The organism is Xanthomonas campestris pv. badrii (assembly GCF_012848175.1).
GTDB classification, from domain to species: Bacteria; Pseudomonadota; Gammaproteobacteria; order Xanthomonadales; family Xanthomonadaceae; genus Xanthomonas; species Xanthomonas campestris_C.
Map to the genome: position 1 here is coordinate 230,337 of NZ_CP051651.1, position 57,671 is coordinate 288,007.

Sequence of the window (57,671 nt, forward strand, 5' to 3'; positions counted from 1 at the left end):
GACCCAGGAGTGGCTCGAATCGATCAAGGCCGTCATTGACGTCGAAGGCCCGGAGCGCGCCCATCAGCTGCTGGAAGGCATGGTCGAGCAGACCCGCCGGGCGGGCGCTTACCTGCCGTTCTCGCCCACCACCGAGTACGTCAACACCATCTCTCCGGCCAACGAGGCCAAGAACCCCGGCGACTCCGCGCTGGAGTGGAAGATCCGTTCGATCATCCGCTGGAACGCCATGGCCACCGTCGTGCGGGCCAACCGCAAGCCGGGCGACCTGGGCGGCCACATCGCCTCGTTCGCCTCCAGCGCCACCCTGTACGACGTGGGCTTCAACCACTTCTGGCGCGCGCCCTCCGATAGCCACCCGGGCGACCTGCTGTTCATCCAGGGCCATAGCGCGCCGGGTATCTACGCCCGCGCCTTCCTCGAAGGCCGCATCAGCGAATCGCAGCTGGACAACTTCCGCATGGAAGTGGACGGCCAGGGCATCTCCTCCTACCCGCACCCGTGGCTGATGCCCGAGTTCTGGCAGACCCCCACCGTGTCGATGGGCCTGGGCCCGCTGGCCGCCATCTACCAGGCGCAGTTCATGCGCTACCTGGAAAACCGCGGCCTGATCGAGAAGTCCGACCGCAAGGTGTGGTGCTTCATCGGCGACGGCGAGAGCGACGAGCCGGAAACCCTCGGCGCCATCGCGCTGGCCGGCCGCGAAGGTCTGGACAACCTGATCTTCGTGGTCAACTGCAACCTGCAGCGCCTGGACGGCCCGGTGCGCGGCAACGGCAAGATCATCCAGGAACTGGAAGGCGTGTTCCGTGGCGGCGGCTGGAACGTCATCAAGCTGCTCTGGGGCGGCTACTGGGACGCGCTGCTGGCCAAGGACACCGACGGTGTGCTGCGCAAGCTGATGATGGAAACCGTCGACGGCGAATACCAGAACTGCAAGGCCTTCGGCGGCGCCTATACCCGCGAGAATTTCTTCGGCAAGTACCCGGAGACCGCGGCGATGGTCGCCGGCCTGTCCGACGACGACATCTGGCGCCTGAACCGCGGCGGCCACGACCCGCACAAGGTGTACGCCGCCTACCACCAGGCCGTGAACACCACCGGCATGCCCACCGTGATCCTGGCCAAGACGGTCAAGGGCTACGGCATGGGTTCGGCCGGTGAGGCGCTCAACCCCACCCACCAGACCAAGAAGCTGGACGACGCGGCGGTCAAGCATTTCCGCGACCGCTTCAACATTCCGGTGACCGACGCCCAGCTGGAAGACGGCCAGGTGCCGTTCTACCACCCCGGCGAAGATTCCCCGGAAGTGCAGTACCTGAAAGAACGCCGCAACGTGCTGGGCGGCTTCCTGCCCTCGCGCCGGCCCAAGGCCAGCAAGTCGTTCGTGGCGCCCACGCTCGACAAGTTCGAGCGCCTGCTCAAGGACAGCGGCGAGCGCAGCTATTCCACCACCATGTCGTTCGTGCAGAGCCTCAACATCGCCCTGCGCGACAAGGAACTGGGCCCGCGCATCGTGCCGATCGTGGCCGATGAGGCGCGCACCTTCGGGATGGAAGGCATGTTCCGCCAGATCGGCATCTATGCCCCGTTCGGCCAGAAGTACAAGCCGGTCGATGCCGACCAGCTGATGTACTACCGCGAAGACCAGACCGGCCAGGTGCTGCAGCAGGGCATCAGCGAGCCGGGCGCGATTGCCTCGTGGATGGCCGCCGGCACCAGCTACTCGGTGTCCGATGTGCCGATGCTGCCGTTCTACATCTACTACTCCATGTTCGGCTTCCAGCGCGTGGGCGACATTGCCTGGCAGGCAGCGGACATGCGCACGCGTGGCTTCCTGCTCGGCGGCACCGCCGGCCGCACCACGCTCAACGGCGAAGGCCTGCAGCACGAAGACGGCTTCAGCCAGGTCATCGCCGGCTCCATCCCCAACGTGCGTAGCTACGACCCGACCTTCGGTTTCGAAGTCACCGTCATCATGCAGCACGGCATGAAGGCGATGATGGAAGACCAGATCGACGAGTACTACTACATCACCCTGATGAACGAGAACTACGCCCACCCCGGCATGCCGGACGGCGCAGCCGAGGGCATCATCAAGGGCATGTACCTGCTCAAGGACGCCGGCAAGCCCAAGAAGGGCGAGCTGCGCGTGCAGCTGCTGGGCAGCGGCACCATCCTGCGCGAGGCCATTGCCGCGGCCGAGCTGCTGGACAAGGACTTCGGCGTCACCGCCGACATCTGGTCCTGCCCCAGCCTCAACGAAGTACGCCGCGACGGCTACGCCGTGGAACGCTGGAACCGCCTGCACCCGGAAGCCGAACAGCGCAAGCCCTACGTCACCCAGCTGCTGGAAGGCCGCCAGGGCCCGGCCATCGCCGCAACCGACTACGTGCGCGCTTTCGCCGACCAGATCCGCGCCTTCGTCCCGATGACCTACACCGTGCTCGGCACGGATGGGTTCGGTCGCTCGGACACGCGTGCCAACCTGCGCCGCTTCTTCGAGGTCGACCGCTATTACATCGCGCACGCGGCGATTGCCGCGCTTGCTAAGGATGGGAAGATGACGGGCAAGGATGTGGCCCGGGCGATCAAGCAGTACAAGATTGATCCTGAGAAGGCGAATCCGGTTGGGGTTTGATGGATTACTTATACTGGCCGGCTACGGGCCGGCAGGTTCAAGATTTGGGTGAGGCGTAAATCGCCTCTCCTATGCTTAAAAAGGAAATACGGATGACGGCGGATCTTAATTCTCAGTTTGACTCGCAGCGGAAAAAGGTAGACGTCGACAACTTCGATGTAACCGTTCGTGAATTAGTTCGAATGGTTGAGGAAGGGGAGATAGATAGGGCTCCAGAGTATCAAAGAAAATTTAGGTGGGACGAGACGCGGGAATCAAAACTGGTTGAGTCAGTGCTGCTGGGATTGCCGGTTCCAACAGTATTTATGGCTACTAATAAAGATGGGACTTGGGAGTTGGTTGATGGATTACAACGGATATCATCTCTGGTTCATTTCGCTGGAAGCGAGAAAAATCTCTCGAATACTATTGGAAAAACAAACTCTCTTAAGCTTTGTGGACTTGAGAAATTGTCAAGTTTTAATGGGAAGACCTTCTTGGAGCTGCCGGAGTCGATTCAGCTTCATCTGATGAAGCGGGCTCTTCGGGTTACGTCGCTCAGCGATAAGTCTGATATGAATGTCAGATTTGATACTTTCGAGAGGCTTAACACTGGCGGGATAGAGTTATCTTCACAAGAGATCCGGGCTTGCGTGTATCAAGGTGCGCTCTCTGACTTCCTGAGTGAGGCTGCTCAGGATAAGGGGCTTGCTAGGTTGATTAAGCTTCAAAAGGGCCATCAAGATGATGGCACTATGGAGGAATTTATCCTAAAGATATTTGCTTATTCTAATGCTCGCGATCACTTTGATGGTCAGGTTACATCGTTTTTGAATAATTTCGCGCGTGACAATCAGTCGCTTGATAGCGTTGGTGCAATGAGGACGGAGTTTTCAACCTTGATCAAGAGGTTTTCGAAAATCCACCCTGGCGCTATCCTAAAGGAAAATTACTCAGTGACACCCTTAAATCTGGCGGAAGGTGTCCTTGTTGGTGCATTGGAGCTATCGCGCAAGAAAGTAAAGCTATCTCCAGTGGAAGGCTGGCTAAGGGATAGGCAGCTTCTTAAGCTTAGTACTGGGGGGACAAATACAAAAAAATCTCTGCATGGGCGTATTGATCGAGCTAAAGAGCTTCTTCAGGGCGCGAAGCCTGGGGTTTAGTTATGGATTTTGGACATGGAAAGTTCTCGCAAGATATACAGGCGATTCGTAGCTCCCTTGTGCATCTCGACTCTTTAGCAATTGATCCAAGATACACTTTATATGCAAAGAGTTCTAAGGCGCTTACCATGGTGTGGTTATGTGCCGTGCTCGAAGATTTCTGGAAGAAGTATTTGGTAGAAATATGCTCCAGAATTCAGAGTGCGTCATATGTTAGGAGGCGGCGTAGTGCAGTCGCACTTAGTGTCTTCTACTACGACAGGATTAGTGGCATATCGGATGGCAAGGCTTTAAGGCGCTGGGAAAAGGTTGCGGATTTAATGGGGGACTTGGGCGGTGTGGGAGTGGGCCTCCCAGTTTTCAAGATTCCATATGACGGCCGAACTGTTAGGCCTGATCACCTTGATATTGCATGGCGACTCTTCGGACTTCCCGGTGAGGTCTTCCCCTCACCTGTACACAAGCAAGAGCTAAACACACTTGCTGATCGCAGGAATGATGTTGCGCACGGTGCCGTAACACCTGAATCAATGGGTGGACTCGTATCGGTAGGTGATTTGAAAAGAATCGTCTGTCGCATTGATGAGATTGTCGAACACTGCGTTGTAAGCGCAGCCGTGAAATGGCCCCATTAGTGTGGGGACAGAGGTGACACGGAGTCAGGTTCATAGGTATCCACGCGTTTTTACGGCACCAGCGTCATTTACTCACGCACTGCGTCGGGCAGTGCGCGCAAGCGTTCCAGCCAGCGCGAGACCGGTTCCATCGGCGAATGTCTGATCGACGCCTCACCGCCGACGCGCAGTGTCGAGTAGAGCTTGCGTGTGCTGTTGCGCAGCGATAGTCACTGGGCGATATCGGTGGCAATAACCGTGCCATCGCCGTGCCTTTGGGCTGTTGCCCCTATCGTGCCACTTCAACCCCTCATTATTGCCTCTCTTTAAATCGTGTCGAGTCCGACACTACTCTGACAGCGGGGCTGAGTTGAAGCCGAATGGCAGGCAAGTGCAAGTATAGATAGTCGTCCCTGAAAATCCCTACCATCCCAGTCACAGTAAGGCGTTACCGGCCGCGCAGGCGTGCCGGAACTACCAGTTTTCGCTACGCTGTGGGCTGATTTCTTGCAATTTCCGTCCATGCGTACACGCCGCCCTGCTGCCGAAGACACCCCCGCCGAGGAGTTGTTTCGTTCGCGCCTGGAGAACCAGATCGATCTGCGCCATCCGCTGGCGCAGTTGAGTCAACGGATGCCGTGGGCCGCGTTGGAGCAGGCGCTTTGCTCGCACTTGCCGGCCACGCCCGCTGGAGGTGGGCGTCCGGCCTTGCCGGTGCGCTTGATGACCGGTTTGCTGTACCTCAAGCACGCCTATGACCTGTCCGACGAAGCGGTGTGCGAGCGCTGGCTGGAGAATCCGTACTGGCAGTTCTTCACCGGTGAGGTGGTGTTCCAGACGCGTCTGCCATGCGATGCCAGTTCGCTGACGCGCTGGCGTCAGCGCCTGGGCGAAGCTGGGATGGAAGAGGTCCTGGCGCACACGATCAATGCGGCGCACGCGATGAGGGCGGTGGATGCACGCGAGCTGTCGCGGGTGATCGTGGATACCACGGTGCAGGAAAAGGCAATCGCCTATCCGACCGACAGCCGTCTGCTGGAGGTGGCACGCAAGAAGCTGGTGCTGCTGGCCAAGCGCCACGGTATTGCGCTGCGGCAAACCTACGCACGGCAAGGCCCTGCCTTGAGCCGCAAGGCGGGCCGCTATGCCCATGCGCGCCAGTTCAAGCGCATGCGAGCTGCGCTGCGGCGCCAACGCACAGTGTTGGGGCGCGTGGTGCGCGATATGCAGCGCAAGCTGGACGCAGTGGAGGACAGCGTGCGCGAGCGCATCGCTGTGTGGCTGGACCGTGCGCAACGCCTGTACACGCAACACCCCAAGGACAAGCACAAGCTGTATGCGTTGCATGCTCCGGAGGTGGAATGCATCGGCAAGGGCAAAGCGCGTCAACCGTACGAGTTTGGCGTGAAGGTCGGCATTGCGGTGACGGCCTGCAAGGGATTGGTCGTGGGTGCGCGCAGTTTCCCCGGCAATCCGTACGACGGCGATACCTTGGCCGAGCAACTGGAGCAGACACGCGGATTGCTGCAAGACGTGGCTGTCGCCCCGACGGTAGCGATCATGGACCTGGGCTATCGCGGGCGCGAGGTCGATGGGGTACAGGTGCTGCACCGTGGGAAAGCCAAGACGCTGACGCGCCGGCAGTGGCACTGGATCAAGCGACGGCAAGCGGTGGAGCCGGTGATCGGCCATCTGAAAGACGACTGCCGGCTGCGCCGCTGCAGATTAAAGGGCACCCAAGGCGATGCACTGCACGTACTGGGCTGCGCCGCCGGCTACAACCTGCGCTGGTTGATGCGCTGGATCGCGCTTTTGCGTGCCTGGATCCGTACCATGTCGCAGTTATCCCTGGGCGCCATGGATCGGTCACAGCTCGCAATTGGCGTCTGAAAAGGATTTTTCAGAGACGACTAGATAGACTAGGCCGCAAAGGCGTTGCATGCTGCGTATGCGCCGGTGTACAGCGGTAGCTAGCCGGCGGATCAATGGGGACTGGCCAACTTCATAAGAGGATTGACGAGGTATGCAACGGACTGTTTCAGGAAAATTTGCGTGGGATTGTCTTCTCGCACTTTGTATCTTGCTGTCTCTAGTTTCTGCAAATAGAGTCCAAGCGCAGAATCTCCAATACTTCGCAGAGTGCCAATCCGGGCCGTGCGATATCTACAAAGGGGGGGCACGTGATCCTTTCGGATACCGTAGCCAGATGTTTAGTGCTGAGGGTGAGGCGAAAAAAAAAGCTATTGGCGATTATATTGAAATAGATGGCTGGGACGTTCCGGAGTCAGATTTTTGGCGAAGGCGGTGTGAGAGAGCTGAGGTAGAAACGTTTCCCGTCATTTATTATCCTTCTCCTCAGCAGTGGTGGGGGCGAGTCGATTTCACACATCAGTGTTACACATATAGGCCTGATGGCCTGTCGCCTCCATCCCAACCTTTACCCTACGTTCGTAGCATCATGATTCGGGGAGTTTGTAGGCCAGGATTCGTTGTTAAGGATTACAGTACCGGTGAGTGCTGGCGCGTGCCAAATGCGTGTCCGGGCTATCCGGAAAACAGCACCTTTGGTTGTGGTGAAAGCGTTGCGGAACTGCAGGCAACTCAGAAAAATTTAGTTGATCCGCGCCGCCTTTTCCACACTCAACAGACGTGTATAGCAAAAAAATCCTGTGAATTACGTTGTCAGATGGATAATTGCCAGTGGATGGACTTGGTTATTCCTGCTTTTGCAAAACCCTACCTAGATGGTGATGGTGGTTGGCCAATAGTCGAAACTAACTGCGGTGGAATGCAAGGCTTACTGAGCGTAGTGCCGGGCGGTAAGTGGATCGCCGACAGAGAGTGCTTTTCCAGTATGGGCTGGTATCACGTTCAAGTAGACCTAAAGAGTGCCCTTGAAGCGCATGGATGTGGAACTCAGAAGGACTGGGATTTAGTAGGAGAGCAAATCGCCCCGTGTCTCCTTACGACCGATCCCGGGTACCCCAACCAGTACTATGAGTTCGGAGGCGTCTTTGTCCGTTTGGCTCGCGAGAGAGTGCGTTCGCAGTGCCTCGCTAATCGTAATTATCGCGGACTCCCAATTGATATAAACTCTGGATTCGGAGGAAAAGTATGCCAGGTCGGACCTTGATTTTATTGCTTCTCGGTGCGTTCCCAACTAGTGTGTATGCACAAAATGACGTTCCGCCTACATGGACCATTCGTGCCGCTATTCCTGGCAAACAACTACTAGGCGAGTGGGAGCTGGCAAAAATCACCTCACAGGATGAATTGATGCGACAGGCCGCCGCTGCACAAGTGGGCGTTAGCCGCGGAAGTTCATTTCAAATTGAGGTCAAACTAGTCAATCCCGCTGGAGTCGAGATGGACGTGACTGGGTCGTCGAAGTTGCTTTATCGACCCAAAGCTTGTCTGATTGTGACCGCCGGTGGATTGGCCACACTGCCGAGCATTCCGAGTTCACCGGGAACCTGCCAGCCCGGCGATCCGGTGCCGTTTACTATTATCTACTTTGATAAGTCAGCCGGAATTGCAGCAGCGAATATGTATTCAATGAAGATTGATTGAATTGAAACTCCAGTAACGGAGATAATTAGTCGTCCCTGAAAATCCACACCATTCCAGTCACAGTAAGGCGTTACCGGCCGCGCAGGCGTGCCGGAACTACCAGTTTTCGCTACGCTGTGGGCTGATTTCTTGCAATTTCCGTCCATGCGTACACGCTGCCCTGCTGCCGAAGACACCCCCGCCGAGGAGTTGTTTCGTTCGCGCCTGGAGAACCAGATCGATCTACGCCATCCGCTGGCGCAGTTGAGTCAACGGATGCCGTGGGCCGCGTTGGAGCAGGCGCTTTGCTCGCACTTGCCGGCCACGCCCGCCGGAGGTGGGCGTCCGGCCTTGCCGGTGCGCTTGATGACCGGTTTGCTGTACCTCAAGCACGCCTATGACCTGTCCGACGAAGCGGTGTGCGAGCGCTGGCTGGAGAATCCGTACTGGCAGTTCTTCACCGGTGAGGTGGTGTTCCAGACGCGTCTGCCATGCGATGCCAGTTCGCTGACGCGCTGGCGTCAGCGCCTGGGCGAAGCTGGGATGGAAGAGGTCCTGGCGCACACGATCAATGCGGCGCACGCGATGAGGGCGGTGGATGCACGCGAGCTGTCGCGGCTGATCGTGGATACCACGGTGCAGGAAAAGGCAATCGCCTATCCGACCGATAGCCGTCTGCTGGAGGTGGCACGCAAGAAGCTGGTGCTGCTGGCTGTAATGACCCACCGGTTTCTGCACAGGTCAGGTGGTTAATGTAGCGGCATAGGCTTGGTCAGGCGTCATCATGTTCAGTGCCTGATGCGGGCGCTGCCGGTTGTAGAACCCAATCCAGTCGCTGATGACGCGCAAGGCGTGGGCCAGGCTCTCGAACCGGTGCCGATGGACGCACTGTTCCTTGAGCGTGCGTATGACGCGCTCGACCATCCCGTTCTGCTGGGGACAGTGTGGCGTGATGAACTCCTGCTTCATGCCGTAGCCAGCGACCAGGCGGGTGTAGTCGCGGCTGGTGAAGACCAGGCCATTGTCCGAGCGCAGCAGGAACGGCTCCTTGACCTTGCCCAGCGTGCCGAAGCGGGTGATCAGTGCTTGCTCCAAGGCCGCCACGGCGGTGCTGGCCCTGCCCGTGCGCGAGAGCTGCCAGCCCAGCAATTGCCGGGTATGGCAATCGATCACCAGGGCCAGGCTCAGCCAGCCGTCCTTACCGCCCCAGATCCGACACAGGTCGGTGGCCCAGCGTTGGTTCGGTGCGCTGGCCACCGAGGGCAAGGCCTCGATCCGCGGTCGCTTGCCCACGGCCCGCTTGCGCACCTGCCAGCCCTTGATCTGAAAGATCCGCTGCACCGTGTTCTTGTTCATCCGCAGTAGCCCAGCCACCGTCCGATACCCGAACGACGGCTCGGCCTCGATCATGGCCTTGATCGGTTCGGCCAGCTCTGGCTTCACCTTCGGCGCTGCCTTGCGCGGCGTGTAGTACACGCTGCGCCGTGGTACACCGAACCAGCGGCACAGCTTGACCATCGAGACGTCGAACCCGTCCTCCTTCAGGCCCTGCTGGATCGAGGCCATCAGCTCTCGTCCTTGCCCAGCAGGGCTGCCAATTTTTTTCGGGCACGCAGTTCCAGCATGGCTTCCTGCAGCTCCTTGAGCTGGCGTTCGTACTGCTCGCGCACGTCTTCGGGCTTGGCCCGCAGCGCGTTCTCCAGGCCGCGCTTACCTTCCTCGACCCAGCCTTCGATCTCATTGGGCGTCAGGTCGAACTGCCGGCTGGCCAAGGCCACCGTCGTCTTCCCCTGGATGATCTCCAGCACCAGCGCCGACTTGCGCCGGGCCGTCCAGCGCTTGACCTGTTCTTCGTCCATCACTGCACTCATCGATGTCTCCTCTGAAGGCTAACACCTGAGCAGATTTTCAGTGGGTCATTACATCTTTGCCGTAATAAAGCGCTAGCCACGCATATAGCCTCGCGGCTCCGGACTGCAGAACTTCCAGTTGTATTAGCGGAAGAAATCAACAAGCGACACCTATTCGACGGCGAGCCTACAGTTAAGGTGCTGACAATGCACTCCAGCAAGGGCCTGGAATTCGAGTCAGTGTTCATTCCCGGCATCTGCGAGATTGGGCAACGCTTACAAGCCGACAGTGAGGAAATGAGGCAGGAGGCCAAACTGCTGTATGTTGCAATGACTCGAGCTCTCGGCTCGCTGACAATGCTTCATCATTCCGAGACAGTACTAACCGAGCGGATTGGACAGGCCGTAGATCAGATACGGGCCAGACTCGCAGCGTGAGATCTCGACGAGACTTGGAGGGCGCTTGACCTGGAATGCTACTTGCGTAGTGTGCCCCCCCTGAGCAAAGATCATTGTGCTGGTTGTCTGACCATGATGCCCGCTAACGCGCACGATAAGACGCTGATCCATACCAAATAAATGAAACTGCTCCCGTCAACTCGACCCCGTCAGTTCACACCATGCCCCGCTGTTGTTGATGGTCGCGCTCGTGCTCCACGGTCGCACTTTGAGATTGCTGGACCTGTGCTTCACCAATTTCCCGTAGACGAGCTGCGTGCTGCTCCACTGGTGTATTCAGCACCTCATGCATGCTTCCATGCGCTCGAAGATGCACGGGATTGTTCAAGTCACCTTGGACCACAAAAAATCGCTCACCTCGTGCTGCCGAGCTGGTCGCCTCGTTCAGCAAGACATGATCCACGCGCTGCAAGTTGTGATTTGCCGCCACTACTGCAGCGCCATAGGCCAATCGCTCGCTGTTGTCGTCGTACTTCCTGCCAAGTCCTTCTTCCAAGCGGCGAACCGCTCCCTCAGCGCTCTTCTGGATGGATTCGTACCAATCGGAGGCTTTCTCACGCAGGTTCTGCGGCTTAAGGGAATCTAACGAGCCTGGCTCTTTCTCCGCCGCAGGCAGTGCATTGTCCGGCGCTGTCGGCTGCTCAGCTTCCAGCTGGCGAATGGTTTTGACCAACTCTCTTGGCGTCTCGATCGACAAAAACTCAGTAGCGTCCAGTCTATTCCCAGTAACGCTGGTGACGGTATCGCTAGCCCAGCCTGCGCAGGTTGTCGTTGGACCCCACGTCACGTTTTGCTGGAGCGCTATCTCAAGCTCTTTAGGGAAACTCTGAACAATCCATCCTGATCTGCGACAATCGATCAAGGACCCGAGTAGACGATTTCGATGCAACTGACCTTCGGCGATGCGGAGTACAACGGCAAGCGCAAGCGCACACGGCGCGAGGTGTTCTTGGCCGAGATGGATCAAGTGGTGCCGTGGAAGGCCTTGCTGGCGCTGATCGAGCCGCACTACCCGAAGTCCGGGCAGCCGGGGCGCCAGCCGTATCGGTTGGAAACGATGCTGCGCATCCACTTTTTGCAGCAGTGGTATGCGCTGAGCGATCCATCAGCGGAAGAAGCCCTGTACGACACGGTGTCGATGCGCCGTTTCGCCAAGATCGGCGGGCTGGATGAGGTGCCGGACGAGACGACGATTCTCAACTTCCGCCATCTGTTGGAGCAGCACGATCTGGCGCGCAAGCTGTTCGATCGGGTCAACGCGCACCTGTCGCGCAAGGGGCAAAGCTTGCGCGGCGGGACGATCGTGGATGCCACGATCATCGCTGCGCCCAGCTCGACCAAGAACAAGCAGGGCGAGCGCGACCCGGAGATGCATCAGACCAAGAAGGGCAACCAGTATTACTTCGGGATGAAGGCGCACATCGGGGTGGACGACGACTCCGGGCTGGTGCACCACGTCGAATGCACGGCGGCCAACGTGGCCGATATCACGCAAGCGCACAAGCTGCTGCACGGCAAGGAAGCCACGGTGTGCGGGGACAGCGGCTACACCGGGCTTGAGAAGCGCGATGAGATGAAGGGCAAGCGCAAGCTGCGCTACCTGATCGCGGAGAAGCGCTCGAAGCTGAAGCAGATCAAGAACAAACGTGAATTGAAGCGAGCCAAGCGTAGGGAGTACACCAAGGCCAGCCTGCGGGCGAAGGTGGAGCATCCGTTTCGGGTGATCAAACGCCAGTTCGGCTACGTCAAGGTGCGCTATCGCGGTTTGGCGAAGAACACCGCGCAGGTGCTGACGCTGTTTGCGCTGTCGAATCTGTGGCTGAAGCGTAAGCATTTATTACCTGCCGTGGTCGACGTGCGCCCGTAGTTTGGGAAACTGGCAGAAAATGCGCCGAAAACGGCAAAAATCGAGGGTTTGAACGCAAAACACGCGGCCCTGGACGGCTTTTCATGTCTGCTGGTGGTGTTGATCAGAGTTTCCTTAGCTTGTCCAGGAGTAAGGGCGTAGTAGCGACTGGCTGTCGCATCAGAGCCGGCCTCCCTTCCTTCTCGTATATCAGTGGCTTTGGGATCGCTCTGCCCTCGCCGAACAATGTCTGGGTGACTATCCGGCCATAATCCGTAATAACTTACTTCTCCGTTTCGCGAAACAGTCAGCCAAGCATGACCATCAGTGAACTTATCGAACGCAGTCCCATTCGCCTGCGTGTTTGGATCAATCCAGCTGTGCACTCCTAGCACGATCCGGTCAGCCATCTCCCACTCCTTTAGATGTCGAACGACTGGATACCGTCACCGTGCACAATGCGCACGCGATTTCCCGTGAATGGAATGACCACCCTTCCCACAGAAGGTGAAAGCCCCGGCATCAAGTTGACCATCGCCTTGCATTGCTCGTGGATGGAGCACCGAAGAATCCTCACTGACAAGGAGCCATTCCCCACCTCATAGTCAGCACCCGCAACGTAATACTGGCTCTCCAGTGGCACCTTGAAATCTATCTGCACATTCTCAGTGTCCTGCCTACGAACCGTTAGAGGAGACAATGACGACTGGGAGTATTGAGCCGGTAAGTTGTTCTCCGCACATGCGGTGGTTGATACAGCCAGCACGGCCATCATCAACAAATTTGAATTTGTCATAGCTTACGTTACATGTCGTGGATCCAATTCAAGTGTGCATTGTTGGTGAAATGACGTTAAGGATTTATCAGCAGCACTGGCAGCAACTAACGCTATTCCTTGGTAAATCAGAACGTGTTGACAGCGGCCATATAAGTGATTCAATGAAGAAGTTTCGACTCATAAATACGTTCTGCGGAGTGAGAATAGCAGCAGCCCGGCCCATTCTACGCATCCACCTAGCCCAAGAAGTCAGGCTAACTATAGTGAACCCAACCCGAGGCTTCCGGCACGCTATGGGTAGCTAACGGGGTTAGCTAACGGGGTCAGGTTCTGAGGTATCCCCACATTTCTTCCCGCGAGATCAAGCACTTGGTGCGCCAGATGTGGAAGAAGGTGCGCGCATGGGGCACGCTTCAAGGTGACTAAGCCAGAGAAGAGTGCCAACCATGCGCGCCAGCGAAGTATTGCAGAAGTGCCTGTCCAACTCACTCTCCGGGATGCATGCATTACGTCAACGCAGCTTGCTGCGCGCGGTTGAAGCGCTGGTGCATGGAGGCAGGCTGACGCTGATCGACATCGCACGCGCGTGGCCTGGGGCGACGCGCGTACGTGCGCCCCTCAAGGCATGTGACCGCCTGCTGTGCAATCGCACCTTGTATGCCGAGCGATCGGTGATCGAGCGGGACATGGCGCATTGGCTGTTGCGCGGGGCGCAGCCGGTGATCCTGATCGATTGGAGCGACCTGAAGCCGGACAAATCGTGGTGCCTGCTGCGCGCCGCCGTTCCGGTCGGTGGGCGCACGCTCACCTTGTTGGACATGGTTTTCCCGGGAAAAGAGCAAGGCTCGCCCGGGGCAGAGAAGCGTTTTTTGCAGCAACTGCGCGCACTGATGTAATGACCCACTGAAAATCTGCTCAGGTGTTAGCCTTCAGAGGAGACATCGATGAGTGCAGTAATGGACGAAGAACAGATCAAGCGATGGACGGCCCGGCGCAAGTCGGCGCTGGTGCTGGAGATCATCCAGGGGAAGACGACGGTGGCCTTGGCCAGCCGGCAGTTCGACCTGACGCCCAATGAGATCGAAGGCTGGGTCGAGGAAGGTAAGCGCGGCCTGGAGAACGCGCTGCGGGCCAAGCCCGAAGACGTGCGCGAGCAGTACGAACGCCAGCTCAAGGAGCTGCAGGAAGCCATGCTGGAACTGCGTGCCCGAAAAAAATTGGCAGCCCTGCTGGGCAAGGACGAGAGCTGATGGCCTCGATCCAGCAGGGCCTGAAGGAGGACGGGTTCGACGTCTCGATGGTCAAGCTGTGCCGCTGGTTCGGTGTACCACGGCGCAGCGTGTACTACACGCCGCGCAAGGCAGCGCCGAAGGTGAAGCCAGAGCTGGCCGAACCGATCAAGGCCATGATCGAGGCCGAGCCGTCGTTCGGGTATCGGACGGTGGCTGGGCTACTGCGGATGAACAAGAACACGGTGCAGCGGATCTTTCAGATCAAGGGCTGGCAGGTGCGCAAGCGGGCCGTGGGCAAGCGACCGCGGATCGAGGCCTTGCCCTCGGTGGCCAGCGCACCGAACCAACGCTGGGCCACCGACCTGTGTCGGATCTGGGGCGGTAAGGACGGCTGGCTGAGCCTGGCCCTGGTGATCGATTGCCATACCCGGCAATTGCTGGGCTGGCAGCTCTCGCGCACGGGCAGGGCCAGCACCGCCGTGGCGGCCTTGGAGCAAGCACTGATCACCCGCTTCGGCACGCTGGGCAAGGTCAAGGAGCCGTTCCTGCTGCGCTCGGACAATGGCCTGGTCTTCACCAGCCGCGACTACACCCGCCTGGTCGCTGGCTACGGCATGAAGCAGGAGTTCATCACGCCACACTGTCCCCAGCAGAACGGGATGGTCGAGCGCGTCATACGCACGCTCAAGGAACAGTGCGTCCATCGGCACCGGTTCGAGAGCCTGGCCCACGCCTTGCGCGTCATCAGCGACTGGATTGGGTTCTACAACCGGCAGCGCCCGCATCAGGCACTGAACACGATGACGCCTGACCAAGCCTATGCCGCTACACTAACCACCTGACCTGTGCAGAAACCGGTGAGTCATTACAGGCCGTTGATGGTCTCAGCCAGTGCGTTGTCGTACGAGTCGCCCACACTGCCCACCGAGGGCTCCAGGCCGGCCTCGGCGAGCCGCTCGGTGTAGCGGATCGAGACGTACTGCACGCCCCGGTCGCTGTGGTGGATCAAACGATCCGGTCCGACCGGCTTCCTCGCATGCAGCGCCTGCTCGAGCGCATCGAGCACCAGGTCGGTCTGCATCGACGGCGATGCCTTCCAGCCCACGATCCGGCGTGCGAACACGTCGATGACGAAGGCCACGTAGATCCAGCCTTGCCACGTCGACACATAGGTGAAGTCCGAGACCCACAACGCGTTTGGCCGATCCGAGGTGAACTGCCTGTTGACCTGATCGAGCGGGCACGGCGCCTTCGCATCGCTCACCGTCGTGCGCACCGCCTTGCCGCGGATGACCCCGCGCAGGCCCAGACGCTTCATCAGACGCTGCACGGTGCAGCGCGCAACAGCGAACTTCTCCCGCCGCATCTGCCGCCAGAGCTTACGTACGCCATAGACCTGGAAGTTCTCGTCCCACACACGCCTGATTTCAGGCATCAACGCCTCGTCCGTCTTGGCCCTTGCCGAGCGCAATTCAGGATCGGACTTTCGGGCTGCGTGCGCGTAATACGTCGACGGGGCGATCGGCAACACCTTGCAGATCGGCTCGACCCCGTGAACGTCGCGATGGTCGTCGATGAAGCGCTTCACCTCTTGAAGGGGCGGTCGAGCTCCGCCTGGGCAAAATACGCCGACGCCTTGCGCAGGATCTCGTTGGCCTGGCGCAGCTCGCACACCTCGCGCTCAAGCAACCTGATGCGCTCCTTCTCTGCTGTCGTCACGCCCTCGCGCTTGCCGGCATCACGCTCGTACTGCCGGATCCAGCCGCGCAACGTCTCGGCCGTACAGCCCACCTTGGCCGACACCGACACAATCGCCGACCACTGCGACGCGTACTCGCTCTGGTGCTCCAGCACCATCTTCACCGATCGCTCCCGGACCTCTGGGGAAAACTTGCTTGCTCTGCTCATGGCTCCATCTTCTCAAGTAATGGAGCATCCGGGGTTCCCGGGGCGGTTCAGTTCCCGGGGCGGTTCAGTTCTTCGCGCTCGACCATCGCATGCATGATCTTGTGCTTCATGCGCCAGGCCGCCTTGTAGTTCACTCCAAGATGCCGCTTCAACTCCAGAGCCGCCAGGTTGGTCTTGCTGGATGTCAGCAGGTAGATCGCCTGCAGCCACAGGCGCAAGGGCAGCTTGCTGGACTGAAACAGCGTGCCGACACGCAAGGTGGTTTGATGGCGGCACGCCCGGCACTGGTAGTACACATGCCCGTGGCGTCGAAAGCGCGAACGCGCGCGCCCGTCGCACTGCGGGCAGCGAAATCCCTTCGGCCAGCGCCACCGATACAACGCCCGGTAACACTTGGCTTCGGTTCCGTAGCGATCCACGAACTCGCTCAGCGACAATCCAGGTTGAAACTGCACGATGTTGATGCCCATCTTCCACCTCCCTTGCCTTCAGCTGGGGCCATTGTCCAACCGCAGCGTCGCAGATCCTGCAACTACCGGCTGAGGGAGGAGGCTAATCAGGAATAATTATGATTTGACTGCCTGTAGTGCTGCTAGGATGTCCGGGCAGGCACGAAGTCTGCACTTTTCGACAATGGAGTGAAGCATGAAGGCGATGCATAAAACTGCCTTGGCCCTTGCATTAGTGCTTGGGACATTGGGAAGTGGAAGTTTGTATGCCAAAGAAGCCGGCAATCCGGGTAACGTGAGTTCTGTCGTCACGACGACGCGCACCTACGAGAGTGGCGGCGATCTGGATCAAATTTCAGCATGGATTAAAAAGGTCTCCCCGGGTTACGCGCCGGTCATGTCGCTCCGTAAAGTGACAGTCGTTCGGACCGTCAAGGCGTCTGGCTTGGTTACCACGCAGGGCTTGGGTGACCCGCCTGTCGATCTGCCGTCGAGTGGTATCCCCGGAGAAAAGCGCACGTATCGAAACGACTACCCGGAAGGCTCTTATGAGAGCTGGACATACGAATGGGTCTCCGGCTCAAACGCCGCAGGTTGGGTTCTGCGCGACTACCAGTTCCACAGCAGCGGAAAGGACGAAGGCGTACCAACGCATCCGTTTTAATCCTGAAGCCGCTTAACGTTGCTGGACGACACCCACCCCTATCGGGGGTGGGTGTTTTCTTTAGTCTCCTAGAGGGCAACGTCTGCAGCACGGCGGGTGATCAATCCGGGCAGCATTTTGCTCTTGCCATCGATCTCGCCCTACATCCAGCGGCGCAGTTGTGCGGATACTGCCGCGTAGTTTCCGGAGTTCAGCAGACGCAGCAGTGTCGAAGTGCGCAGACGCTCCGCGCCCAGGTTGAACACAAAGTCCACAAGAGCGGCCTCCTGGTGGGCAGTCAGGGGCACGCGCACGTGCCTCCTTACTTGCGGCCAGGGCGAGCTTCAAGTCGGCTTCCAGGAGCTGCTCGGCGCGCTCCAAGGTGATTGTCATTCCGGGCCTCACGTCGGTGCCGGTGTGGCCCCAACCGATGGTCAGCTTGCCGGCCGGGCACACATGGGCCTGGAGGCGCAAGCCCTCACTCACCTTGGTGAGCGGGGTTGCGATGCGGACGGATTCGCTCAACGGACCTGCTTGCGCGGCTCGATGCCAGTGGAACCGCCGCCGACAGCTGCGCCGGTTGCGGACGATGCCTTGGCCTTGCGGATGCGGATACGGATAAAGAGTCGTCCCTGAAAATCCACACCATTCCAGTCACAGTAAGGCGTTACCGGCCGCGCAGGCGTGCCGGAACTACCAGTTTTCGCTACGCTGTGGGCTGATTTCCTGCAATTTCCGTCCATGCGTACACGCCGCCCTGCTGCCGAAGACACCCCCGCCGAGGAGTTGTTTCGTTCGCGCCTGGAGAACCAGATCGATCTGCGCCATCCGCTGGCGCAGTTGAGTCAACGGATGCCGTGGGCCGCGTTGGAGCAGGCGCTTTGCTCGCACTTGCCGGCCACGCCCGCCGGAGGTGGGCGTCCGGCCTTGCCGGTGCGCTTGATGACCGGTTTGCTGTACCTCAAGCACGCCTATGACCTGTCCGACGAAGCGGTGTGCGAGCGCTGGCTGGAGAATCCGTACTGGCAGTTCTTCACCGGTGAGGTGGTGTTCCAGACGCGTCTGCCATGCGATGCCAGTTCGCTGACGCGCTGGCGTCAGCGCCTGGGCGAAGCTGGGATGTGCAAAGAACGGGGTCAGGTTCTTAGGTATCCCCACGTTTTTAAAGCACCAGCGTCATCTGCGCGCGCACTGCGTCAGGCAATGTGCGCAAGCGTTCCAGCCAGCGTGAGACAGGCTCCATCGGCCAGCGCCTGACCAGCGCCTCGCGGCCGATGCGTAGTGTCGAGTAGAGCTTGCGTGTGCTGCTGCGTGGCGATAGCCACTGGGCGATACCGGTGGCTTCGCAGCCCAGTCCTGCCAGCCAGCTGGCAAAGGTGGCCAGCGTGTTGAGCAACAACAGGATCTGCAGCCGCTCGCCTCGACGGGTCAGGCTGTCTTCCATCGCGTGGCCGTAGCGATGCGACTTCAGATCCCGAAATGCCAGCTCGATCTGCATCCGTCGTGCATACAGGTTGATCAATTGCTTCGCGCTGGGTGCGTGTAACTGCGGGGAGGCAACGATCAGCCATGGCTCGCGCTCACGCGCTGCTGCTTTCAAACTCGATGAGGCGCGCGAAACCTTGGCCGGTGAGCGTCGATTGCGTTGCTGCCGTCCCTGCGGTGTCTTGGCGTAGAGCACCAGGCGGCAATCGAGCGGATCGCTGCGATTGGCCTGCATCGGTGGCAATTCGTGTGCACGGTTGGACGCCAGCGCATGCAGGCGTCGGCTATCGATCCATTGCGTTGCATCATCGGGAACGTCTTGCGGTTTGACCTGGGTGAGACCGCGCAGGGGATACCTCAGGGTCAGGTTAACTTATCAGTTGGGGGTGTTCGGTTTGCGTGGCCGATGAGCTGGCCTGACGCCTGCAAAGCGGTTGGTCTTGGCTTCGACCATTGCGCGGAAGGTGTCGTGGCCCAGGGCTCGCTGCTGCTGCAGATGAAGACGAATGCTGGTAAGCAGTTCGTCGGAGAGGGCTTCATCGAGCAGAGCACGGTAGGCGTTGGATCGCTCGATCGGGTCGCTGCCAAGCGCAAGCCAACAGGGATGTGGTGTCAGTGCGGAGTGCTTGCGCTGGCCTAGGTTGGCTGGGCAGCTGGACCAACGATACGCTGCCGGGTTGTCTGTCAGGCGAGCACGCACCGGATTGAGCTCAATGTAGCGATAGCAGCGAAGGACGTAGTCCGCACTGTCCACAAGACACGCTTTATACCGCCCCTCCCATAGCGTACCAGTGCGCCCGTGGCGGCCATTCAACAATGCGACGTAGTTTCGTCCAAGCCGCTGCATCAATTGTCCGATCCGTCCCGCATCAGGTGGCGCGACTAGCAAGTGCACATGGTTGTCCATCAATACGAACGCATGCAGCTGACAGCCTGTGGCGTGCAGGGCCTCATGCAGCAGGTGCAGATAGCGCAATCGATCGCCATCATCCAGAAAGCAGGGCAACCGGTTGTTCCCGCGCTGCACGATGTGCTGCGGGATGCCCGGAAGGTCGATACGCGGAAGGTCGATACGCGGAAGTCTGGCCACCTGGCAAGACTCGAAGCAAGGCATTGGTGTTGATAGCGAGGACACCCTCCCGAAGCGTGAGGCCGCAGCCCGGAATTTGCATAGCAAGTTAACCTGACCGCTGCTAGCGGTGTATAAATAAGCAGGGCCATAGACGCGCGGCTTGCTAGTCTTGCTTAACGTGAAGGGATGCACATGCAACGATATGGGCAACTACTGCTATGGGTTCTGGCCTGCTTAGGCATCTTGGTGCTAACAGGTTGCCAGGCACAGACAACCCAGACGCAGGACGTGGCAACGCGCGTTGCGGCGGATGGACAGGTTCCCATCGTACGACCGCTGCAGTTGGCGGCGATGACCAGTCCAATGGTGGTCGAATTCAACGTGCAGCCTCCTGGCAAGAGCGCGACTGGCACACTGTTCCTGGGTATCCGCGTCGGTGACGAGGATGCTCTAAAGTCACTTGAAGCTGCTCAAGCGCTCCGCAGATCCGGCCTGCACGCTGAGCTTGTTCTGAAACGGCTTGAACCAAGCGGCGCAATCAACACGCCATTGGTGCGCGTTGAATCGCAGGCAGGCGTTCCCGCTCGGACCGTCGCCGTGAGTGCAGACGGGCGTGTTCCAGGCGTCTGGCTGGACGAGGTGGATGGCTCGTCCCTTCAATCTGCGGGTCTGGAATATCCAGAGCGTCGCTATACGCAGCTCGCCTTCGCATGGGCGCAAGGAATTCAGCCTGGCAGGTATCAGCTGAGGATCAGGCTGCTTGGCCAGCCGCCGCAGTTGGCATCGATCGAATCCGAGTTGCTGGTCGCTTACCGGCACAAATCAAAGTAGGAACACCTCATGGACGATAAATACGCTGTCACCCTCTACGTTGCCGCGCCGGGGACACCGCTTCTTGACGGTGGAACATCAGCGGCAGGGCACATGTATTACACAGTCACGCACGGGAAGGAACAAACCAGCTTCGGGTTTGCGCCCATCGAGCACGGCGTGCTGTCAGGGCCTGGAAAGGTCTACAACGATGACGCCGATCAATACCAAAAGCCTTTCTATCAAAGCACGATGGAGATCAGCAAGGATCAATACGAAAAATTAATGGAGTTTGGTGCAAAGCCCGGCGAACACGGCTTCAATACGCAGTATCACGGCGCAATGAACAGTTGCATCGATTACACGTGGGGCGCTGTCAACTACGCCGGCCTGCATCGTACCGACCTGAAGTTTATACAGGACAAGGACTTCGAGGGTGGCCTGAAACCGCTCAGCAACGTTGAGTACATCCGTAGTATCAAAGACCCTGTTCCCGGCAGCGAATTGAACACTGAGCAATACAACCCGATGCCGGAGCGGACACTCCTGCAGCGCGTGATCAGTGATGCGCAGTTGCCAGACAAGGACCGTGAGATGCTCAACACGATTCGGGAACAGGTTGCAGGCATCGATCAGCAACATGGCAGGGCCTACGATGCCACTAGCGAGAAGATTTCCGTTAGTTTGCTGGCAACCGCGAAGGAGGGTGGACTGAGCCGCGTAGACCACGTGGTCCTCGGAAACGCTCCCGGCGATGGAGCCGGCCAGCGCCTATTTGTTGTGCAAGGCGAGTTGGAAAACCCTGCTCACATCAGAGCATCGATAAAAGCCGAAGAGGCAGCAAAAACACCTGTCGAGCAGTCATTCGCAAAGGTCGAGCAAATCTCTAACACCCAACAAGAACGTGCGTTGGCAGCACAGCAGGAACCCCCACTTGAGCAAAGTCGGGCGCCGATGCAGATGGGTTGACCGCCGTTGGTTTGGCTGGGAAAGGGAGCCGGTTGGTGAGGGAATGGCTGGGTCAAGGTGCTTAGCCGATAAGTCAGCTTGACGCCGGCGAAGCAGCAGGTCCTTGCTTTGAGTATCAGGAAGAAGACGTCGTGGTTGCGCTGCTTCCATGGATAATTTCGAGTTACGAGGCTGGACTATGGGGCGCGTTGTCAAGGCAGTGTTGGTTTTGGGGCTTGTGCTTGTGGCCGCCCCTACGGGTTGGGGTTCTTTATTCGCTACCAACTGCCACAGTGACGGCTGCCTGGGTGTTCTGGTGCTATGGGCGGTAGGGTTACTTCTCGCGCTGTTAATGGTGCTTGGGTTGATTACTCGCGGCTTAGTAATCCGTTGGAAAAGTGGCAAGTTCCCTCAACAAACATGGCAATTGTGTGGGGTCGCATTGGCTTTTTGGGGCGGGATCGTAGCTTTGGGATACTTCTTCGCCACCACGCGGTCCTAGGCCGGCAGGAGCGGTACACATGACATGAGCGATCTCGCAGAAGCCTTTCTATCACCCGACCAAAACTAGTCGCCGCTTCGTAAGTAGGTCGCTTAAAGTGCTGTTACCTGCTGGATAAAATTTTGTGTAATGTCTCAATTGCTCCGGTGACATGAGAATGCGCTCTCGGCAATAGCTTGAATTCAAGAAGTAGCAATGATGCTGTTATGCGGGGTCGAGTTAACCAGCTGCTTCTCATAGAAAAAAGCACCTGGTCTTTAATATTTTGCTGAAAAGTTCGGTGAATAGAGTCTGCTGCGGACGTCGAAGCTCGCGTGGTATGCGTTCTACTAGGATCTATCCGGCGCAGTTGGTGATTGAGGTATGACAGGCGACTACGGGTCTGCTGGGATCTGTTAGGCCTGCACGCAGAGCTTGAGTATCCTTGACCGCTTTCTCCTTGGCTTTTGCATAGGTTTCTCTAGCTTCGGAAACCAAGACGTCGAGGCGCGCCCGCTCGGTGTCTAGCTCCGTTGTATCGATACCCATTGAGGCAACCTTTTGCGAAGTCATATCCAGTGAACGCTTGGTCGCGATGAGCGCGTAGAGCATGCCTTCCGCGGAATCAGCTAGTGCTTGGATGGCCGCGATCTGCGCGAGCACTTCGTGTCGTTTCCTGTCGACCAGGTTGCCGAGCACTAGAGCTGGATCATAGGGTGTTGTAGATGGCACGGTGAAGGCTCCTGATGGTTAAGGTGTCTATGTGTCCGAGATTAGCTTTCTTCTACTAACGCAGCACTGGAGCCGGTTTCACAAGCAGTCAGGTCATTTGTAGCGTGGGGCGACCTGAGGGAATCATTGATGCGTTTGATCCAAATCTCGCCGGCATCGGCTGCCTTTTTCTCTGCATCGCAGCGCCACAAGCTAATGAACGCACCAATCCCACACAGTGCTGCAGCAGTTGCGTAGATCCATTGCGAGAGCCCGTTAACGAGGGTCGCGACATAGGTTGCCACCATTGCCAGGCAGGCAAGCAGGAAATAGCGCGCCAAGGACCAGCGGTGATTCAACCATCTGCGATATGCGTGCTTGTGCCGCGTGTGAGCCCAGCTAACCGTTTGGGTATCTGAGTCGTACTGGTAGAACTCCCAGATCTCCGAAAGGTCCATCAGTGCCTGGCTGCAGTGTGGGTGGCTCAGGGCGGTGCGGATGACATGAGCAGGTAGCGGTTGTCCATAGAGATGGCGAACGGTGACCTCAAGCCAGAGATCGTCATCTGCGCGCTTGGGGTCCCAGTGCTCAAGGAATTCCCGTCGATGTTGACTTCGCCTGCCATGAAGATCGAACAGGCCGCGCGTTGCATAAATGATGAGCGCGAACAACACGATTGGAATGAGTAGGCCAGGGCCACCGGCCGCGATCATATCCTTGAACATTCACCCGTCCTCAATGAGCGTGAAGACCACGATAGTCGGCGGAAGTGCGGACGCAAGATCGGAAGCTGACGTCACGTCTGCAGATGCCGATTCGCGTTCAGTTCGTGACCGGAAGGGCCGCGATCCTGGAAACACCGGGCAGTCGCTGTGTATAGAGCTTGGCCATGTCATCGGGGTTGACCACATGTGCAAAGTGCTCAAGGCCGATGGTCAGGAAATCACCATGGCGGCCATCGCGCTTGATTCCCACTTCAACGGCCTTGAGCGCGCTGATCCAATACCAGGAAACGTTGTCATTGTCCTCGCCTCTGTAGGCGTACCAGAGCGGGATACGGAACATGCGCTCGAACGCGACGGCTTTCAGCAGCTCTTTCTGCAGGCTTAGCGTGAAGCAGGGCGAGCCATCCCATTCCTTCAAGTCGAAGTTTTTGGCATCTACGGCAATCAGTCCGATGGAGTCGAGCAGGACCATGAAATCCGGTCGCTTGATCTCACCGGTGAAGAGTGGGGCGAAGCTTTCCCTTGCCTGGCAGACCGCAACGTAAGACAGGCCAGAGTCGCCAAGCCACTTGCAGAGATCCGTCTCCCCGATATCGCCTTTCTCCTTGATTGCCTCCTTGGTACCTACGATGGATTCCGAAATTCTTCGCAAGATTGACATGTCGTTCCTTCAAGTGGAGCGGAGCGCGGTATACCGAAAGCAGCAAACCATTGCATCGGTCGCAGTGCACAACTCCTTGAGAACGGATCTCCGGTTTTGCGATACGGATCACTGGCTGGGCGGTCGATGCCAAGCATTTGCGGCGGGCTTGCCCTATGGGCGCGGAGTCAGGCAAAGGCTTTATGTGGCTATTGACACGCCCCACCTTGCACTTGCAATCTAAGTTCAAGGAGCGTCGAAACTCCTCACAGAGCGGTACCCACCTCCGTCAAACCGGTGGGTTTTTTGTGCCTGCATCCCGCAGGTACAAGCCGACGCAATGCCTGCGTCGGGAGGGCGGCTAATACAACACCCGCAAGGGGAATACGCCCGCCGGCTCTGTGCGGTTTCGAACCTCCCGACATCCCGTCGCCATTGGCGGCGGTTCTTGGGTTGTTCCAGGAGGGCGTTGCCATGTCTATCGCACCATCCATGCCGGCATTTGTGCCGGTTGATCTGTTGCCAACCTTCGCTCACCGCCTGCGGTGGGATGTGCATGAGGTGCTGCGCCGGCTCGCCGCACGCGCAGCTCTTAAGCAGGTGAGCGAGCATCTCGCGCATCCGCTGAGTTGGCAGCCCGCTGTGTTGCCGCACACCTTGCGCCGCCGGTTCGTACGCAAGGCCGTGGCGTTGCAGCAGCGCGTTGCCGCATCCACCAACCACCACCCGGAGGCGCCATGACACGCCGCCGCCCACCCACGGCATCTGCCAGCGCACGGCCCACCCGCACGCATGCGCGCCCCACGCCGCCCAAGCGGGTGCAGTGGGTCGTTGTGGAACCCGACCGCACCAAGCTGCCACCGATGCTGCCGCCCGACCCGGACGCCTCCCCGCAAGGCCCCGGCACGCTACGCGCACCCCGCCGCGCCCGCCGCCCGCGCCAATGCACCGTCAGCTACACCCATTACCCCGGCGCCCACGACCACGCCGGCGACCAGCACGTGCCCCACGTCCGCCTCAGCGGCCTATGGCTGGAACAACTGGGCTTTGCCATCGGCACCAAGCTGCGCATCACCGCCAGCGAAGGGCAGTTGTTGATGGAGGTGCTGCCGCCGGTGGAGGTGCCGGCCGCATCCCGCAGAGCGCGACGGTAGCTGGAACGAAGTCGCAGTGGCAGTATCGTGGTTCAACAGGCCAAGCGTCCCGACCAAGGGCGCTCCATGATGACGACGCGAAGGAAAACGAAGTCTCGGGCCTTACATAACCAGGGGGCTGGGCCAGATATTCGCATATCGATTGCTTCACTTTCACTAGCACTTCTCGTGCTTGGCTGTAGCGCTGTGTCCGCTGCGAAGACGCGTCAGCCTGTTGCATATCCCACAGAACTCTATGGGGTATGGGACTTGGGCCCACAATCCTGCGAGCTGCCTGTGAATCCTGATTCGGATTCGCCTATACACATCGAGAAGGCCCGGTTGCGTGGGTACGAGCATCAGGAGAAGCCGGTCTCAGTCAGGCTTGTCTCTACTAATCCGCACGCCTGGGCTATCTCCGCAATCGAGGATTTCGCACCAGGGAAAAGAACTGATAATTTGTACGTCCTGAAGTGCGAACACCTAGTCATTTCTGACGGCGAGTCAGTCAGGCAATATCGTAGGTGTAAGTGATCGAGCCAGGTTGGTGTGATCAAAGAGAACCATCATGTCGGATGAGAATGAAAGCGCAGATTTTTAAACGCCCTGCTCGCTCCAAGGCCTGACGCGGCTGCCTGTGCCAACGGTCGATTTCTGTATGAATTTATTCGCACGCAAGGAATTTTCATGAAAATAAAGTCTGTTGGCTGCGTGGCGCTTGCGCTCTTCTTCATCACAGGATGTACGGTGGTATCCGCGGGCGCGGACATGAGCGCTCCATCCGGCGACTCGCTTTGTGATCAGTCCCGTGGTTGGGGAGGTGCAGGTTCGACGCAAGCCCTACAAATCAATCCACAGGTCTCCGAAGATGATAGCGGGCGTTCTTATCGCTTTGACCTTGGCGGTCGAGGCGGGTTGAAGCGCTTGGACGCTAGTTGTGGGTGGGGCTCATATGCGGAATGTAGCTTTGAGGCAGTCCGGCCCGATGGAGCAAGTTATCGCTTCTCAGAGATATCCACGTTTGGCCTCTGGGAGACGCAACAAGGGTTGTATCTTGTTTACCGTATCGTCGCGCCGAAGGAAAAGGCCGCAGAAGGAAAGCGGAGGGTCGTGAAGGTGGGTAATCCACCTGCAGAGATATGCAATCAGATCGGGGATTACTCTAATTTAATGTAGTTTTAGATAAGGAGATCAATGATGCCTATTAACTATCGGGAGCTTACCCGGGAGCAGTACAACGCGCTCACCGGTGATCTGGTCAAGCTCACTGAAAGCTTGCACGCGCGCTCCCAGGATGTCGGCGATGGTCGGGCCACGATTGGCTATGGTTATACATTCAATCGTTCAAACAATGCTGCGATCTGGGCTGAGTCCGGCATCGAGCTCTCGGATGCACAGCGCAGACAATTGGCAGCGATCGATGCTGCAGCCCCTGGGGACCGCACAAGGCTGGGTCTGCAATTTGATCGTACGCTCAATGCTGCAGAAGGAGACCAGCTACTAGCTGCATCCATGCCTGAGTACGAGCGGCCTATCAATGCGTTGAACATGCCAATGTCGCAAGAGCGCGCGGCGCTTGTGTCGCTCGTCTACAACCGTGGTGCGGGGTCGTATAACGCCAACATGCAGTCATTTCGGGGTGCTGTAGTGGCCGGAGATCGCTCCGAGGCCTGGTTTGAAATGCGCTACAACGCATGGGGAAGTAATGCTGCTGCGGAAGCGGGTCTTCGCAAGCGTCGTATACTGGAGTCAGAACTCTTTGGCCTTTACAGCGATCCAAATAACGTCACAAGCGACGAGGCGCTGTCTACTTACCAGATGTATCAGCAACATCGCGAGCGCATCAATCGTGACGAAGCTCGCTGGGGTGTGGATATTGATGGAAATCCTGGTCAACGTAACTTGATTGCGGAGGCGAATCGGGACTATGCAACCTTGCTGGAAAGACGGGGCAATGTGCAAACCCTTGCGGAGTCGTTGGATCCAGCGCGTTTGCGCCTGCTTTCTGACCTGCGTGAGCAGCATCCTGAAATTGCAGATCGCTTGAGCAATGAGGCATTTAACGCAGGATCAATCTATGTAGATGCGGGGCGAGATTCTGCGCGCGTTGTCGTGGATGCCGATCATGCTTCGACAATCGATGCGAACCGCCGGAGAAACGGCGCAGAGGTCAGCAATAGCGATCTGCTGGTTGGAGGCGGAGGTAATGACACGCTGATTGGCGGACAGGGTAACGACGTCCTGATGGGTGGGCCGGGCCATGACGTGCTACGTGGTGGGGCCGGCAATGACACCTACATCGTTAACGATGGAGATGTAGTGCAGGATGCCGACCGCAATGGGCAGCTATTTTGGAATGGCCAGCGACTGACTGGTGGCACCCGGCAAGCGGATGATCCAGAAGGAATTTTTCGTAATGCAGATGGTCAAACTACCTATCGGATTCAAGGTGCTGATCTATTGATTGGCAACGAGCGGGGACAGTCGGTAACGGTGCAGGATTTTCAGTCAGGAAGCCTGGGCATCGAACGCGGCCAAGCGCGTGTTCAGCGTGAGGCGAGTGCATCGCATATTGAATCAGATGCGGCCCACATCCACGAAAGCGGGGGATATCAGCTGGCATCTCTTTCCCAAGATCCGCTTCATCGCCAAGCCGAAGATGCGGTTCGTCGACTTGAACAGGGTCTCGGCAGAGAGTATGACGCCAGCAGCGAACGGTTGGCGGCGAGCAGCGCGTATCTTGCCAAAGAGAATGGGTTGTCACGAATCGATCATGTCGTGCTCAGCGAGAGCTACAAATCTGTGCGAGCGGGCGAGAACGTCTTCGTGGTGGAAGGGGCGTTGAACGATCCCGCACACAAGAGGGCGCACATGAAGACGAACGACGCCATCGCACAGCCGGTCGAGCAGTCTCTGGCGCAGTTGCAGTCCCTGAGCGAGGCGCAAGGACAGCAACAGTCCCAGCAACAGGAGCAGCAGCGCGAGCAGTCAATCACTACACCGCCTCGTATGGTGTGAGAACACCGTATCGATTTATGCAGGACGGGGGATGTCAAGCCCCGGGAAGATTGGAGCCTCCCGACATCTCGGCGCTCTGGGCCACGGCGTTTGGGTTGTTCCAGCAAAGCACCGCCCTGTCTTAGAGCGGCTAACAAAACCCAGGAAGCATGCGTAAGCAGATGATGGAGCATGCAAGCGAGAGCAACGCTAAGTGGATATCGATGCGGCGTTCGAAGCGGATACGCAGCTTGCCATCCCGGCGAACCAAGCGTGCGTGCGCTCGACGACCCAGCGATGCTTGCCAGGCGGTCGTTGCGTCAACGCAACATGGTGGAAGACGGGCGATGGATGCGTGACTTCTTCAGCCGCCCAGGCATGCGCGTGGAAGTGTTTCCACGAGGCGAGGCCGATGCACCGCAGGAGCGGGTGGAGCATCACTGCGTTGAATGGATCTACATCCGTTAATCCAAGCAACGGTCATGCCATTGAATCCACAGGCGCAAGCCATTGTTGATGACTTCGGCCGCCAGGCCGGTGTTACCCCGGGACATGTCACCAAGTTGCAGGTTTCACCAGTCAGAAGCGCCGATGCCTCGCAGAAGGAGTTCGATCCCGGCCAGGAAATCAGCGCGGTCATCGTGCTTTGGCAATTGCGCGCAGATGTGACGGGTAAAAGGGAACTTCTGGGCATCCAGCGCTGCCCAGGCCTGCGACACTTCGGTCAGTAGGCTGGCTCGATCGAATCCTCGCTCGCGTGCCAGCTGTGAGTGGGCAGCGTTCTCTCCGCCAACCCCGGTGATGTAGCTCATGAGCGCGGATGTAGTCGACCATTGCTTTGCTTGCGGCACGCCTAGCGCTTGCACCTGCTGGCCCAGCGCTTCCAAGATGCGGACCGTAGGTAGCGCGCTGCCTGAGTGTGCCAGTGCGCCGCCAATCCATGGGTGTGCATCCATGGCGTCGAATAGCCGGCCGGCGATGCTGCGGACCCTGTTCTCAGGTGTCGATTTTGAAGCTGACGCATCAACAGCGCTGGCAATGATCGCATCACACGCCGCGGTCAGTAGATCGCGCTTGTTGTCTATGTGCCAGTAGATCGCGCCTGCGCCCGTCGCCAGCCGATCAGCCAACGCGCGAAAGGTGAGTCCCGACTCACCGTTTTCGTCCAGCAGCGCGACCGCCTCGGCGACGATGCGCTCGCGTGACAGTGCACTTTCCTTGCGACGGCCTGATGTGTTCTTGCTCATGGCTTCATCTTGACACAAATGGAATGCCGTTCCACGATAATGGAATGACGTTCCATTTGGGCGCGCCATTTGTAGGGAGGCAACACATGGACAACGGTATTGCGATTGTCGGGGCAGGGCTGGGAGGCCTGACGCTGGCGCGCGTCCTGCAGGTGCACGGCATCCCTGCAACGGTCTACGAGGCAGAGGCTTCCAGTCACGCGCGTCACCAGGGCGGCATGCTTGATATCCACGCGCACACTGGGCAGCACGCCCTCGAAGCTGCCGGATTGTTGGAAGATTTCAGGCGGATGATCAATCCTGGGGGAGAGACCGTGCGCGTGCTGGATAGGCACGCTGCAGTGTTATACGAGGAGTTGGACGATGGCACTGGCAGCAGGCCCGAGGTGCCTCGCGGCGCACTGCGGAAGTTGCTGCTGGACTCGCTGCCTGATGGCATGGTGCGCTGGGATCACAAGGTGACCACCGTGGTTCCGCTTGGTGCCGGAAGGCATCGCCTAGAGTTCGCCAACGGCACCTCGGCCGAGACGGCGTTGCTGGTGGGCGCCGATGGTGCATGGTCAAGGGTGCGTCCACTCCTGACCAATGCCACGCCGATGTATGCCGGGCTGACGTTCTTCGAAACATGGATGCCGAACTGTAAACAACATCGTCCAGCCTGCTCTCAAGCGGTGGGAAGTGGATCGATGTTTGCGGTTGAGCCCGGTATGGGCATCCTCGCACACGCCGAGCCCGACAATGTCTTGCACGCCTACGTGGAACTGCAGCGGCCACTGACATGGGCCCAACAGTTATCCGGGCTGGACGCCAGCACTGCAGCCAAGTGCGTGGCGGGAGAGTTCAAGGGATGGTCGCCGGTGCTAACCGCGCTGATCACGGATGGCCAGGTCGATCCGGTGATCAGGCCAATCTATACGCTGCCGGTCAGGCATCGCTGGACACGCGTCGCCGGCGTCACCGCACTGGGTGATGCAGCGCACCTCATGATTCCCTCCGGCGAGGGCGCCAACTTGGCGATGCTCGATGGCGCAGAACTTGCTGCTGCTATAGCCGCCCGCCCGGGCGACTTAGACGCCGCACTTGGCGAGTACGAGCGCGCCATGTTCGCGAGAGGCTCGCAGGCAGCAGCGGAAGCAACAAAGCTCTCCGAGATCATGTTTGGACCTGGCAGTCCGAAGACGCTGGTGGATTTCTTCAGGCCGCATCGTCACAACCACGCGGTTTGATCGAGAAAGGGTGCCGTGACAGGAGGCCGGCGTGCACGCTTTTCTTGGACGCCGTTCTTAGGATTGCGACCTCAAGACACAACTCGGCTAGTGTGGCCCACCGGCATCTGTGCGGCACCCGCGTAGTGAGCCGCTCCACCGAACCCAGTGCGCGCCCTCAAGAAAGCACGTCGAGCCGACGCATCGCGCTTAGCCCGCGCGGTGGAAGGTGAGGCCGCACCAACCCGGGGTTCACCCCCGGCTCGGGTCGAGTTCTCGAACGATGTCGATGAATGCCCGCAGCGGCGGCGGCATCTGGCGCTGGCCTGAAAAATAAAGCATGTGCCCGGCCACCGGCGGGCACCAGTCCTCCAGCACCGTGACCAGCGCGCCTGTACGCAGCGCATCCAAGGCGTAGGGCTCGGGCACGTAGGCGATGCCCAGGCCCTTCACGGCGGCTTCTACCATCAACGGATTGTTGTCCAGGGTCAGCGTACCGGGCACGTCGATCGTCATGACCTGGCCGTGCCGGGTGAATTCCCAGCGGTAGCGCTTGCCGCTGGGCAGGCGCTGGCGGATGCAGCGGTGCTGAGTCAAGGCATCCGGCGTCTGCGGGGCGCGATGCGCGGCCAGATAGCCGGGCGCGGCAACCGCCAGGAAGCGAATGCTGCCGCCCAGCGCCACGGCCACCATGTCCTTGGGCACCGCCTCGGCCAGGCGGACCCCCGCATCGAAGCCCTGTGCCACGACATCGACCAGTCGACCTTCCGATACCAGGTCCAGCTCAACGCCTGGATGGCGCGCCATGAAGGTGGGCACCACGGTGCGCAGCAGCCAGCCGATCGCGGCGGCATTGCCGTTGATGCGCAGCTGTCCCTGAAGATGCGCCGGGTCGGCGCTGACATCCCCCAGGGCAGTGTCCAATTCCTGCAGCAGCGGATTGAGGCGCGCCCGCAGGCGCTCGCCGGCGTCAGTCAGCGATACGCTGCGCGTGGTCCGGTGCAGCAGCCGGGCGCCCAAATGCTCCTCCAGGCCCCGGATGGCATTGCTCAGCGAAGGACGGGCCACGCCCAGACTGTCGGCCGCCGCGCGAAAGCTGTGGTGCTGCGCCACGGCCATGAACGCGCGCAGATCTGCCAGGGTTGTCTTGTTCATTAGTTCAAAATACAAACGTGCTCATTCGGGTCATAGCATATTGTTGAACCAGCCACCCGGCGTCACCCTTTGCTCATCGATCTTTCAAGGACTTCACGATGAGCAAAACCTGGCTGATTACCGGCGCATCGGCCGGTCTGGGTCGCCTGCTAACCGAGCGCCTGCTGGCGCGTGGCGAAAAGGTTGCCGCTACCGTGCGCCGGCCACAGGTGCTGCAGGACCTGGCCGCGCGCCACCCCGACACCCTGTGCGTCTACACCATGGACCTGACCGACACCCAGGCCATACACGCTACCGTGGAGCAGGCATTCGCGGACTTCGGCCGGATCGACATACTTGTCTCCAACGCCGGCTATGGCGTGCTTGGCACGGCCGAAGATGCCACCGACGCCCAGGTCCGGCACATCATCGACACCAACCTGGTCGGCTCCATCGCCCTGATCCGCGCCGCGCTCCCACATCTGCGCAAGCAAGGCGGCGGGCACGTGCTGCAACTATCGTCCGAAGGTGGCCAGATCGCCTACCCGGGCTTCAGCCTCTACCATGCGAGCAAATGGGGCATCGAAGGCTTCGTCGAAGCACTCTCCAAAGAGCTGGCGCCCTTCGACATCAAGTTCACCCTGGTGGAGCCCGGCCCCACCGCCACCAACTTCGTGGCCGGCACGGTGCGCCCTGCGCTATCGCCCGCCTATGCAGGCACGCCGGCCGACCAGGTGCGGAGCGGCATCGACTCCGGTGCCTTTGCTGTCACCGGCGATGCGGGCAAGGTGGTGCTGCGCATGATCGAGATGGTCGATGCCGGACACGCACCACTGCGCCTTACGCTGGGCGCTTCGGCCTATCGGGGCATCCGCGCCGCGCTGCTGCAACGGCTGGCCGAGCTCGAAGCGCAACAGGCCATCGCCGAATCGGTGGAGCTTTCCGATGAAGCCGCACGCTAGGGATCACGCCATGACATCGACTTTGCACCTGGTCTCGCCGGAAGCGCGCGAGATTGCTTCCTCATTCCCGCGCTTTGTCCCGGACCTGGACGCGCCGCAGGCCTTCCGCGACATGCTCGCCTCGCTCAATCCGCTGGAAGCGGTAGCGCATACCGAGCATCGCATCCCCTCGCTGACCGGCGCACCGGCGGTGCGCGTGCTGATGTATCGGCCTGAGGGCGTGAGCGGCCCACTGCCGGCGCTGTTGTACATTCATGGCGGCGGCTTCGTCGCCGGCAGCCCAGACATGATGAGTGGCGCCAGTTGGCGGCTGGCCCAGCGTCTGGGCGTGGCGGTGGTTGCCGTGCAGTATCGCCTGGCGCCGGAAACGCCCTTTCCTGGCCCGGTCGAGGATTGCCACGCTGCGCTGGCGTGGCTGTTCAACCAGGCCGAGGCGCTGGGCGTCGATCCGCGCCGGATTGCGATCTACGGCCAGAGCGCGGGCGGCGGGCTGGCCGCAGCCACCGCCCTGCTTGCCCGCGAGCGTGGCGAGCACGCGCTGGCTGCCCAGTTCCTGCTCTATCCGATGCTCGACCCGCGCACCGGCACGCCGGATGCGCCAGTCGACAACGCAAGCACGGGCCAATTCCTTTGGACTCGCGAAGCCAACCGCAAAGGATGGACCGCCATGCGCGGCACCCAGCCGATCGCGCCGGAACGGCTGGGGCACTTCGGCCCAGCGCTGGCCGACAACCTGGCCGGCCTTCCGCCGACCTTCATGGCCGTCGGCTCGGTGGATCTGTTCCTGGAGGAGGACGTGGCCTATGCCCTGCGCCTGTCGCGTGCCGGCGTGGCCATCGACCTGCAGGTGTATGCGGGCGGAGTGCATGGCTTCGAAGCCCTGCCGGGCGCCAACACCGAGGCATATTGGCAGGCCTTCGACGCAGCAGCCCGGCGTTGGCTGCTGCCGGCCTGAGGGCGGTTTTTCCGCACCATTCATGAGCCCGTATTGCGCAAGGACGCGCGGCGCCATTGGGCCGCCACCTTCGGCGTGCGTGCACAGGCGATGATGTGCGCTGGCACTATCACCGGAGGCGATGCCACGGTTGATGCACACAGTGCATGCGTGACCGTAATGGCTGCCTCTTGAGGAGTGTCAAGCCAGTCGCACGCACTGGCACGCGTCCGCGATCAGACGCTGTGCTGCGCCTGCAGGTGGCTGAGCTGCAGTGGATGCAGCACCGGTGGCATCGGCAGGTTGCGCAGCCCTTGTCCCCACTGCTGCAAGAACGGCGCCAGCGATTCGCGGTGCCAGGCACTTGGCCGGCTGCGTGCCGCCAGCCGTGCACGCAACTGCTCTACCAGCGTGTGTGCACGCGGCTGGTCTCCTTGCTCCAGATGGAAGAACACGAAGGCGAGCAACAGACTGTCGGGGTTGGCGAACAACACCGTAGGCGGAATCACGCCGGTGTCGTCGCCTTCTTCCAGTAATTGCAGCCATGCGTCGGAGGAGCGCTCGAACCAGGGGCCAGCCAGCTGATCGGTGATGAAGCCGAAATAGCGTGCATCCAGCACCGGAAGGGCAGTGGCGAGCCTGTCCAGGCTGGCACTCAGGGCGGTGTCGCTGCTGGCCGGATCCAGCGCCCAGCCTGCATACGCGCCTACGTCCTTGCTGTGCAGAATGTCATCGCCCAGGAATGCCGTGGCGGCATCCACGAAATGCAGATCATGCAGTTGCGTGGATGCCGCACGTTGCTGCCACGCCAGCAGGCGCGCGTGTTGCAGCCCTGCCTGGAGCATCAGCTCGCCCAGCGAGGCGTCGTAGCTGGCCCACAGGCACTGACGGCTGCCGTGACGGTCGCGCATCCATTGCCAGGACTGGTCCGCCTCCACGGGCACCGGCAGCCAGCCAGCGGCCTGCAGCGGTGTGCCCAGGTGGTGCTCGATCAGCTGTGGAAGCAGCTCGCGCACGCGCCGCTGCTGACGCTGCGCCTTGTCGCGTGCGCTGCGTAAAGCGGCGGGCGTGAGCTTGGGCTGCAGGAAGAAGCGCAGCCCACTCTCGCGCTCGATCTCGCCCCGAGTGTCGTTGTCGTCCAGGCGCGGCAACGCCAGATCTTCCGGCGCGCCGTGGCGACGCGTCAGTCCACGGCCTGCGGCCAGCGCACGAATGGCCAGCAAGGTTTCCGAGGCGAGCAGGCCGTCGAGCGTGGGCGCGATGCCATCATCGGTGTCGAAGGTGTCGTCCAGCCAGCCATTCACCAGCAGGGCGTAAGTGTCCGCGAACAGCTCGGCGTCATCGGCCTGGTCGGCGAGCTGCAGCGCATCGCCAAACACGCTGGCCAGCGGCAGGGTGTGGCCGGTGTCAGGCTGCCAGTAGAGCGCGCGTGACTGATCTTCCCAGGCCAGGTAGACCGGGCCGTCGGTTTGCTCGAGCCAACCGGGGGCATCGGCAGCCTGCGCCTGCGCGCGCAGGGCGCCATCCTCGATGTCTTCGATGGCGGTCCGAACCAGCACGCCATGGCGCAGCAGCACCGCGTGCATGCGGAACCAGGTCAGGCCGGTGTCGTAGCGCGCCTGCAACTGCAGCAGGCCACGGATAAGCGCGGTCTTGCGTGGGCCATCCCATCCGCTGCGATCCACCAGATGGATGTGGCGCTCGATCAAGTCCTCGATGGCGTGTTGTGACATGGCGGCGCCCTGCGCGTGGGTGGTGAAGATCCAATGGCAAGCATGCCAGCATCCGGCAAGCGAACTGCACGCACTGCGTTGAACGCTGCCGTATGCGCGCGGAAATCACCAATCCGTCGGCGCATAGTCCTTCAGGAACTGGCCCCACACGTGCTGCCCGGTATTGAAGCCGTGGATGATCGGGTCGACGATGCGCGCGGCGCCATCGACGATGTCCAGCGGTGGGTGGAAGCGTTCCTGTTGCACCTTGAGTGCGGCGATGTCGGCCGGATCCTCGTCGGTCACCCAGCCGGTGTCCACGCTGTTCATGTGGATGCCGTCGTTCTGGTAATCGGCCGCCGAGGTGCGCGTCATCATGTTCAACGCGGCCTTGGCCATGTTGGTATGCGGGTGACGGGTAGTCTTGAAGTTGCGGTAGAACTGCCCTTCCATCGCCGAGACGTTGACGATGTGCTTGTCGCGCTCGGGCGTGCGCAGCATTAGCGGCTTGAGCCGCGCATTGATGATGAACGGTGCGATGGCGTTGACCAGCTGCGTCTCCAGCAATTCCACCGAAGGCACTTCGGCCATCAGCAGGCGCCAGGAATTGCGCCCGCGCAGGTCCACCTGCTGCAGGTCCTGGTCGAGCCGGCCTTCGGGAAACAGATGTTCCTGGCCCACCAGCTCGTCGTCCAGCAAGGCAATCTGCGACAGCTCGGCGGCGCGGGTGAGGCCATCGGCTTCCTCCAGGCCGCGGCCATGCACGGCCGGCAGCGCGGTGGCCGACGCGTCGCGCAACAGCTCGGGCGTGCGCAGGCCTTCGTACTGGCCAATGAGTTGTTGCACGGTTTGCGGCAACTCATGCAATGCGGCGGTTTCGTTGGCCATCATGTGCGCATAGAACTGCGGCGGACGGCGCACGGTCTGGCAGGCATTGTTGATGATGAAATCCAGCCGCTGCCGGGTGGCCAGCAACTGGCTGCAGAAGGCCTCCACGCTGGGGGTGTGGCGCAGGTCCAGCCCGAACACCTGCAGGCGGTGTCCCCACTGCGCAAAGTCGGGCTCTTCTGCATAACGCGCGGCCGAATCGCGCGGGAAGCGCGTGGTGACGATCAATTCCGCACCGGCACGTAACAGCTTCAGGCCGGCCTGGTAACCGATCTTGACCCGCCCGCCGGTCAGTAGTGCCACGCGTCCGCGCAGGTCGGCGGTTTCGGTGCGCTTGAAGAAATTGAGCTCCGCGCAGGCGGGGCACATCTGGTCGTAGAAATGATGCAGCTGGGTGAACTTCTGCTTGCACACGTAGCAGTGCCGCAGCTCCGGCGAATGCATCGGTTCCGGCGCGGCGCTGGCATGTTCGCCGTTGTGGGCGTCGTGCAGGCCGGCGGCATGCGGCGGGAAGTAATTGGGCGTGCTGAACACCGGTTTGCGTCGTAATGCACGGATGCCGCGTTGTTCGAGCAGGGCCTCGGCCTTGCGTACCTTTTCCTGGTGCCGCTCGCGCTCGCGCTGCTTGAGCAGCTGGCGGCGCGCCTTGGGCTCGGGATGGTAGACGCGGGCCACCACCTGGTGCAGGCGCACGCGGTCGGCCTCGGGCAGGGTGTCGAGCACGCTGCGGTCGGCATCGATGGCCTCCAGCAGATCCAGCGCGGCGCGCAGGCGGTCGGTGAGCGGCAGGTCGTCGTTGGCGGGCACGGGCGGGACGTTGGTGTTCAAGATGGATCCGGAAAAGAGCGGCAGAAAGCAGAGCGAATGCAGCCAAGGGCGCGGTGGATGGCACGTTCAGCGGCGGCACCGGTCGGGAACCGGGCGCCGCAGGCCGGAGCAACCGGGCCGCGGCCATTTTCGCCGATCCTGCGGTGCTGACGCCAACGGCGTGTCAAGGCCGTCTCAGGGAGGCAACTGCGGTGCCGAGGGTGTGCCTGATCGGGACTGACAGCCAGGCAGCATCCGGCCAGCCAGATCGCCGAGCTCGATGCGATGCCTGCAGGAAAGCGCAGGCCTGCTACAGGGTGCCTTCCGGCACGTCGGTGATTGCCAGGTAGCGTGCGTTGCCGGCCGATGGCAACGCGGGGCGCCTGTTGCCTTGCAGCGGTGGGCCTTCTGTCTGCAAGGGCTGCTGGCTGCTCGCGTCCGCTCACGCACTCTCCAAATCGGCTGGGCTAGGGTTGCGGCCTACGGGTGTAGCGGAGATGCAGCATGGGCCTGTTGGTCGACGGCAAGTGGCAGGACAGTTGGTACGACACCGACAAGAGCGGCGGGCGTTTCGAACGCTCGCAATCGCAGTTCCGCAATTGGGTGACGCGCGACGGCAGCCCTGGTCCGCATGGGAAGGGCGGCTTTCAGGCTGCTCGCGGGCGCTATCACCTGTACGTGTCGCTGGCTTGCCCGTGGGCGCATCGCACGCTGATCTTCCGGCGCCTGAAAGGTCTGGAGTCGATGATCGAGGTGTCGGTGGTGAACTGGTTGATGCGCGACCAGGGCTGGACGTTCGCTCCTGGCCCGGGCGTGATAGACGATCCGATTCACCACGCCAAGCGCCTGTACGAGGTGTATCTCAACGCCGATCCGCGTTACACCGGGCGCGTGACGGTGCCGGTGTTGTGGGATCGCGAACGCAATACCGTGGTCAGCAACGAGTCGGCCGACATCATCCGCATGTTCAACAGCGCCTTCGACGAGGTCGGTGCTGCGGCCGGCGATTTCTATCCGGCACCGCTGCGCGAGCAGATCGACGAGATCAATGCGCGCGTGTACGACACCGTCAACAATGGCGTGTACAAGGCAGGCTTTGCCACCACGCAGGCTGCGTACGAAGAGGCGGTAGTACCGCTATTCGAGAGCCTGGATTGGCTGGATGCGCGCCTGGGCCAGCAGCGCTACCTGTGCGGCGACCAGCTTACCGAGGCGGACTGGCGCCTGTTCACCACGCTGGTGCGATTCGACGCGGTGTATGTGGGCCACTTCAAATGCAACCTGCGGCGCATTGCCGACTATCGGCAGCTGTCCGGCTACCTGCGTGAGCTGTACCAGATGCCGGGCATCGCAGAGACGGTGAATTTCCAGCACATCAAGCACCATTACTACCAGAGCCACGACATGATCAACCCCACCGGCATCGTGCCGCTGGGGCCGGTGCTGGATCTGCAGGCGCCGCATGGGCGCGATGGCTGATGCCATCGTCTGCCGCCTGGGCCAGCGCGCAGGCACGCTGCCGCAGGGCATGCACTAAGCTGTGCGCCTTCGATACGAACAGGAGCGGTACGTGCTCAATCATGTGATGGTGGGATCGAACGATATTGCGCGATCCAGGCAGTTCTACGACGCGGTGCTCGGCGGCGTGCTCGGTGTCGGCGAGCCATTGGTCAACCCCGCCGGCTCCGGCCATGTGCGCCTGTTCTACCGCCATGCCGGCTTCACCTTCGCCGTGAGCGAGCCGATCAACGATGCGCCCGCCACCTGTGGCAATGGTGCCACTGTGGGGTTTACCTGCAGCTCGCCTGAGCAGGTGCAGGCCTTTCACGACGCTGCCGTGGCGGCGGGCGGCGTGTCCATCGAGCAGCCGCCGGGCATGCGTGACAGCCGCATGGGGCCGGTCTGGCTGGCCTACGTACGCGACCCGGACGGCAATAAGCTCTGTGCGATCCATCGACCTGGCTAAACCGTGATACTGCGCTGCTGCGGCATGCTGCAGCGCGGCCAAGTGCCACCTCGTCGCGACGCGGTGGCGGCAGCGGAAGGGCGGTCGCCACGGCTGCGTCGGGCGGCGGACCCGCACGCCAAATTGTGGCGCTAGTGCTTGGCCGCGTCGCGCATGATCAGCGTCGCCGCGCCCACCGTGATCGCGTCCTCGACCACGCCGGTGCTGGTCTGGCCATAGCGTTCGATCGCACGCATGCGCGCATTGAAGGTGAGATAGGCGGCGGCGACCGCAGTCGTGGCGCCGAGCAATGCAGCGATTCCGCGTTGCTCGCGCGGTGCCAGCGCCGTGCCGACGATGACGCCGGTGGCGATGCGGGCGACCATGCCGGGAAGCACGATGCGGTCGGGAGCGGTCTTCATCTTGTCGCCAGCCAGTTCGCCACCGGCCAGTGCCAACATGCCGGCCGAGGCCAAGGGATTGGCAAGCAACGCGGGCGCGCCGTTGTCGGCAGGCAGCTTGCCGGTGCGCGCAGCATTGGCCACGGCGGCCAGCGGCGTCATCGAGCGCATGCCCGCAACCGCGCCCATCAGGATGGAGTGGATCAACGCCATGTGCACCTCTGCATGTGCTCGACCGTTGCAGGCGAATGCGCTGCGCGTGGCACGGTGTCGTCTTTTCGCGCAGCCTAGGGCGCGGCATGTGTGGGCATTGGCAAGAAGGTGTGCACGCCGCGCATCGGTTGCGTCTGCATGCCACTGGCCGCCAGATGCAATGCGCCGCCGAAGTATCGGGCGGCGCATTGCGCCTAGGGCGTGTGCGCATAGGCCTGCTGCCTAGGCCCGCTGGCTGCAGATGCCTGCGGCGCCACTGCCTTGGTCAGGATCCTGCGATGCGATCTGGCTGGGTCACTGCTTGGCGAATCGACCTCGACGCCAGGCCAGCCAGACAACTGCCAGACCCACGGCGAGGCAGACCAGCATGCCGGGAAGCGACGCCTCCGGGCCGAACGCGCCGCCGGTGAGCCATTCCGGCACCATGGCATTGGGCGTGCTCCGCGCGATGGACGGGCCCAGCGCCATGCCGGAGACGGCGGCGCCGAAGAGATAGCCCTGCGTGAAGTTCCAGGCGATATGTGCGCCAACCGAGACCCAGATACGGCCCGTCAGTGCATAGAACGCGCCCAGCATGACGCCCGCTTCCAGTGCGATGCAGATCGCAGCGAAGACTGTTGCATTCGGATTGCCCAGATGGGTGAAGCCGAACACGGCGCACGACACCGCAAAAGCGGCCCACGGGCCGAACGCACGCCACACCAGGCGCAGCAGCACCGCGCGCATTATCAGCTCTTCCACCACGCCAGCCTGCAACGCCTTGCGTAGCGGCGTCCATGCCGATGCCGGGCCGAGCGCCTGGATGTCGTACAAGCCGAACAGCGCCATGATGCCCATGACGCTGGCGAACATCGCCGCACCGGTGAGCAGGCCCACGCACAGCTGCGGCAGCATGGGACGCACGGCAATTTCCGGTGGCCTGCGCTTTTCGGCGAGCCGCACCGCCAGCGTGTAGATACCCAACGCCACCAATGCACCGAACACGCTCACCGCGAACTGCACCGGTTCGTTGCTCTTCGGCCACAACCCGCCAACAAAGCGTGTGACCACACCGGTGGGAATGGCCACCAGGAAGAACAGCAGCACCGCCCAGCCGCAGGCGCGCAGCCAGCGCAGCTTGCCGGGCCGCAGCACCCCGGCCTGGCCAAGTTCGATCGGTTGCACATTGCGCCGTGATGGCCCAATGGCGAGCGGTGCACTGGATTGCGTCATTGCGTGCATAAGCGACTCCTTGTGGATGCTGCGGTTACGAGGGCTCACTGCTGTCTGCAGCAGCGGTGGTGATGCGATGGGCGAACGGGCGCTCATTCAAGGCGGCGATGGCTTCTGCAAGGATTGCGGTTAGAGGCACCGATAGTTCCGCATCGAGCTGCGCGGCGGCGGCATTGGTTGCGGCCCATTGGCGCTGCAAGGCGGGGATCATCCTGCGGGTCTTGGCCGTGAGTACCACGATGCGTTCGCGTGCGTCCGTGCCGGGTTTGAGCGCAACCAGTCCTTGTTTGGTCATCTGCGCCACGGTCTGGCTGGCGGCGGAATGGGTGATCCCGATCTCCTGTGCCAGCAGCTTGATCGATGCGGGGCCAAGCCGCAGCAGCACGCGCAGCACTGGTGTGTAGCGTGGCCGCCAGGCCAGGCCCGAATTGGCATACACCGCTTCAAGGTCGCCATCGAGCAGCTCGATCAGGTGCCGGACCAGGGTGCCAAGGGTAGGAGTGGGAAGACTCATGGCCCAAATATATAAGCGCTGTTGTAATTTCAGGATGTGCCGGAAGTAAGGGACTACCGTAGGCTTCCTGCTGGTCGTGCAATCCGTGCGCGACGACCGGCGGGACGGTGCCGCCTCCTGCCCAGCCGCACGCAGTTGGATGTACCGACGCTTCGGCCGCGATGCACCTGCCTTGCGATGCATGGATTCTGCGAGCGGTGGTATCTGCCGGAACGCCAGTGGCGCATCCAGCGCGTCACCGCCCGCTACGCGCGTCAGCATCGATCACGAGCAAGACCTTCGATCCAGGCGTGGCGCCACGATGCGCGATGCTCAGGTGGTCTTCGTCATCGAGATTCTCCGGCCCCATACGAATGCCCTGGGTGCAGGCGGCGCTGCTCGTCGGCTCGGTAGGCGGTTGGCAGCGAACGGCAGGACCTGATCAGGTTCCCGGAAATACGTCCAGACGCTCCAGCGCCGGCGCGCGCGCCATATCGTTCGGATTGGTGCCGGGCACATCCTGCGGAACCGCCATGCCGCGGCCGCGATAGAACTCGATCCAGTACGGCGAGATGGTGCCGGTCTGCAGGTTCTTGAAGTTCATCGGCTGCAGCGCAAAGACGTGGTGAGCGCGAAACGCACGTTCGATGAAGTCCGAGCAGTAGTAGCTGCTCTCGTTCGGGACATAGGTATCGTTATACGGTTTGCCCAACATGCTGCGCGCCTGGGCGATGGCATCGGCAATGGCAGGGCGATGCGCGGGCGTGAGCCGGTACACCACGATCTGCCGATGCTTGGCAATGGCTTGCTCGACAAACTCACGCAATGGCTGTTGCCGCGAGCCCTTCTCGTCGGCATGCAGCACCACCTGCGTACGCCCGGCGTGGGCGAGCAATGCAACATGGTCGAAGCTGGGAGCACCCTGCCTGGCGGTCGCATCATCGATGGCGCCGCTCAGCCCGGTGCGGGTCGCAGTGACGAACAGCAGGTCGCCATCCTGGACACGCAAGGCACGTGCCGATGCCGGCAGGAGTGCAACGAAGGCAATGAGCAGCAAGGCAAGACGCACGGCGCGAACCCGAGGAAGCAGCAAGACCTGCATTATCGCCGGGATCGGCGTCGGCTGCGCCGCTGCGGGAATGTGGGTGAGGCGTCCATCGAAAGGCTGTTGAGCGGCGCGGCAAGTTCTGGTGAGAGCTGGGCGGCAGTACGGCGAAGTGATGCAGCTGCTCATTCGGTCGGTTTGCGGATCGAGGCCGACCGTGGTGAGCGCTAGCCATGGCGGCCCGTGCTATCGAGTAAGGGCGACTGACGATTGCGCAGCCACCAGACGGCGTGGCCAGGGATCGGAATCGACATGGAGCACCTGTCCACTCAGCTTCTGAGCGCGCAGTAAGCCGCACCTGCCGACTGCACGCGACGCGCTGTTAGCCGTTCCGGGGCGTGTGTGGGTGCTGCCCGCAACGCCTGCGCAACCACCGGAGCAGCGCGGCATCACCCGCGCTGCACCGGCCATGCCGATCACTTCTCCGGCATCGGCTTCATCTGGTACTGCGCCGGCGGGGTGGCGCCGAGCAGGTGCTGCACGAAGTAATCCCAACGGCGGCGGGCGACATAGGGCGTGAGATCGCCGTAGCCATGCTTGGCGTTGGGCAGCATCAGCATGTCGAAGTCCTTGTTGGCCTTGATCAGCGCATCGGCCACCAGCAGGGTGAGGTAGGGCGGCACGTTGTCGTCCAGCGTGCCGTGTACCAGCATCAACCGGCCCTTGAGTTTGCTGGCGTGGTTGGCATTGGCCTGGTCGTCGTAGTTGGACGTGCCGTCCTTTTTGACGATGTGCTCGCCGTGATACTTCTCGGCCCAGTCGTCCTCGTAGCCGCGGTTGTCGTGGTTGCCGCTTTCCGACCAGGCCACCTTGAACAGATCGGGATACCGCAGCATCGCGGCGGTGGAGGCATTACCGCCGCCCGAATGGCCCCAGATGCCGACGCGGCTGGTGTCGAACCACGGGTAACGCTGGCCGAGTTCCTTCACCGCCGCCACCTGGTCGGGCAAGGTGTTGTCGCCCATGTTGGCGTACCAGGTGTCGTGGAAGGTCTTGGAGCGCCACGGCGTGCCCATGCCGTCGATGGCGATCACGATGAAGCCCAGTTCGGCCAGCGACTGGTTGTCGCCATGGCCGGCGAGGAAGCTGCGCCCGCGCACCGAACCGGTCTGCGGGCCGGGGTAGACGTAGTCGATGACCGGATACTTGCGTGCGGGGTCGAAGTTGCTCGGTTTGAACATCAGCCCGTACAGCGTGGTCTTGCCGTCGCGTGCGGTGACCGTGACCGGCACCGGCGGCACCCAGCCGGCCGCCTTGAGGCGGCTGATGTCGGCCGTCGCAATGGTGCTGAGTGTGCGTCCGTCGGCGGCGTCGCGCAGCAGCGTGACCGGCGGTGTGACCGAGGTGGAGTAGGTGTCGACCAAGCGCGCGCCATCGGGCGACAGCGCGACGGTGTGATCGGCCACCTCGGGTGTGAGCAGCACCGGCTCTCCACCGTCCAGGCTGACCTTCCACAGCTGCTGGTAGTACGGGTCCACGCCCGCAGAGCGGCCGACCGCCATGAACCACGCGGTGCGGCTCACCGGGTCCACGCGCAGCAACGCGGTGACATTGCCTTCGCCGGTGGTGATGGCGTGCTTGGGTTTGCCGGTGGCCAGGTCGTACAGATACAGCTGGCCCCAGTCGCTGCGCTCGGAGAACCACACCGCCTCGTTGCTGCCGGGCAGATAGGCCCAGTTGGCGGCGACCTGGCCGCTTTCGTAGTAGGTCTTTGCGGTTTCCTCAAACGCCGTGCGTACCTGCCCGGTGGCGACATCGGCGATACGCAGCCAGGTCTGCTTGTGGAAGCGCGAGGTGGAGGCAAACGCCAGCGTCTTGCCATCCGGCGCCCACTTCACGTCATCCCACAGGCCTGGCGAGCAACTGACGTCGTCGCACAAGGTGGAGCGGTGTTGGTCCGGCGGCATCTTCAACCGCAGCACGCTGCGCGTGGGCACATCGACGATGACGCGTTCGATCATGGTCACGTCCTTGTCGCCGGCCAGCGGATACTTCCAGGACTGCAGCTGCGGATGTCCGAGCTTGGTACTGACCAGGTACATGTCGCCGGTCTTGCGCTGGTCCTGCTGGAAGGTGGCGATCTTTTGCGAATCCGGCGACCACGCGACGATGGCGTTGTCGCTGTGCTGCCAGCCGGCGTTGTCGGTGGCGTAGCCGAAGTTTTCCACGCCATCGCGGGTGAGCTGGGTTTCCTGGCCGCTGGCCACATCGCGGACCCAGAGGTTCCAGTTGCGGATGAACGCTTCGCTGCGCTTGTCCGGCGACAGCACGCCCGGCTCAAGCTTGTCTTTTGCGTAGAGTTTGCTGCAGCGCGCCTGCGCGTCGCAGACCACTGCGGTGTCGCGCACGCTGAGGCGATAGCGGCCATCGGCAGTGCGTTTGACCACCGGTGCGAAGGTGTCGGCCTTGAGCGGTTTATCGCCGGTCTTCAGCAGTGTGTTGAGCGAGGAGACCAGCGCCGCCTGTTTGAAGATCGGCGCGCTCTTGCCGGTGGCGGTATCCAGCTGCAGCAGGCGGTTGCCCTTGGCATCGTGATCGACATAGACCACATGGGTGGCGTCCAGCCAGTCGATGCGGGTGGCGGCATGATCCACCAGCGGCCGCGCGAGGTAGTCGATCAGGCGTTCGGCACGTGCGTAGTCGGCCGTGCCGACGCTGGGTGCCTGCCCACTGGCGATGCACGGCAGGGTGGCCAGGGCAAAGACCGCAAGCAGGCGGCGCGTCGGTAACGGGGTGGGCATGGGAACTCTCCGGGACAAGGGGCGCGCACGCGTGGTCAGCGCAACCGCCTGATGCTAGCGGCCGTGCGTGATCGCCTGCCTCTGCCAGAAGTCGTGCCCCCGGCTGCAGCGGGGCTGCGCTCGCTGTCTGTTCTGCACGATCACGGGCCTACTTGCTCATGCACCGCTTCCAGCGCTCGTTCACCCGCTGCGCAAACCAGGCGGTGGTCAGCGTGCGGGTGATCTTGGGGCTGTCCAGGGTGATGCCCGGCAGTACCGCGCGGGGCAATGGCTTGCCGGCATTGCCGTCGGCCAGCGCAAAGACCTGGCGATACAGCGCGCTGTCTTCGAATTCGAGCGTGGTGCCTGTTTCCAGGGCGGTCCGGATGTGGCGGTCGCTCATTGCCAACTGGCTGCCCAGCGCGCGCGCGGCGCGTTCGGTACCGCCCGGGGCGTCCAGGCTGGCACCGGGGGTGAGCAGGTCGCCGTCCAGCGCGAGCGCGATGCCGCTGGCCTTGCTCAGCGCGGCTTGAAACGCGGCATTGCGGCTGGCATACCAACCGGCGTTGAAATCGGCGAAGCGGTACAGCAGCGCGTCGTAGGTGGTTGGGTAGCCCAGCAGATGCGTGGTGCCGAACCACAGCCCGCCGCGGCGGGTGAACACCTCGTGGCGGATCGAGCCGTCGAGTGGATACGGATAGCGCGCGGCATGCTGTTCGGCAAAGGCGATGCTCACCTGCATCGGGCCGGCGGTATGCACCGGGTTGAGCCCGTCGAACAGGCGCGCGCCCAGCGGCACGCTGCCGGTGAAGTCTTCGAAGATGCGGCTCAGTTCCTGCTCGGTGCGTGCGGCGGCAATGCGGGTGGCGTAGCTGCGGCCGTCCGGCGAGGTGATCCGCAGCGCCGCTTCCACCATGAAGCCGGGGAGATGGTGCGCACTGGCGCGGCGCTCGATTTCCGCACGCGAGATCTTGCCCAGGTCGGGCACCACCGGGTTGGCCTGGTAGGTCGATTCCTGCTCGGTCACCGCCAGCACTGCGCAGATCTGTTCGGCGCTGGTGTCCAGCGCCTGCGACGACAGCGCCACGTACACATCGTTGGCCCAGCCGGCGCGGTCGGGCAGCGCGGCCGGCAGGCGGCGCGCGATATCGGCCTTGACCACGTCCGGCGCGCGTTGCGGCGCGCGCGGGGCCTGGGTTGCGCAGGCCGACAACAGCACCGCGGCAAGCAGGGGCAGGACACGGAACAGGGGGAAGGTCACGGCATCTCCAGCAGGGTCGGGGGTGGCAACTGCCGTGGGCAGTTTACGTGCGCAGGCCGTGGCGTCTTCATGCCACTGCGTGGGGTGGTGCGGCGATTCAAGTGTTTTGCGCGCGGGCCGATAACGGGCTCGACCGTCATGGGCGATCACGTCACCGGCCAGCTGCGCCGGTCATGATCGCAGCCGCATCACCTCGAGCGCGCAGGCCTTGCTGTCTCGCTTACTGGATTCCACCGCTGTGCGACCACGGGAGTGCCTGAGATGCCGCAGCAACCAGCCAGTGTCCAGGTCCGCTGCATTGCCGTGGGCAGCGCGCGTCCGCGCGGTGGCCCCCCTTCGCCGTGAGCGATCGTTGAGCATGCCTGCGACCGTCTGGCGAGGTGTGCTCCTTGCGTGCCTGTTGCTGGCGATCAGCGCCATCGCCGGCGCGCAGCCGCAGCCGTGGAAAACCATTGAATCGGCCACGCTCGACGACCCGATCGGCGCGTTGCAGATCGCCCAGCGCGGCCTGCAGCGGGCCAGGGCCGAGCGCGACAGCTACGCGCAGTTCTGGGCGTTGCTGGCGCAGGCGCGGGTGCTGATCTCGCTGGAAGACAGCCAGGTGCGCCAGGCCGCGCTGACCCAGGCGCGTGGCCTGCTCGATCAGTTGCACGGCAGCGCTGCGCAGGCGCGGCTCTGGCTGGACATCGTGCAGACGCTCAGCGATGTGCGCGAGAACCCCAACCGCAGCATGGTGGCGCGCCTGAACGGCCTGCGGCAGCAGGCACGCACGCTGGGGCGCAGCGATCTGCTGTGCGAGATCGAAGCGATCGACATGTGGAGCATGCTGGCCTCCGGCAGCAGCGACGAAGCCTGGAATGCGGCGCAAGCCAGTTACCAGTGCGCCGCGCGCGAAGGACTGCTGGGCCTGGAGGTGGATGGCCTGACCCAGATTGGCTCACTGGCCAGCCGTGTCGCCGGCAAGGTGGCCGACGACAACGACGCGCAGGATTACCTGCAGCGCGCCCTGGCACGCCTGCACGACCAGCCGGCGCGCTTCCAGCGCAGCCTGATCGAATACGAATACGGCAGCGCGTTGGCGCTGCAGCAACCGGCGGCCGCCTTGCTGCATTTCCGGCGCGCGCTGGCGTTGAGCCGCGAGCTGGGCGATCAGGCCGGCGTGGCGGCGGCGCTGACCAATGCCAGCGAGGCCTTGATCAAGACCGGCGATGCCCGGGCAGCCTTGACGATGGCGCGCGAAGCGCTGCCGTTGATGCAGAAGCAGGGCAATGTCGGCCGCGTGGCGGCTTGCCACACGGTGCTGTTGCAGGCGCTCACCGCGCTGGAATCGCCCGAGCTGGGCAGCGCGATCACCGCGGCCAAAGCCGCCGACGACCCGAATCTTGCCTTGACCGGGCGCGCCGAGCTGGTCGATGCCATCGCCCAGGCGCTGGCCGCAGAAGGCCGGCACGCCGAGGCGTACCAGGAGTTGCAACGCTCCAACGCATTGCGCGCGCAGAACCTGGGCCGCCAGCGCGACACCGTGATGCTGCGCCTGCAGGCGCGCTACGAAGATGCGCGCCGCGACGCCGAAACCGCCGAGTTGCGCCGCCGCAGCGAAACCGCACGGCTGGCACTGCAGGCACTGCAGGCACGCGAAGCCGGCCAGCGCGCGCTCTGGATCGCGTTATGCGCGGCCTGCCTGCTGCTGCTCGGTGCCTTGGTGGTGCTGGCATTCGGTGCGCGCCATCGCCGCCAGCTGTCGCGGCTGGCCATGCGCGACGAACTCACCGGCCTGCCGAATCGCCGTGCCATTCGCGCCGAGGCGCAGCAGCAGATCGACCATGCCTTGCGCACGCAGACGCCCTGCATGCTGGCGTTGATCGATCTGGATCATTTCAAGCTGATCAACGACGTGCACGGCCACGCCGCCGGCGATGCGGTGCTCACCGCCCTGGCCAGTGCCTCGAAGCTGGCGCTGCGCGCGCAGGACCGCCTGGGCCGCCTGGGCGGCGAGGAATTCCTGCTGGTGTTGCCGGGCTGCAGCCCGGAGGAACTACCGGCGGTGTTCGCGCGCCTGCGCAACGCCGTGGCCGCCATCGCCATTCCGGGTCTGCCTGCCGAGCAACCGGTGCGGTTCTGCATGGGCGCGGTCAGCGTCACCGCGGGGAGCGGGCTGGATGTGCTGCTGGGCCAGGCCGATCTGGCGCTGTATGCCGCCAAGACCGCCGGGCGCGATCAATGGGCGGTGTGCTGAGCCTGCGGCGCACCGACGTGTTGCGACAATGGGGTCGCACAGCAGCCGGAGGGTGCAGCCGGTGCTACGAGTCGGCATGGGCCACGCGCACACTCCGCTACCGAGTGCACTGCCTCACCCACCTGGCGACTGCCCGCTACGGTGTGTTCTTCACTGTTGGTGACGCACTTCCTGCAGCGCACTCCTGTGCTCGGTGGAATACGCGCGCTGCGCAATATTCAAGGCTTGCATGTCGGCGTTGAGCTGGGTGGACAGGGTCTCCAGATCTTGGCCAGCGGTGCCAGCTCGGTATTGCTGTAGCCGTTGGGCAGCGCGGCGACGCGTTCCAGTGCAGCCATCGTCGCGTCGGCACTCTTGACCATTCCAGACCGAGATGTTGTGCAGCAGGTACTCGCTGGACGATAGCTTGGAGGCGCCGATGCCGCTGCCGCAGGCGGTCAGCAACAGGCTGAGGGAAACAAGCAACAGGATGGTGGAACATCGGCGCGGGCGTTGATGGCGGGCATTGCCGGCCCCTCACGACGCACGGCAAGCGTATCGCGACGATGAGGTGGGCGCGCGTTGTCAGGCCTGTTGCATTACCCATGCATGTCATGCGGGCCAAGCCGAAGCGCGCCATCTCGTCTCGCTGCGTAACGTGCTGCGTGCCGCGAGGTAGGCAGCTGCGCGGGTTGGTCAGCAATCGGGCAGTCTGCCCGGCCAGCTGTGCCGTGGTTACCGGATAGCGCGTGGTCACTTCGGACATGGGCGGCGCTGGCGTCGTCTGGGCGCAGGCCGGAACCCCCAGTGCCAACAGTGCGGCCGGCAGGAAAGCGGTGAGATGAGCGCGCATGCAACGTCCGTGTCGAGGGCGGGGCAGTGCCGCAGATCCGTTCCAGCGGCAGGTGGCCACATGGCGCGCACCGCGCGTCAGCGGCGCACCGGCAAGATGGCCAGCACCCCATCGAGCGCGAGCTGGGTACTGAAGCCGGCCTTGGCAAGCCGCTTGCTCACCTCGTTGGGCACGTCGCGCCCGCTGGTGAGCCTGTTCGGCGCGCCGGTGTAGTGGAACAGTCGCCCGCCACGGCGCAGCACACGCGCCAGATGATCGTAGAAGGTCTGCGAATACAGCTCGCCGGCGATGCCGAAGCGCGGCGGATCGTGCAGGATGGCGTCCACCGAGGCGTCGGCAAGCGTAGCGATCTGTTGCGAGACATCGGCATGGAGCAACTGCAGGCGTCCGCCGGCCGCTGCCGCATCCGGATCCGGCGACCACGGGTTGAGCGTGCGCAACCACAGCACATCGGCGTTCTTCTCGAACGAATGCAGCTGCGCCACGCCATCTTCCAGGCAACATGCCGCGAAGTAGCCCAGCCCACCACAGGTATCGAGCACGATCTTGCCGCGCGGATTCACCAGCGCCACCTTGCGGCGCGCATCCTCGAACGGCGACACCTGTGCCGACGGCAACATCTTGATGCCATCGATCTCGAAGGTGGGCGCGCCCCATTCGGTGGGCACCAGCTTGATCAACGCACCGCCGAAACGCGAGATCGGAGCGAACTCGTCGTTGTCCCAGAAGTACAGCGTGCGGTCCTTGAGCTTGCCCGGATACGGGTAGCCGCGGCCGCGCCACTGCCAGGTCTGCGCATCCAGCTGTGCAGTGTCGATGCTGCGGCCCAGATCCAGCGAACCGGTCCACGCGGCCAAGCCGCTGCTGCGCGCTGCCAGCAGCGCCTGGGCATCGGGGAGGGTGAGCAACGGTCCGGCGTAATGGGTCACGGCTTGCAGGTCTGGAGGCGGACGCGCAGGCGCACGCCGTTGCGCGAAGGGACTGGCATCGTAACCGACCCCTTGCGCGAGGGCATCCGCCGGCGATGCGGCCGCTGCGGTTCCGCTGACCTCCGTCCCGCCGCATACTTCGGGTTGCCCACATCCACGCCTGGCCTGGATCGGCATCAACCGTGGAGTGTCGGCAATGCTGAAAGGTGTGTTGTTGGGGTTTGCCTGCTATGCGGCCTATTCGATCAGCGATGCGTTCGTGAAGCTGCTGGAAGGCAGCCTGCCTGCGTACGAGGTGCTGTTTCTGGGCGCCTTGCTGATGCTGCTGGCGGTGCCGTTCCTGAAGAAGCCCGACGACCAGCTGCGCGAATTGGTCATGGCCAAGCAGCCGGCCCTGTGGCTGTTGCGCGCGCTCACCGGTGCCATTGGCAATCTCACCTCGGTGATCGCCTTCACCACCTTGCCGATGGCCGAAGCATTTGCGCTGATCTTCCTGATGCCGATCTTCGTCACCGTGCTGTCGGTGGTCTTCCTCAAGGAGGAAGTACGCTGGCGGCGCTGGACGGCGGTGATCGTGGGCTTCATCGGCGTGCTGATCGTGCTGCGGCCCGGGTTTCGGCATCTTACCCACGGGCATGTGGCGGCGATCGTCTGCGGCCTGGTCGGCGCCATCTCGGTCATCGCCTTGCGCATGGCCGGGCATGGCGAAAAGCGCCTGACGCTGTACGGCGCCGGCGTCATCGGCCCGTTGGTGATGGGCGGCATCCTGATGTTGCCGAGCTTCGTCTGGCCCTCGCTGTACCAGTGGGGCCTGCTGGCCGGCTACGGCCTGCTCGCCGGCCTGGCTGCCATCTGCATGATGTACGCCACGCGCCTGGCGCCGGTCAGCGTGGTGGCGCCCACCCAGTACAGCCAGATGCTGTGGGCGATCGGCTTCGGCTACCTGCTGTTCCACGACCATCTGGACTGGCCGATGGGCGTGGGCATCGTACTGATCCTTGGAGCAGGTCTGTTCACGCTGATCCGCGAAGAACAGGTCTCGCGCTGGTGGCGGCGGACCAAGATCGTTTGAGGCGGCGCTGTGCGCCTCGGGATTTGGGATTCGGGATTGGGGAGTCGCAAGAACAAGAGCAAGCGCTTCGGCTCATCGCGACGTGAGCGCAGCAGTGCTGTTGCGAATCCCGAATCCCGAATCCCGAATCCCGAATCCCGAATCAAGGCCTCCGCCAGGCCTCAACGAGACGGGCGTACTCGCCGCTGGCCTTGCTCAGGTGCAGCCACTGGTCGACATAGGCTTTCCATGCAGCGTCGTCGCGCGGGAGCAGGAAGGCCTTCTCGCTGTATTGCAGCGGGTGATCGGGAGCCACGGCGCATAGTCCGGGAAGCCTGGCCTGCTGGTAGAGCGCTTCGGAGGTGTCGGTGATCATGACATCGGCGCGCTGCTCCACCAGCTCCTGGAAGATGGTGGTGTTGTCGGCGAACAGGCGCAGTTGCGCCTGCGGCAGCTCGCGCCGTGCAAAGGCTTCGTTGGTGCCACCGGGCGGTTCGATCACGCGTACCTCCGGGCGGTTGAGCTGGGCAATGCTGCGGTAGCGGGTCTGGTCGGCGCAGCGCACCAGCGGGATCTTGCCGTCCACGTCCAGCACCGCACTGAAGCTGGCCTGGCGTTGCCGCTGCAAGGTCACCGAAATGCCGCCCACGGCGATCTCGCAGCGGTCGGCAAGCAGGTCGGGCAACAGTTGCGGCCAGCTGGTGCGCACGAAGCTGATCCGTGCATCCAGGCTATTGGCCAGCGATTGCGCCAGCGCGATATCGCTGCCTTCGAACGTGCCGTCGGCGCGCAGCAGCGAATACGGCCGGTAGTCGCCGGTGGTGCACACGCGCAACACGCCCGAGGCGAGCACCGCATCCAGGCGTGAGGCTGGCGGGGCCGCGTGCGCGATGCCGCAGGTCAGCAGTAATCCGATCAAGATCCGAGCGCGCATGGCATGGCTCCGAGAGGAGTGCACATGATAGCGATGAAGGCTGGTTCGGCAGGCGTGGAAGCCTGGGCGGCAGTGCGGCGCATGGCGTGAATCGAGCGCCCCTCATGCCATCTTGAGGACCGCCCGTGGAGAGGGCGCACAGCTGCTGCTGATGGTTTGGGGGCGAGGGTGAGGCGATGGTCACGCCAGATGATGTCCAGATGCGACGGCATCGGCCTCATCGTTGCCGGTCTGGACAACGCGGATAATCCGTCAACGCGGCGTTACGGCATGCGCAATCCGTCTCACAGGCCAATAGCGTCCAGCGGCCTAGCGTGAAGGCACCCAGCATATCGACGGAGTCACCCATGCATTTCGATCTACACATCGCTCGCTCGATCCCCTCTGCTGTGTTGCCTGTCTCGATGCATGGCACACCGGATCCGGACACGGACGACGACGAGATTCCGCTGGAAGAGCAGCCGCCACAAAAGGGCGGCTTGCGCGATGAAGTGGGCGAGCTGGACCGGGACGATGGCGGCGCACTGCCGGGGCGCGCCGGAGGTGGTCTTGCAGGTGGGTGATGCGCACCGCGCTTCGGGAATGCGCGCTGTTGCCCGCTTTCGTGGAACGCTTTTGTTCGAGGAAGTCTGATTGAAGTAAGCAAGCCCTGAGTGCACGGGGATGCCCTCACGCTTCGAACGGCGGGCCTCCTCCTGCTGCAGAGAAAACTTATCAGCATGCCTCGCCAGGCGGCACGCACGCCGCCTGGCGAGAGAGGTCACGGAAATTGCACATGACCAGGCTGGAAGTACGCCGGGTGGCTGCCATCTTCATAGAGCGCCGGAATGGTATCGACCACGCTCATGCCACGAATATCGGTGATGCGGATGGACAAGGGCTGGTTGCCGAGCTGTTCGCCCAGGAAGTGGTTGTAGTCCATCTTCTGCAGACTCTTCCACGTGCTGCCCTGTTTCACTTCGAACTTCACCACCGGATAGGCATGGTTGCGCACCTGGATCGCGGCCCACCAGCGCGAGCTGCCTTCCTTGATGCGGTATTGCACGTTGCCGGTGATCGGGGCACGCACGACCTTCCAGCTGATCGGGATGCGCCCATCCACCATGTCGCCGATCGCAGCGAACGCGTTGTGCGACAGGTCCAGCCCGCCGGAGGCGCCTTCCGGGTACAGGTCGGTTACGTAGACCGTGGTCTTGCCCTTGGGGCCGGTCACTTCGAGGTAGGCGCCGGCCATCGCCGCTTTCACGCCGCCGAAGTTCAGCTGCGTCGGGTTGAGCGCGGTGATGAATGCGGTGCTGGGAATCGGGTCCAGCAACAGCGCGCCGCCCGAGTACCCCGAACCGGTGTACGTCGCGGTGCCCGTGAAGGTGCTGTTCCAGGTGGTTGCTTTGCTCGCGTTCTTGCTACTGGCGGTCTTCGCCGCTGCAGCGACGCCTGCCACAGCCGTCATGCCCCACGCCTGGTGCAGCAGTTGCAGTTTGTCTGTCCGCGGGCTGCCATCGGGCGCAAGCAGCCCGCCGTTGTTGGCGTTGCCCACTTCCCAGCTGCCCAGGAACGCGCTGCGCAGTCCGCTGTCGGCCAGATAGCCGCTCAACGCGGCCTGCCATGCCGGGTCGCGGGGATCGCCATCGCCCAGGCCACCGCCGAGACTGACCGGCACCACCGCGTGATCGGCCGCAAACCTGCCGAAATCGCGCTGCCAGGTGGCTGGCAGCGCTTGGGCAAAGTCCGGTGCTGCAAACGCCTCCGCCGCGTCGCGATCCGGCCCGGCCAGTTTGGGCATCAAGACCAGCTGGCGCGCCGGAATGCGCAACGGCACACACGCCAGCGGCTGCAGATTGCTGCCCGCGGCCTTGGGTGCGGTGTCGCTGCACACCGCATTGCTGCCGACACCTTCGACACCCACCACCCAGCGCGGCGCCACCGCAAGCACCGCCGCCGCGGCGCGCGAGGCCACGCGGTTCCAGTCTGCCTCTGCGACAGTGCCTGCCCAGTTGGCATTGCGATACCCGCTGCTCCCGAGATCGACGCCGATCACCGCAGGATTTGCGCCATAGCGGCGTGCGAGCGTGGTCAGGCCGTGGGTCCATGCCTGCGGTTGCGTGCCAAGCTGTGGCGCGCTGTCGTCGCAGCGGCCATCGGCGAGTGCGAACATGACCTGTAGTCCACGTTGACTGGCTGCATGTACCACCGCATCGAGTAGTTGCAGCGAATTCAAGCCGGCCAGTGCGCGGTCGCCGGTGACATCCGAGGCGCTGACGGGCTTGCCCTGCAGCACCGCTGCGCAGAGCGGCAGCCGGACGGCATTGATGTGGGCCGCCTGCATCTGATCCAGCAGCTGTGCCAGGGTGTTACTGCGCAAACCGACGATCGCGCGTCCGGCGCGATCAAACCCCGGCCAGGTCGTTCCGCGGATCTGCAGCGGTTGGCCCTGCGCGTCCATCAGCTGCCCGCGCGGGTCGACCTGGGCGGCCAAGGCGGTGACGGGGGCCAGCAACGCAAGTGCGAGAACCAGAGGGGTGCGTGGATGCATGTCAGTCTCCTGGGTGACGGCTGCGCAGGAAACCAGCGATTGCCGGCCGCGGTCCGTGCGCCGAGTCAAGGAAACGGGCGGGAGTGTGTATGCGATGGCAGGTAGAGGGCCGCCCTGGAACGGGGATCGCGGTTTGTGCGAGAGGCGGCGCCGCTGTGATGCAATCAAGCACAGGGCGGTGCGCTGTGCCGCTGTTCACCGCCCGCCGGAAAGTGCCGCATAGCGCACGCCAGGCATTGGAAGTGCGTGGTGGCGTGCACAATGTTTGCGTGCCATCGGTGCGAGGCCATGTGGCGCCGGTCTTGGTCGTGCGGTGGTCGGCCGGGACAGGCGTCGCCATCGTCTGGCCGGCGCAGGGCGGGCCACAGTGCAGGACACCTACCATGACGGGGCAGCGCAACTGCCGGACCGTCTCGCGCCGTACGTTTCATCACCCCTGGTGCCAGCCGGTGCGATCTCGTATTTTTGACGGCTTGTTCACTTGCCGGTGCCGTGCCCATGTCCGATCCGTCCGCGCCCGATCATCTGCAACGCAGCCTGTCCAATCGCCACCTGCAGTTGATCGCAATTGGCGGGGCGATCGGCACCGGCCTGTTCATGGGCTCGGGCAAGACGATCAGTCTGGCCGGTCCGTCGATCCTGTTCGTCTATCTGATCATCGGCGCGATGCTGTTCTTCGTGATGCGCGCGATGGGCGAGCTGCTGCTGTCCAACCTGGAGTACAAGTCGTTCATCGACTTCTCCACCGATCTGCTCGGCCCCTGGGCCGGATTCTTCTGCGGGTGGACGTACTGGTTCTGCTGGATCATCACCGCCATCGCCGACGTGATCGCCATTGCCGCCTACGCGCAGTTCTGGTTTCCCGGCCTGGCGCCGTGGATTCCGGCGATTGCGTGTGTGTTGTTGCTGCTGGCATTGAATCTGGTGACGGTGAAGCTGTTCGGCGAGATGGAGTTCTGGTTTGCGCTGATCAAGATCATCGCCATCGCTGCGCTGATCATCACCGGTGCGGGGCTGGTGGCGTGGGGCTTCCGTTCGCCGTCGGGCAATGTGGCCTCGCTGGCGAACCTGTGGAACGACGGCGGCATGTTCCCGATGGGCATCGGTGGATTCTTCGCCGGGTTCCAGATCGCGGTGTTCGCGTTTGTCGGCATCGAGCTGGTGGGTACCACCGCTGCCGAAACCGCCGACCCGCGCCGCAATCTGCCCAAGGCGATCAACTCGATTCCGGTGCGGATCCTGGTCTTCTACGTGCTGGCGCTGATCGCCATCATGACGGTCACGCCGTGGCGGCAGGTGGTCGCCGACAAGAGCCCGTTCGTGGAGCTGTTCGTGCTGGCCGGGGTGCCGGCCGCGGCGAGCCTGATCAATTTCGTGGTGCTGACCTCGGCGACGTCTTCGGCCAACAGCGGCATCTTCTCCACCAGCCGCATGCTCTACGGCCTGGCCGAGGAGCAGCATGCGCCCAGGGGATTTGCCAAGCTCTCGCGCGCGGCGGTGCCGGCACGCGGCCTGTTGTTCTCCTGCGTATGCCTGTTGCTGGGCGCGATGCTGGTGTACCTGATCCCCAATCTGGTCACCGCCTTCACGCTGGTCACCACCTTGTCGGCGGTGCTCTTCATGTTCGTGTGGTCGCTGATCCTGTGCGCCTACATCGCCTATCGCCGCAAGCGCCCGGAGCTGCACGCGGCATCGCAGTTCAAGATGCCCGGCGGCGTGTTGATGTGCTACGTGTGCCTGGCGTTCTTCGCCTTCGTCATCGTGCTGCTGACCTTGCAGGCCGATACGCGCCAGGCCCTGCTGGCCAGCCCGGTGTGGTTCCTGATCCTGGCGCTCGGCTATGCCGTCAAGCGCGGCCAGACGCGCGCAGGATAAGTGCCGCAGCGTTCGTTAGTATTGCAAGGGCCCCGCAGTGCGGGGCCCTTGTGTTTTTAGCTGCACAACACCGCGATAAAGGCCACTGCCAGCTGAGCGCGTTGGCATGCGGCGTTGACGCGGCTCCAGCCGGGCACGATGCTCGCGGCCATCTATCGCCATGGCCTGCCGCATGATCACGATCCACCCCATTGCCGGAACCCACCACGCGCAGGGCTGCTGGGTAGACCTGTGTCAGCCCAGCCCGCAGGAACTGACCGACGCCGCCGAGCGGGTGGGCTTCGCGCTGCCGGACCGTGCGGCGATCGGCGAGATCGAATTTTCCAGCCGGGTGCGCCGCCAGGGCGAGCTGCTGTTCCTCAACGTGCCGCGCTTCCAGGACGACGATGGCCCCACCGCGCCGCTGGGCTTTGCGCTGTCGCCGACCATGCTGGTGACCCTGCGCGAGCAGCGCATCGGCTCGCTGGAGGCCTTGACCGCGCGGCTGGAACACGAGCCCTGCCACAGTTCCGACGATCTGCTGCTGCGCATGTTCGACCAGTTGGTCGGACGCCTGGCAGACCGGCTGGAAGCCCTGGAAGCGGCGGTCACCGACACCACCCGGCAGGTGTTCGACAGCCCGCACAAGACCCGTGATCTGGAACGCATGCTGCACCAGGTCGGTGGCATGGGCCGGCAGCTGGGCGGGCTGCACAATGCGGGGCAGGGCATGCTGCGGCTGGTGACCTATCTGGACAGCAGCACGCCAGACTGGTTCGGTGCCGATGCGGCCAAGCGCATCGGTCTGCTGCACAAGGACCTGACCACCTTGAGCGAATTCCAGCAGCACATGGACGACCGCATCGAGTTCCTGCTCGACAGCGTGCTGGGCATGATCAACATGGACCAGAACAACGTGATGAAGGTGATGGCGGTGGCGTCGGTGGTCG

Annotated in this window: 46 protein-coding genes, 12 pseudogenes and 1 other annotated feature (2 of these 59 cut by a window edge); of the genes and pseudogenes, 30 read left to right on the forward strand and 28 right to left on the reverse strand. The window is 62.3% G+C overall.

Annotation, left to right across the window (positions count from 1 at the left end; translation table 11 throughout):
- From aceE to HG421_RS01000, 3 genes are all read left to right on the forward strand, one after another.
- Positions 1–2,641, forward strand: the 3' portion of a protein-coding gene (gene aceE, locus HG421_RS00990) for a pyruvate dehydrogenase (acetyl-transferring), homodimeric type (RefSeq protein WP_168968444.1). The gene continues 47 nt to the left of window position 1, outside the view; only the last 2,641 of its 2,688 coding nucleotides appear in the window; its start codon lies beyond the left edge, outside the window; it ends in the stop codon at positions 2,639–2,641.
- Positions 2,642–2,733: 92 nt separating this feature from the next.
- Entirely contained in the window at positions 2,734–3,783 is a 1,050-nt protein-coding gene (locus tag HG421_RS00995; RefSeq protein WP_168968446.1) for a DUF262 domain-containing protein, read from the forward strand.
- 146 nt (positions 3,784–3,929) lie between these two features.
- The gene (locus HG421_RS01000) at positions 3,930–4,418 is read left to right on the forward strand and encodes a hypothetical protein (RefSeq protein ID WP_168968448.1); all 489 of its coding nucleotides are present in this window, start codon (positions 3,930–3,932) and stop codon (positions 4,416–4,418) included.
- 30 nt (positions 4,419–4,448) lie between these two features.
- Here the strand turns inward: HG421_RS01000 and HG421_RS01005 are convergent.
- Positions 4,449–4,627: pseudogene (locus HG421_RS01005) on the reverse strand (IS4 family transposase); the annotation flags it as partial.
- Positions 4,628–4,919: 292 nt separating this feature from the next.
- Here HG421_RS01005 and HG421_RS01010 point away from each other — a divergent pair.
- The 3 genes and pseudogenes from HG421_RS01010 to HG421_RS01020 all read left to right on the forward strand — a co-directional run.
- Complete coding sequence (locus HG421_RS01010; RefSeq protein ID WP_168968450.1) at positions 4,920–6,287, forward strand: IS5 family transposase; 1,368 nt, start codon at positions 4,920–4,922, stop codon at positions 6,285–6,287.
- Between the two features lie 1,239 nt (positions 6,288–7,526).
- The gene (locus tag HG421_RS01015; RefSeq protein WP_168968452.1) at positions 7,527–7,967 is read left to right on the forward strand and encodes a hypothetical protein; all 441 of its coding nucleotides are present in this window, start codon (positions 7,527–7,529) and stop codon (positions 7,965–7,967) included.
- A 144-nt stretch (positions 7,968–8,111) separates the two neighbouring features.
- A pseudogene (locus tag HG421_RS01020) lies at positions 8,112–8,660 on the forward strand (transposase); the annotation flags it as partial.
- Between the two features lie 27 nt (positions 8,661–8,687).
- Here the strand turns inward: HG421_RS01020 and HG421_RS01025 are convergent.
- Positions 8,688–9,512: an IS3 family transposase gene (locus HG421_RS01025; RefSeq protein ID WP_168968454.1), complete on the reverse strand. Its 825-nt coding sequence runs from the start codon at positions 9,510–9,512 to the stop codon at positions 8,688–8,690.
- A complete protein-coding gene (locus tag HG421_RS01030) occupies positions 9,512–9,817 on the reverse strand; it encodes a DUF1153 domain-containing protein (RefSeq protein ID WP_168968456.1) in 306 nt (101 codons plus the stop codon). Before HG421_RS01030 ends, HG421_RS01025 begins: the two co-directional genes overlap by 1 nt.
- A gap of 135 nt (positions 9,818–9,952) precedes the next feature.
- On the opposite strand from HG421_RS01030, the gene HG421_RS21140 reads away from it, so the two are divergent.
- Positions 9,953–10,234, forward strand: a complete 282-nt coding sequence (locus HG421_RS21140) for a 3'-5' exonuclease (protein WP_228332300.1) — start codon at positions 9,953–9,955, stop codon at positions 10,232–10,234.
- 175 nt (positions 10,235–10,409) lie between these two features.
- On the opposite strand, the gene HG421_RS01040 is transcribed toward HG421_RS21140, so the two are convergent.
- On the reverse strand, positions 10,410–10,952 hold the full coding sequence (locus HG421_RS01040; protein WP_168968458.1) for an XVIPCD domain-containing protein: 543 nt from the start codon (positions 10,950–10,952) through the stop codon (positions 10,410–10,412).
- Positions 10,953–11,138: 186 nt separating this feature from the next.
- Between HG421_RS01040 and HG421_RS01045 the strand changes: the two genes are divergently transcribed.
- The 4 genes and pseudogenes from HG421_RS01045 (at position 11,139) to HG421_RS01060 (ending at position 14,953) form a co-directional block, all read left to right on the forward strand.
- Complete coding sequence (locus tag HG421_RS01045) at positions 11,139–12,122, forward strand: IS5 family transposase (protein WP_168968460.1); 984 nt, start codon at positions 11,139–11,141, stop codon at positions 12,120–12,122.
- 1,203 nt (positions 12,123–13,325) lie between these two features.
- Positions 13,326–13,772: pseudogene (locus tag HG421_RS01050) on the forward strand (IS4 family transposase); the annotation flags it as partial.
- Between the two features lie 51 nt (positions 13,773–13,823).
- Positions 13,824–14,129 carry a DUF1153 domain-containing protein gene (locus tag HG421_RS01055; protein WP_168968462.1) on the forward strand — a complete coding sequence of 102 codons (306 nt, stop codon included), beginning with the start codon at positions 13,824–13,826 and terminating at the stop codon, positions 14,127–14,129.
- On the forward strand, positions 14,129–14,953 hold the full coding sequence (locus HG421_RS01060; protein ID WP_168968464.1) for an IS3 family transposase: 825 nt from the start codon (positions 14,129–14,131) through the stop codon (positions 14,951–14,953). Before HG421_RS01055 ends, HG421_RS01060 begins: the two co-directional genes overlap by 1 nt.
- 26 nt (positions 14,954–14,979) lie before the next feature.
- On the opposite strand, the pseudogene HG421_RS01065 reads toward HG421_RS01060, so the two are convergent.
- Together HG421_RS01065 and HG421_RS01070 are read right to left on the reverse strand one after the other, a co-directional pair.
- Positions 14,980–16,019: pseudogene (locus HG421_RS01065) on the reverse strand (IS3 family transposase); the annotation flags it as partial.
- Positions 15,625–15,741, reverse strand: a sequence feature (AL1L pseudoknot). Its footprint overlaps the pseudogene before it by 117 nt.
- 68 nt (positions 16,020–16,087) lie before the next feature.
- Positions 16,088–16,489 (reverse strand): annotated as a pseudogene (locus tag HG421_RS01070) (transposase); the annotation flags it as partial.
- A gap of 175 nt (positions 16,490–16,664) precedes the next feature.
- Here HG421_RS01070 and HG421_RS01075 point away from each other — a divergent pair.
- Entirely contained in the window at positions 16,665–17,132 is a 468-nt protein-coding gene (locus HG421_RS01075; protein ID WP_168968466.1) for a hypothetical protein, read from the forward strand.
- A 140-nt stretch (positions 17,133–17,272) separates the two neighbouring features.
- On the opposite strand, the gene HG421_RS21475 is transcribed toward HG421_RS01075, so the two are convergent.
- The gene (locus tag HG421_RS21475) at positions 17,273–17,425 is read right to left on the reverse strand and encodes a glycoside hydrolase family protein (protein WP_323134527.1); all 153 of its coding nucleotides are present in this window, start codon (positions 17,423–17,425) and stop codon (positions 17,273–17,275) included.
- A 76-nt stretch (positions 17,426–17,501) separates the two neighbouring features.
- Positions 17,502–17,597, reverse strand: a pseudogene (locus tag HG421_RS21590) (glycoside hydrolase family protein); the annotation flags it as partial.
- 255 nt (positions 17,598–17,852) lie between these two features.
- Here HG421_RS21590 and HG421_RS01085 point away from each other — a divergent pair.
- Positions 17,853–18,281, forward strand: a pseudogene (locus HG421_RS01085) (transposase); the annotation flags it as partial.
- Here HG421_RS01085 and HG421_RS01090 read toward each other — a convergent pair.
- Together HG421_RS01090 and HG421_RS01095 are read right to left on the reverse strand one after the other, a co-directional pair.
- A pseudogene (locus HG421_RS01090) lies at positions 18,274–18,945 on the reverse strand (IS4 family transposase); the annotation flags it as partial. The pseudogenes HG421_RS01085 and HG421_RS01090 sit on opposite strands and share 8 nt — an antisense overlap.
- A 27-nt stretch (positions 18,946–18,972) precedes the next feature.
- Positions 18,973–19,686 carry a transposase gene (locus HG421_RS01095; protein ID WP_248279446.1) on the reverse strand — a complete coding sequence of 238 codons (714 nt, stop codon included), beginning with the start codon at positions 19,684–19,686 and terminating at the stop codon, positions 18,973–18,975.
- Positions 19,687–20,019: 333 nt separating this feature from the next.
- Here HG421_RS01095 and HG421_RS01100 point away from each other — a divergent pair, with 333 nt between their 5' ends.
- The gene (locus HG421_RS01100) at positions 20,020–20,499 is read left to right on the forward strand and encodes a hypothetical protein (protein ID WP_248279447.1); all 480 of its coding nucleotides are present in this window, start codon (positions 20,020–20,022) and stop codon (positions 20,497–20,499) included.
- Between the two features lie 9 nt (positions 20,500–20,508).
- Positions 20,509–21,447, forward strand: coding sequence for an XVIPCD domain-containing protein (locus HG421_RS01105; protein ID WP_168968472.1), 939 nt, complete (start codon positions 20,509–20,511; stop codon positions 21,445–21,447).
- Positions 21,448–22,264: 817 nt separating this feature from the next.
- Here the strand turns inward: HG421_RS01105 and HG421_RS01110 are convergent.
- The 3 genes from HG421_RS01110 to HG421_RS01120 form a co-directional block, all read right to left on the reverse strand.
- Complete coding sequence (locus tag HG421_RS01110) at positions 22,265–22,606, reverse strand: hypothetical protein (protein ID WP_168968474.1); 342 nt, start codon at positions 22,604–22,606, stop codon at positions 22,265–22,267.
- A 74-nt stretch (positions 22,607–22,680) separates the two neighbouring features.
- Positions 22,681–23,343: a hypothetical protein gene (locus HG421_RS01115; RefSeq protein WP_168968476.1), complete on the reverse strand. Its 663-nt coding sequence runs from the start codon at positions 23,341–23,343 to the stop codon at positions 22,681–22,683.
- Between the two features lie 97 nt (positions 23,344–23,440).
- A complete protein-coding gene (locus HG421_RS01120; RefSeq protein WP_047128025.1) occupies positions 23,441–24,004 on the reverse strand; it encodes a hypothetical protein in 564 nt (187 codons plus the stop codon).
- Between the two features lie 432 nt (positions 24,005–24,436).
- Here HG421_RS01120 and HG421_RS21145 point away from each other — a divergent pair, with 432 nt between their 5' ends.
- The 4 genes and pseudogenes from HG421_RS21145 to HG421_RS21485 all read left to right on the forward strand — a co-directional run.
- Positions 24,437–24,724 (forward strand): hypothetical protein, encoded by a 288-nt coding sequence (locus HG421_RS21145; RefSeq protein WP_228331760.1) that lies wholly within the window; start codon positions 24,437–24,439, stop codon positions 24,722–24,724.
- Positions 24,721–25,137: a SymE family type I addiction module toxin gene (locus HG421_RS01130; protein WP_168968480.1), complete on the forward strand. Its 417-nt coding sequence runs from the start codon at positions 24,721–24,723 to the stop codon at positions 25,135–25,137. The genes HG421_RS21145 and HG421_RS01130 overlap by 4 nt, the downstream gene beginning before the upstream one ends.
- A 1,176-nt stretch (positions 25,138–26,313) precedes the next feature.
- Positions 26,314–27,363: pseudogene (locus HG421_RS21595) on the forward strand (glycoside hydrolase family protein); the annotation flags it as partial.
- Positions 27,364–27,744: 381 nt separating this feature from the next.
- A pseudogene (locus HG421_RS21485) lies at positions 27,745–28,134 on the forward strand (XVIPCD domain-containing protein); the annotation flags it as partial.
- A gap of 130 nt (positions 28,135–28,264) precedes the next feature.
- Here the strand turns inward: HG421_RS21485 and HG421_RS01140 are convergent.
- Positions 28,265–28,419: pseudogene (locus tag HG421_RS01140) on the reverse strand (IS5/IS1182 family transposase); the annotation flags it as partial.
- 266 nt (positions 28,420–28,685) lie between these two features.
- The gene (locus HG421_RS01145) at positions 28,686–29,360 is read right to left on the reverse strand and encodes a TetR/AcrR family transcriptional regulator (RefSeq protein WP_168968484.1); all 675 of its coding nucleotides are present in this window, start codon (positions 29,358–29,360) and stop codon (positions 28,686–28,688) included.
- An 86-nt stretch (positions 29,361–29,446) separates the two neighbouring features.
- Here HG421_RS01145 and HG421_RS01150 point away from each other — a divergent pair, with 86 nt between their 5' ends.
- Entirely contained in the window at positions 29,447–30,586 is a 1,140-nt protein-coding gene (locus HG421_RS01150; protein ID WP_168968486.1) for an FAD-dependent oxidoreductase, read from the forward strand.
- Positions 30,587–30,817: 231 nt separating this feature from the next.
- Here HG421_RS01150 and HG421_RS01155 read toward each other — a convergent pair whose 3' ends face one another.
- Positions 30,818–31,720: a LysR family transcriptional regulator gene (locus HG421_RS01155; RefSeq protein WP_168968488.1), complete on the reverse strand. Its 903-nt coding sequence runs from the start codon at positions 31,718–31,720 to the stop codon at positions 30,818–30,820.
- A 98-nt stretch (positions 31,721–31,818) separates the two neighbouring features.
- Here HG421_RS01155 and HG421_RS01160 point away from each other — a divergent pair, with 98 nt between their 5' ends.
- Both HG421_RS01160 and HG421_RS01165 read left to right on the forward strand, forming a co-directional pair.
- A complete protein-coding gene (locus HG421_RS01160) occupies positions 31,819–32,661 on the forward strand; it encodes an SDR family oxidoreductase (protein WP_168968490.1) in 843 nt (280 codons plus the stop codon).
- A gap of 10 nt (positions 32,662–32,671) precedes the next feature.
- Complete coding sequence (locus tag HG421_RS01165; RefSeq protein ID WP_168968492.1) at positions 32,672–33,616, forward strand: alpha/beta hydrolase; 945 nt, start codon at positions 32,672–32,674, stop codon at positions 33,614–33,616.
- A gap of 215 nt (positions 33,617–33,831) precedes the next feature.
- Here HG421_RS01165 and HG421_RS01170 read toward each other — a convergent pair whose 3' ends face one another.
- Both HG421_RS01170 and HG421_RS01175 read right to left on the reverse strand, forming a co-directional pair.
- Complete coding sequence (locus tag HG421_RS01170) at positions 33,832–35,328, reverse strand: hypothetical protein (RefSeq protein WP_168968494.1); 1,497 nt, start codon at positions 35,326–35,328, stop codon at positions 33,832–33,834.
- A gap of 105 nt (positions 35,329–35,433) precedes the next feature.
- Positions 35,434–37,023, reverse strand: coding sequence for an SDR family NAD(P)-dependent oxidoreductase (locus tag HG421_RS01175; RefSeq protein ID WP_168968496.1), 1,590 nt, complete (start codon positions 37,021–37,023; stop codon positions 35,434–35,436).
- Positions 37,024–37,236: 213 nt separating this feature from the next.
- On the opposite strand from HG421_RS01175, the pseudogene HG421_RS01180 reads away from it, so the two are divergent.
- The 3 genes and pseudogenes from HG421_RS01180 to HG421_RS01190 all read left to right on the forward strand — a co-directional run.
- A pseudogene (locus HG421_RS01180) lies at positions 37,237–37,352 on the forward strand (SPFH domain-containing protein); the annotation flags it as partial.
- A 154-nt stretch (positions 37,353–37,506) separates the two neighbouring features.
- Positions 37,507–38,481, forward strand: coding sequence for a glutathione S-transferase family protein (locus HG421_RS01185; RefSeq protein ID WP_168968498.1), 975 nt, complete (start codon positions 37,507–37,509; stop codon positions 38,479–38,481).
- A gap of 91 nt (positions 38,482–38,572) precedes the next feature.
- The gene (locus HG421_RS01190; RefSeq protein WP_168968500.1) at positions 38,573–38,968 is read left to right on the forward strand and encodes a VOC family protein; all 396 of its coding nucleotides are present in this window, start codon (positions 38,573–38,575) and stop codon (positions 38,966–38,968) included.
- Positions 38,969–39,099: 131 nt separating this feature from the next.
- On the opposite strand, the gene HG421_RS01195 is transcribed toward HG421_RS01190, so the two are convergent.
- The 6 genes from HG421_RS01195 to HG421_RS01220 all read right to left on the reverse strand — a co-directional run bounded on the left by HG421_RS01195 (position 39,100) and on the right by HG421_RS01220 (position 46,352).
- A complete protein-coding gene (locus tag HG421_RS01195) occupies positions 39,100–39,561 on the reverse strand; it encodes a DUF4126 family protein (protein ID WP_168968502.1) in 462 nt (153 codons plus the stop codon).
- A gap of 294 nt (positions 39,562–39,855) precedes the next feature.
- Complete coding sequence (locus HG421_RS01200) at positions 39,856–40,782, reverse strand: CPBP family intramembrane glutamic endopeptidase (RefSeq protein WP_168968504.1); 927 nt, start codon at positions 40,780–40,782, stop codon at positions 39,856–39,858.
- Positions 40,783–40,807: 25 nt separating this feature from the next.
- Positions 40,808–41,548, reverse strand: a complete 741-nt coding sequence (locus HG421_RS21155; RefSeq protein WP_228331769.1) for a MarR family winged helix-turn-helix transcriptional regulator — start codon at positions 41,546–41,548, stop codon at positions 40,808–40,810.
- 160 nt (positions 41,549–41,708) lie between these two features.
- Entirely contained in the window at positions 41,709–42,368 is a 660-nt protein-coding gene (locus HG421_RS01210) for a YiiX/YebB-like N1pC/P60 family cysteine hydrolase (RefSeq protein ID WP_425533331.1), read from the reverse strand.
- A gap of 419 nt (positions 42,369–42,787) precedes the next feature.
- Positions 42,788–45,112 (reverse strand): S9 family peptidase, encoded by a 2,325-nt coding sequence (locus HG421_RS01215; RefSeq protein WP_168968506.1) that lies wholly within the window; start codon positions 45,110–45,112, stop codon positions 42,788–42,790.
- Between the two features lie 148 nt (positions 45,113–45,260).
- Positions 45,261–46,352 (reverse strand): DUF1615 domain-containing protein, encoded by a 1,092-nt coding sequence (locus HG421_RS01220; protein ID WP_168968508.1) that lies wholly within the window; start codon positions 46,350–46,352, stop codon positions 45,261–45,263.
- Between the two features lie 358 nt (positions 46,353–46,710).
- On the opposite strand from HG421_RS01220, the gene HG421_RS01225 reads away from it, so the two are divergent.
- Positions 46,711–48,588 carry a GGDEF domain-containing protein gene (locus tag HG421_RS01225; protein ID WP_168968509.1) on the forward strand — a complete coding sequence of 626 codons (1,878 nt, stop codon included), beginning with the start codon at positions 46,711–46,713 and terminating at the stop codon, positions 48,586–48,588.
- A gap of 150 nt (positions 48,589–48,738) precedes the next feature.
- On the opposite strand, the gene HG421_RS01230 is transcribed toward HG421_RS01225, so the two are convergent.
- Both HG421_RS01230 and HG421_RS01235 read right to left on the reverse strand, forming a co-directional pair.
- Entirely contained in the window at positions 48,739–49,053 is a 315-nt protein-coding gene (locus HG421_RS01230; protein WP_228331772.1) for a hypothetical protein, read from the reverse strand.
- 444 nt (positions 49,054–49,497) lie between these two features.
- Complete coding sequence (locus tag HG421_RS01235) at positions 49,498–50,349, reverse strand: MnmC family methyltransferase (RefSeq protein WP_228331773.1); 852 nt, start codon at positions 50,347–50,349, stop codon at positions 49,498–49,500.
- Between the two features lie 196 nt (positions 50,350–50,545).
- Between HG421_RS01235 and HG421_RS01240 the strand changes: the two genes are divergently transcribed.
- Positions 50,546–51,421, forward strand: coding sequence for a DMT family transporter (locus HG421_RS01240; protein WP_168968513.1), 876 nt, complete (start codon positions 50,546–50,548; stop codon positions 51,419–51,421).
- Between the two features lie 142 nt (positions 51,422–51,563).
- Here the strand turns inward: HG421_RS01240 and HG421_RS01245 are convergent, their stop codons facing one another.
- A complete protein-coding gene (locus tag HG421_RS01245) occupies positions 51,564–52,334 on the reverse strand; it encodes a transporter substrate-binding domain-containing protein (protein WP_168968515.1) in 771 nt (256 codons plus the stop codon).
- A 347-nt stretch (positions 52,335–52,681) separates the two neighbouring features.
- Here HG421_RS01245 and HG421_RS01250 point away from each other — a divergent pair, with 347 nt between their 5' ends.
- A complete protein-coding gene (locus tag HG421_RS01250; RefSeq protein WP_168968516.1) occupies positions 52,682–52,897 on the forward strand; it encodes a hypothetical protein in 216 nt (71 codons plus the stop codon).
- A gap of 197 nt (positions 52,898–53,094) precedes the next feature.
- Here HG421_RS01250 and HG421_RS01255 read toward each other — a convergent pair whose 3' ends face one another.
- A complete protein-coding gene (locus HG421_RS01255) occupies positions 53,095–54,867 on the reverse strand; it encodes an expansin EXLX1 family cellulose-binding protein (protein ID WP_168968517.1) in 1,773 nt (590 codons plus the stop codon).
- A 498-nt stretch (positions 54,868–55,365) separates the two neighbouring features.
- On the opposite strand from HG421_RS01255, the gene cycA reads away from it, so the two are divergent.
- Both cycA and HG421_RS01265 read left to right on the forward strand, forming a co-directional pair.
- Positions 55,366–56,742: a D-serine/D-alanine/glycine transporter gene (cycA, locus tag HG421_RS01260; protein ID WP_168968518.1), complete on the forward strand. Its 1,377-nt coding sequence runs from the start codon at positions 55,366–55,368 to the stop codon at positions 56,740–56,742.
- A gap of 172 nt (positions 56,743–56,914) precedes the next feature.
- Positions 56,915–57,671: the 5' portion of a CorA family divalent cation transporter gene (locus HG421_RS01265; RefSeq protein WP_168968520.1), read on the forward strand. It continues 155 nt past the right edge of the window; the window shows 757 of its 912 coding nt (coding positions 1–757); it begins with the start codon at positions 56,915–56,917; its stop codon lies beyond the right edge, outside the window.

Bases quoted from the DNA above. Each gene is read 5' to 3' on its own strand.
- HG421_RS00995 (WP_168968446.1), top strand. From the start codon at position 2,734: ATGACGGCGGATCTTAATTCTCAGTTTGACTCGCAGCGGAAAAAGGTA.
- HG421_RS01010 (WP_168968450.1), top strand. From the start codon at position 4,920: ATGCGTACACGCCGCCCTGCTGCCGAAGACACCCCCGCCGAGGAGTTG.
- HG421_RS01025 (WP_168968454.1), bottom strand. From the start codon at position 9,512: ATGGCCTCGATCCAGCAGGGCCTGAAGGAGGACGGGTTCGACGTCTCG.
- HG421_RS01030 (WP_168968456.1), bottom strand. From the start codon at position 9,817: ATGAGTGCAGTGATGGACGAAGAACAGGTCAAGCGCTGGACGGCCCGG.
- HG421_RS01045 (WP_168968460.1), top strand. From the start codon at position 11,139: ATGCAACTGACCTTCGGCGATGCGGAGTACAACGGCAAGCGCAAGCGC.
- HG421_RS01055 (WP_168968462.1), top strand. From the start codon at position 13,824: ATGAGTGCAGTAATGGACGAAGAACAGATCAAGCGATGGACGGCCCGG.
- HG421_RS01060 (WP_168968464.1), top strand. From the start codon at position 14,129: ATGGCCTCGATCCAGCAGGGCCTGAAGGAGGACGGGTTCGACGTCTCG.
- HG421_RS01075 (WP_168968466.1), top strand. From the start codon at position 16,665: ATGAAGGCGATGCATAAAACTGCCTTGGCCCTTGCATTAGTGCTTGGG.
- HG421_RS01100 (WP_248279447.1), top strand. From the start codon at position 20,020: ATGACCAGTCCAATGGTGGTCGAATTCAACGTGCAGCCTCCTGGCAAG.
- HG421_RS01105 (WP_168968472.1), top strand. From the start codon at position 20,509: ATGGACGATAAATACGCTGTCACCCTCTACGTTGCCGCGCCGGGGACA.
- HG421_RS01115 (WP_168968476.1), bottom strand. From the start codon at position 23,343: ATGTTCAAGGATATGATCGCGGCCGGTGGCCCTGGCCTACTCATTCCA.
- HG421_RS01120 (WP_047128025.1), bottom strand. From the start codon at position 24,004: ATGTCAATCTTGCGAAGAATTTCGGAATCCATCGTAGGTACCAAGGAG.
- HG421_RS01130 (WP_168968480.1), top strand. From the start codon at position 24,721: ATGACACGCCGCCGCCCACCCACGGCATCTGCCAGCGCACGGCCCACC.
- HG421_RS01145 (WP_168968484.1), bottom strand. From the start codon at position 29,360: ATGAGCAAGAACACATCAGGCCGTCGCAAGGAAAGTGCACTGTCACGC.
- HG421_RS01150 (WP_168968486.1), top strand. From the start codon at position 29,447: ATGGACAACGGTATTGCGATTGTCGGGGCAGGGCTGGGAGGCCTGACG.
- HG421_RS01155 (WP_168968488.1), bottom strand. From the start codon at position 31,720: ATGAACAAGACAACCCTGGCAGATCTGCGCGCGTTCATGGCCGTGGCG.
- HG421_RS01160 (WP_168968490.1), top strand. From the start codon at position 31,819: ATGAGCAAAACCTGGCTGATTACCGGCGCATCGGCCGGTCTGGGTCGC.
- HG421_RS01165 (WP_168968492.1), top strand. From the start codon at position 32,672: ATGACATCGACTTTGCACCTGGTCTCGCCGGAAGCGCGCGAGATTGCT.
- HG421_RS01170 (WP_168968494.1), bottom strand. From the start codon at position 35,328: ATGTCACAACACGCCATCGAGGACTTGATCGAGCGCCACATCCATCTG.
- HG421_RS01185 (WP_168968498.1), top strand. From the start codon at position 37,507: ATGGGCCTGTTGGTCGACGGCAAGTGGCAGGACAGTTGGTACGACACC.
- HG421_RS01195 (WP_168968502.1), bottom strand. From the start codon at position 39,561: ATGGCGTTGATCCACTCCATCCTGATGGGCGCGGTTGCGGGCATGCGC.
- HG421_RS01200 (WP_168968504.1), bottom strand. From the start codon at position 40,782: ATGCACGCAATGACGCAATCCAGTGCACCGCTCGCCATTGGGCCATCA.
- HG421_RS21155 (WP_228331769.1), bottom strand. From the start codon at position 41,548: ATGCTGACGCGCGTAGCGGGCGGTGACGCGCTGGATGCGCCACTGGCG.
- HG421_RS01210 (WP_425533331.1), bottom strand. From the start codon at position 42,368: ATGCAGGTCTTGCTGCTTCCTCGGGTTCGCGCCGTGCGTCTTGCCTTG.
- HG421_RS01215 (WP_168968506.1), bottom strand. From the start codon at position 45,112: ATGCCCACCCCGTTACCGACGCGCCGCCTGCTTGCGGTCTTTGCCCTG.
- HG421_RS01225 (WP_168968509.1), top strand. From the start codon at position 46,711: ATGCCTGCGACCGTCTGGCGAGGTGTGCTCCTTGCGTGCCTGTTGCTG.
- HG421_RS01240 (WP_168968513.1), top strand. From the start codon at position 50,546: ATGCTGAAAGGTGTGTTGTTGGGGTTTGCCTGCTATGCGGCCTATTCG.
- HG421_RS01245 (WP_168968515.1), bottom strand. From the start codon at position 52,334: ATGCGCGCTCGGATCTTGATCGGATTACTGCTGACCTGCGGCATCGCG.
- HG421_RS01250 (WP_168968516.1), top strand. From the start codon at position 52,682: ATGCATTTCGATCTACACATCGCTCGCTCGATCCCCTCTGCTGTGTTG.
- HG421_RS01255 (WP_168968517.1), bottom strand. From the start codon at position 54,867: ATGCATCCACGCACCCCTCTGGTTCTCGCACTTGCGTTGCTGGCCCCC.
- cycA (WP_168968518.1), top strand. From the start codon at position 55,366: ATGTCCGATCCGTCCGCGCCCGATCATCTGCAACGCAGCCTGTCCAAT.